Below are 54,304 nucleotides of genomic sequence, written 5' to 3'. Positions count from 1 at the left end.
ACCTGCCGGTCGTCGGTGAAGCCGCTCACCATCAGGATCTCGTCGCGGGCCTGGAGGTAGGCGGCCAGCGGTGCGCTCAGGCTCTTCAGCAGTTGCCGGCCCTCGGGCTGCAGCTCGGCGGAGTTGAGGGCGAACAGCACGCTGCCGCTGATGCCGATGCGCCCGTCGTTCAGCGTCACCCGGCCTGCCGCCAAGGGGCCCGCCAGGGCTTGCTCGAGGGCCTGCAGGCGCTGCGCCGCCGCCTGCCGCTGCTTGACTTCGGCTTCCAGCCGGGTCGTGAGGTCCAGCTGCATGCCGACCACGCACACCAGGATCAGCACGAACGCGCCCAGCAGGCCCGACATCAGATCGCCGAAGACGGCCCACACCGGGACCGTCGGCTCCACGCCGGCGTCGACGTCCTCGCCCATCACGCTTCGCTGCCCACGGCGGCCTGCCTGCCGGCGAGCTGCTGCAGATCCTCGACGATCTGCTTCTGCGACAGGATGCTGAGGTCGATGACCTCGCGGGCCTGCGCCACGTAGTAGTCCAGCTGCTCGTCGCTGCGCGCGATGGATTTGCCGAGCGCGCTCTCGATGCGCTGCAGATGGGCCACCAGCTTGTCGTTCGATTGAGTGAACAGCTGCACGGCAAAGCCGAATGCCTCGCCCAGGCTCGCCACCTCGACGGCACTGCCGGTGATCTGCGCGGCGACGCCGGCCATCTTTTCGGTTTCCGCCTCGACCTTGTCGGTGAAGCGCGTGCCGACGCGGGCCAGCACATCGGCCGACGCCGCGACCAGCGCGTCGATGGCCGAGCGCTGTTCGGTGGAGGCATGGTTCACGCCGTCGAGCAGGGTCTGCAGCGTTTCCAGGATGCGGCTGCGTTCCTCCAGCATCGCGTTATCGCGCACCATGCTGTCAGACAGCTTCTGGCGCAGCTCGGCGATCACGTCGGCCGCAGCGCGCGGGGCTTCCGAGGCGGTTTGCACGAGCTGGGCGATCTCGGCGATGGTGCTCCGCGCATGCGCTTCCGTCTGGGCCGACAGCTCCCGCGCGGTCTCGGCCAGCGTCTTGCAGATCTCCTGCTGCTGGCTCTCGCTGCGCGCGCCTGCCTGCTGCCATTCCTGCTGCAGCGATGCGGCCATGGCCGCGAGCGCATCGGTCCAGGCCGCCAGCCGCTGCTGGTCTTGCGAGGCCATCTTCGCCTGCAGCTGCGCCTGCGCCTGGCCGACCGTGCGGAGCAGCGAAGCCGAATGCTGCTCGAAGCGGGTCGACAACCCTTCCAGCTGCCGCTGCACGCCGTGCTCGATGGTCTCGTGCAGCGCGGCCGCCTCGCGCGCGACCCCGGCCATCGTGGCTTCGACGACCGGCTGGATCGTCGCGCCGGCCACGCGAGCACTTTCAGTCAGGCTCTGCTTCAAGGAGCGATCGACGGAGGAGGCCAGCCCCGCATACGCGGCCTCGGCCTTGCTGTGGAAGCTGTCCTGGCTGGCGAGCAGGCGCTCGTTCAAGGCCTGGCTCTGGCGCTCCATCGTCGCCATCATGGCCTGCAGCCGGTCGACCAGCGCGGGCATCGCCTCGCCTTGCCGCTGCAGCAGCTTGAAGGACTCCTCGCGCTGATGGGCCAGCGAGAAGACACGCAAGGTGCTCGCGATCTTCGTGTCGAGCAGCTGCGCAGCCTGCAGCCTGTCGCGCCGGCACAAGGCGGAGACCAGGCCCAGCATCGCGGAGGCGGCCACGCCCGCGACCGAGGTGCCGAAGGCCAGCCCCAGGCCCTTGACCGGGGCGGCCAGGGAGGCGCGGATGGCCTGCAGGTCCGAGGCGCTCTCCAGCGCGATCCCGGTGCCGTTGAGCGTGACCACCATGCCGAGGAAGGTGCCCAGCATCCCCAGCAGCACCAGCAGCCCGGCCAGGTACGGCGTCAGGGCCGGGCCGGGCAGGCCGACGCGCTCGCCCTCGATGCGCAGGCGCACCGCGTTGCGCAAGGAAGGATGGAGCTGGTCGACCCAGTGGCCCAGGCTTGCCGGGGGGCCGGGCATGTCCGCCAAGGATTGCGCCAGGGTCGACGTAGCCTGGCGGAAGCGCTGCAGTTCCAGCGCGCCCATCAGGTAGAACGCGCCGACGAGCAGCGTGATCGCCAGCGCCAGCGGGTTCGAGCCGATGTACCCGACGCCGACCCAGCACACGGCGGCCAGGCCGACGAAAAAAGCGAAGTGTTGAAGAAATCTAGTCATTGCCTTTTGCGAAGGGCTTCGAGAAGCCCTTCGACCGGTTGAAATCGAATATCCAGCTCGGCGAGCAACACGCTTTGCATGTCCTTGCAGAACACGCTTGACCACTCTTCGGGCTGGACTCCGCCGTCGGCCTGGCGCAAGCGCTTGAAATGCTTTTCGAGCAGTGCGGGCACGGTCGACAGCAAGCGGTGCTCGTGCGCACCCAGCGCCTGCTCCATCACGGCATCCACCGCAGCAAGCCGGGCCAGGGCGGGCGACCTGCCCGCCAGCCTCGCGCGCAGACGAGCGCGCAAGGGCTCGACAGCCGCCTCCATCGCCTGTTGCCTGGCGAGGTAGCGCCGGCGGTACGCAGCGAAGTCGGCGCCGAGCGCGCTGTCTGCGGCGATGGCACTTGCCAGCGCGGCTCGCACGCGGGCGCATTCGCGTTCTTCGGCGTCGCTTGCGGAAGCTGCTGCGCCGGATGGCGCAGTCGCAGGGCTGCGCTGCAACGCCGTGGCCAGCGAGATGGCGTCGGTCCAACGCAGCCATTCGCTCAATCGGTCCGCGAAGCCTTGCTTGGATTCGGGAACGTCGGTGTCGGTCAGTCGAGCGAGCAAGCGAGTGAGCGCCGATCCGCCGACACCTGCGCGACCTGTGGGTCGTGACACTTGCACCATACCGCCAGAGGGAAAAAGCCCAGCAGTCTACACCGTCACCCACCCGGGAAGGGGCGAAGCAAGGCCTGGCGTCGCGCGACCGCACGCGCGAGCCTTTGCGCCTCAGGACTCTGCGTTGCCGTCTGACAGCCGGCAGGAGGGTCATGGTTCTAGCCTGAAGCTTTCAATGCGGAAACGAGACGCCATGAACGCCCCCGATCCACGAGCGAACGACCGCGACAACAAGCGCGCTTTTCGATGGGCGGCGATCGTTGCGGCCCTTCTGATCGTGGGTGCGCTGGTGTTCAACGTGTTCTGGTACAAGAAGCCGCCGGCGAATGTCGACGACTCGCCTGCCGCCGGCGCGCCTGCGCAGACGCCGCGGCCCGCACCCGAAAAGCCGCCGGGCTCATAGCTCCGCGCCGGCTTTCGAGACCACGACAGGAGCCCACGATGCCCGAAGACCCGACCATTCCCGTTCCCCCCGGCCTGTCGTCCCCGCGGGCGGTTTATCAGGCGCTCGCCCAACGCCTCGGTGTGCTGACACCCGGCGAGACCCTTTCGGACGAACTCATGGCTTTTGCGGAAGAGGTTGCGCGCCTGGCCGTGGAAGAGCGCGACAGTGGACGAGGCGTTGAATGATCCGATGCCCCTGAAGGCCCCATAGAACTCAGTTGCCGCCCCAGATTCGCATCATGGGCAAGCACCTCGCCGTCGGTGAATCCGTGGGACCGCTGCCGGTGCACAGCGCGAGCTACTACAACCCGACCGGGGTCGTGCTTGACCGCGGCGCGACGTACGAGATCGCTGCTGACGAGACCAGGTGGCTCGACTGGCACCTTGCCTCGAGCGCAGATGGAAGAGAACAGCCGAGTCTCGCGCAGTTGATGGTGCAGTGGGCGCTTCGCTGCAAAGCAGGCAGGTGGTTCCAGCTGATCGGAGCCGTGGGCAGGTCGGATGACTATCTCTTTCCCATCGGAATGCATGTGCGATGGACCTACGCAGGCCAGGCCGACGACCCAGCGCCCGAGCTGCATTTGTTGGCCAACGACGCCTGGTTCGCCTACTTCAACAACCACGGATCGGTGAATGTGACGATCACACGGATGGTGTAGGGCGTCGTCGAGTACTCTCCCGCCATCGAAGATCCGATGGAGGCAGTGGACATGGACATCGAACAAGGCGGCGAAGGCCCGGACCTGCTCCTCATGCTGCATGGCATGGGCGCGACGGGCGCCGTGTGGTCGCCGATGTGCGCGCAGGCCGGCACTCGCTGGGCCGGCCGCTGGGTCGCGATGGACCTGCCCGGCCACGGCCAATCCGATCGGCAGGACAGCTATGCCATCGGCCAGTACGCCGCAGCCGTCGCACGCACCATGCTGCCGCATGTCGATCCGGCAGGCCGGCTCGTGGTGCTCGGACACTCGCTCGGCGGCGTGATCGGTCTCGCCCTGGCCACGGGCTGGTTCGGTGTCACGCCGCACCAGGTCTTCGGGGCCGGCATCAAGGTCGCGTGGAATGACGATGAACTGCGCCGCATGGAGACGCTCGCAGCCCAGCCCGCCAAGCGCTTCGCCACGGAGGACGAAGCGTGGGAGCGGTACCTGAAGGTCGCAGGCCTTGCCGGCATCGCCGACGCGAGGGCAGCTGTCTCCCAGCGGGGTATCCGGCGCGGCGCCGACGGGTGGTGTCTCGCAATGGATCCTCGGGCCCACGGCGTCGGCAAGCCGCCCATGTCCGAGTTGATGGCCTTGGCCCGCTGCCCCATCCATCTCGGCCGCGGCGGCGATGACGCGATGATGACGATGGAACAGCTCCGTGCGCTCGACCCCGATGCCTCGGACCTTGGGCCGCATGGCCACAACGTGATGGTCGAGGCGCCTGCGCGGGTTTGGGACTGGGTGGCCTCGTTCATGTAAGGGGCGGTGCTTTCCTGTCGTTCCGCTGCGCCGGGATCCCGTCCTGCATCCCGCGTTCGCGCGAGCAGGTACATTGACCGGCCGACGATCGATATCACGCTTATTGGAATGGGTATGAGTTCAACGATCTCGCCGGATGAAGGCGACCAGAAGGAAACGGTGCTGAAGGTGGGCGCGCCCGGCCTCGACGACGTGCTGGGCGGCGGCCTCACGGCCAACCGGCTGTATCTGCTGGAGGGCGCGCCCGGCGCGGGCAAGACCACGGTGGCGATGCAGTTCCTGCGCGAAGGCGCCGCGCGGGGCGAGCCGGTGCTGTACGTCACGCTTTCCGAGACGGCGAGCGAGCTGCGGGGCGTCGCGCGCTCGCACGGATGGGACCTGAAGGGCATCGAGGTGCGCGAGATGCTGCCCGCGCACGACGCGCTGGAGCCGGACGAGCAGTACACGATGTTCCATCCCTCGGAAGTCGAGCTCAGCGAGACCACGCTCAAGATCCTGGCGGATGTCGACGTGATCCGGCCGACGCGCGTGGTGTTCGATTCGCTGTCGGAGCTGCGTCTCCTGGCCGGGGCTTCGCTGCGCTACCGGCGCCAGATCCTGGCGCTCAAGCAGTTCTTCGCCGGCCGCCAGTGCACCGTGCTGCTGCTCGACGACATGACGGCCGTGGAGCATGACCTGCAGGTCCAGAGCATCGCCCATGCGGTGATCCGGCTGGAGCAGATCAATTCCGACTACGGTTCGTCGCGGCGCCGGCTCATTGTCACCAAGTACCGCGGCAAGGAGTTTCGCGGCGGCTATCACGACTACAAGATCGTGCGCGGCGGGCTGCAGGTGTTCCCGCGGCTGGTTGCGGCGGAACATACGCCGCTGTTCAGCCAGACGCGCTTGGCCAGCGGCCTGCCGGCGCTCGACGCGCTGCTGGGCGGCGGCATCGAGAGGGGCACCAGCACGCTGTTCGTGGGCGCGCCGGGCACGGGCAAGTCGAGCGTGGCAGTGCAGTTCGCGCTTGCAGCGGCCGAGCGCGGCGAGTGCGCGGCGCTCTTCATCTTCGACGAGAGCGTCAACACCTTGCGCACCCGCTGCGAGGGCATGGGCATGGACCTGACGCCGCATCTCGAATCGGGGCACATCCGCGTGCGCCAGGTCGACCCTGCGGAGCTGTCGCCGGGCGAGTTCGTCCACTCGATCCGGGTGGCCGTCGCCGAGCACGGGGCCAAGGTGGTCGTCATCGACAGCCTCAACGGCTACCTCAATGCCATGCCCGACGAGCGCTTTCTCATCGTGCAGCTGCACGAGCTGCTCACCTACCTCGGGCAGGCCGGCGTTGCCACGCTGCTGATCGGCGCGCAGCACGGACTGATCGGCATGCAGATGCAGACGCCGGTCGATGCGAGCTACCTGGCCGATTCGGTGGTGCTGCTGCGCTACTTCGAGGACGGCGGCGAGGTGCGGCAGGCGATCTCGGTGCTCAAGAAGCGCGGCGGCGCGCACGAGCGGAGCATCCGCGCCTTCACCATGAACGACACCGGGGTTCACGTCGGTGCACCCTTGCGCAACTTCCGAGGCATCCTCACCGGAGTGCCCGTGCCTATCGAAGGGCTTCAGCCGTCGTCGTGAGCGCACAAGCGTCGTCGAAACTCGACTACCGCATCCTGTTGCGGACCGCGACCTCCAGGGACGCCCTGATGGCGGGCGCGGTGCTGGAGCGCACGCAGCTCGTGTCGCACATCTGCGCCGACATGCCCGAACTGCTGGCCGAGTTGGCGCTCGGTGCCGGTGCCATCCTGCTGGCGGAAGAGGTGATCACCGGCTCGGCCCTCGCCGAGCTGAACCGCGCGCTGGCCGCGCAGCCGCCCTGGTCGGATGTGCCGCTGCTCGTGCTGGCGCGGCAGGGCGCTGACTCGCGCGCCATCGACCACGTGATGGACGAATTCGCCAACGTCACCGTGATCGAGCGGCCGGTGCGGGTCGCCTCGCTGGTGAGCGCTGTGCGCAGCGCGTTGCGTGCGCGCCGCCGCCAGTACGAGCTGCGAAACGTGCTCGACGGGCTGCGCGAGTCCGACCAGCGCAAGACGGAGTTCCTCGCCACGCTGGCCCATGAGCTGCGCAACCCGCTGGCGCCCCTGAGCACCGCCCTGTCGCTGCTGACGCGCAAGAAGCCGGACGCGGCGGATGCCGAAAGGTACTACGAGCTGATGCGCCGGCAGGTCGAGCACATGGTGCGCCTCGTCAACGACCTGATGGAGGTCTCCCGCATCACGCGCGGCAAGATCGACCTGCACTGGAGCTCGGTGCTGCTCGACGGCGTGATCAACGACGCGGTGGAACTGAGCCGTCCGCTGGTCGAGGGCGCCGGGCACTCGCTCGCGGTCGAGCTCGTCGATTGCGGCCTGGTCGTGCGCGGCGACAGCGTGAGGCTGACGCAGGTCTTCTCCAATCTCCTGAACAACGCCGCCAAGTACACGCCGCCCGGAGGAAAGGTGAAGCTCGCGGTGCGCCAGGACAACCGGCAGGCCGTGGTCGAGGTGAGCGACACCGGCGCCGGCATCGCGCCGGAGATGCTGAAGTCCATCTTCGAGATGTTCGTGCAGGTGAGCGGGACCTCCAAGGCCGCGCAGGGCGGGCTCGGCATCGGCCTGACCCTCGTCAAGAGCCTGGTCGAGCTGCACGGCGGCAGCGTCGAGGCCGCGAGCGAGGGCCTGGGCCGCGGCGCCACCTTCACGGTGCGGCTCCCGCTGGCAAGAAACGCCCGCATGCCCGACCGGCACCTGCCGGCGCCGCAGGACGCGTGGATGCCTTCCATCGAGCAGACCATCCTGGTGGTCGACGACAACCGCGATGCGGCCGACAGCCTGGCCGAGCTGCTGGGCTCGATGGGCGCGACGGTGCTGACCGCCTACAGCGGCGAGGAGGCGCTGCGCCTGGCCGCGGAGCACGAGTTCGACACCGCCATCCTCGACATCGGCATGCCGGGCATGGACGGCTGCGACCTGGCGCGCTACCTGCGCGCCCGGCAGGACGCCACCGACCTCACCTTGATCGCGTTGACCGGCTGGGGCCAGCAAGGGGACAAGGAACGCATCGCGACGGCGGGCTTCGACCACCACCTGCTCAAGCCCTTGAACCTGGCCGAGCTGATGGCGGTGATCTAGGGGCGGGCCGTGCGGGGGGCTGTGCCCGCCGCTATTCGATCGTCACGCCCACCTTCGCCCCGGCCGCGACGATTTCGCCCCAGGTCGCATCGTCGAGCCAGATGCCCTCGCGCTCGCGCGCAGCACGCGCCTTGCGTTCGGGCTCTCCCGCGATCTGCACCGCATCGAAGCCCTGGCCCGGCGGGCTTTGGCGCAGCCAGGCGACGAAGGCGCTCGCCTCCTCTTCGAAGCTCGCCTGCGTGCCGAGCTTGGCGGGGTCGATCACGATCGCCAGCATGCCGTTGAGCACGGTGCGCGCGGTGTCGGCGGGACGATGCCAAGTGCCGCCGCCGGTCAGCGCGCCGCCGAGCAGTTCGCAGGCCACGGCCATGCCGTAGCCCTTGTGTTCGCCGAAGGTCATCAGCGCGCCGAAGAGGCCGTTGCTCTGCGGCACGACGACCACGCCGGGGTCGTCGGTGGGCGCGCCGTGCTCGTCGATCAGGTAGCCGGGCGGCACGCGCTCGCCCTTGTTGTGGGCCACGCGCATCTTGCCTTGCGCCACGCGGCTTGTCGCGTAATCCAAAATGAAAGGCTCCGCGCCTTTCAGCGGGATGCCGATGCTGCACGGGTTGGTGCCGAAGCGCCCGTCGCCCCCGCCCCAGGGCGCGACCACGGGGCGCGAGAGCACGTTGACGAAGTGCATCGCCACCAGGCCCTGCGCCGTCGCCATCTCGGCGAAGTGGCCGATGCGGCCCAGGTGGTGCGCGTTGGCGAGCGAGAGGACACAGCTGCCGTGTTGCTGCGCGCGCGCGATGGCGAGTTCCATCGCCTGCACGCCGACGATCTGGCCGTAGCCGCGCTGGCCGTCGAGGGCGAGCATGGGGCCGGTGTCGAGGTTGATCTTGACCGACGCGTTGGGCTTCAGCCCGCCTTCGGCCGCGGCGTCGACATAGCGCGGGACCATGCCCACGCCGTGCGAGTCGTGGCCGCTGAGGTTGGCGAGCACGAGGTTGGCGGCGACCTGTTCGGCTTCGGCCGGGGTGCTGCCGGTGCCGGCGATGATGGCGGCGACTTGGGTGCGCAGGGTGGCGGAGGAAAGGGTTCGCGACATAAGGTCTCCATTACTTGGGAATCGGACGCCGCCGGGCCGCCCCAAGGCGGCCGAGCTTCCCCCTCGGGGGGTGGCGAATTACACGCAGCGAAGCGAAGTGAAAAGCCGGGAGGCTCACATCACGGCGCCAACCTGCCACGGCACGAACTCGTTCTGCCCGTAGCCGTGCTTCTCGCTCTTGCTCTGCTCGCCCGACGCCGTCGCCAGCACCATCTCGAAGATGCGCTGCCCCATCTCCTGGATCGATACCGTGCCTTCGACGATCTCGCCGCAGTTGATGTCCATGTCCTCTTCCTGCCGCTGCCAAAGCGCCGAGTTGGTCGCGAGCTTGAGCGAGGGCGAGGGCGCGCAGCCGTAGGCCGAGCCGCGGCCGGTGGTGAAGCAGATCATGTTGGCGCCGCCCGCCACCTGGCCGGTCGCGCTCACCGGGTCGTAGCCCGGCGTGTCCATGTAGACGAAGCCGTGCGCGGTCACGGGCTCGGCGTATTCGTACACGGCCTCGAGGTTGCTGGTGCCGCCCTTGGCCACTGCCCCCAGCGATTTCTCGAGGATGGTGGTGAGTCCGCCGGCCTTGTTGCCGGGCGAGGGGTTGTTGTTCATCTCGCCCTCGTTGATCTCGGTGTAGTGCTCCCACCAGCGGATGCGCTCGACCAGCTTCTCGCCGACCTCGCGCTTCACCGCGCGGCGCGTGAGCAGGTGCTCGGCGCCGTAGACCTCGGGCGTTTCCGACAGGATGGCCGTGCCGCCGTGCGCCACCAGCAGGTCGACCGCGGCGCCCAGCGCCGGGTTGGCGCTGATGCCCGAGTAGCCGTCCGAGCCGCCGCACTGCAGGCCGATGGTGATGTGTGCCGCGCTGCAGGGCTCGCGCTTCACCGCGTTGGCGCGCGGCAGCATCTCGTTGATGAGCGCCACGCCTTTTTCCACCGTCTTGCGCGTGCCGCCCGTGTCCTGGATGTTGAAGACACGGAAGTTCTCGCCCTCGGCCAGGTTGCCGGTGGCGAGCCAGGCGTTGATCTGGTTGGCCTCGCAGCCCAGGCCGACCACCAGCACCGCCGCGAAGTTGGCGTGCGTGGCGTAGCCGGTGAGCGTGCGCTCGAGGATCTGCATGCCCATGCCGCCGGTGTCCATGCCGCAGCCGGTGCCGTGCGTGAGCGCGACCACGCCGTCGACGTTGGGGTAGTCGGCGAGTGCCGCCGGATTGGTCTTGCGCGAGAAGTGGTCGGCAATAGCGCGTGCAGCCGTCGCCGAGCAGTTCACGCTGGTCAGGATGCCGATGTAGTTGCGCGTGGCCACGCGGCCGTCGGCGCGCTTGATGCCCATGAAGGTGGCTTCGCGCCGCGCGGGCGGCGGCTTCACGTCGGCGCCGTAGGCATAGTCGCGATCGAAGTGGCCCTTGTCGGGGCCCATGTCGAGGTTGTGCGTGTGCACGTGCTCGCCGGGCGCGATCGGCTTGCTCGCGAAGCCGATGATCTGGTTGTAGCGGCGCACCGGCTCGCCCTGGGCGATGGCGCGAATGGCGATCTTGTGGCCGGGCGGGATCAGGCCGCGCGCGGTCACGCCTTCGACCGGCGTGCCGCCGAGCAGCTGGCCGCGTGCGATGACGACGTCGTCGGCGGGGTGGAGGCGGATAAAGGGGTTCATCGTGTGTGTCCTTGAAGTTTCAAGCGGCATTCGCGCGGCGCCAGCTCGCGCTGAATCGCTGGTGCGACTTGTCCATGTGCGCGTGCATCGCGCTGCGCGCCGCGTCGGGGTCGCGCGCGGCAATCGCGTCGCGGATCGCCTCGTGCTCGGCGATGGCGCTGCGCCACGATTTCACGGTCTCGAAGTAGCCGCCCAGCCGGGTGAAGATGGGTCCGTTGCGCGAATCCCAGAAGGCCTGCACCGTTTCGGAAAGCACCACGTTGCCGCAGCACTCGACGATTGCAAGATGGAAGGCGCGGTCGCCATCGAGCGGCATCAGGTTGCGGTCGGCCAGCTCGCGCATGCGCTCGATGGCGCGCGTCATCGCGTCGATATCGCGGCGCTTGGCGAGCCCGGCCGCGATCGCCGCGGTCTCGCCCTCGACCACGCGGCGCGCGCGGATCAGTTCGAGCGGGCCCCATTCGGTGGCGGCCACGGGCGCCGCGGCGCGGTGCGAGCGGTCGAGCACATAGACGCCCGAGCCGGTGCGCACCTCGACCCAGCCCTCGACCTCGAGCGCGATCAGCGCCTCGCGCACCGAGGGCCGGCTCACGCCCAGCTGCTTGGCCAGGTCGCGTTCGGCCGGCAGGCGCGCGCCGGCCGCGAACTCGCCGTTGGCGATCAGCGCGCGCAGCTGGTCGGCGATCTGGCGGTAGAGGCGCTTGGGTTCGACGGTCTGCAGGGGCACGTGGGGCAATGGGTTTAAGGGTTGTCCTGAATTGGACAAGTGGTAAGGCCAATTCAGAATACGATTCTCACCGCGATGCAGCTATCGGGCCAAACCCTGAACGCCTGCATCGCTTCCCTTTTTCGACCCAGATCCAACGAGGAAACCCCATGAGACTCAAGGGCAAGACCGCGCTCGTGACCGCGGCAGGGCAGGGCATCGGCCATGCCAGCGCACTCGCACTCGCCGCCGAGGGCGCGCAGGTCTGGGCCACCGACGTCAACGAGGCGCTGCTCGCGCGCTACGCGGGCGTCGCCAACATCCAGGCCGCGAAGCTGGACGTGCTCGACAAGGCTGCCATCGACGCCTTTGCCAAGACCCTGCCCACGCTCGACATCCTGTTCAACTGCGCGGGCGTGGTGCACAACGGCGCCGCGCTGCAGGCCAGCGACGACGACCTCGACTTCGCCTTCCGCCTCAACGTGCGCGCCCAGTTCTGGCTGATCCAGGCCGTGCTGCCCGGCATGCTGGCGGCGGGCCGCGGCAGCATCATCAACATGGCCAGCGTGTGCTCGAGCATCAAGGGCCTGCCCAACCGCTGCGTCTACGGCACCACCAAGGCCGCGGTGCTGGGGCTCACCAAGAGCGTCGCCGCCGACTACGTGGGGCAGGGCATCCGCTGCAATGCGGTGTGTCCGGGCACGGTCGACACGCCCTCGCTGGGCGAGCGCATCAACGCCAATGCCGACCCGGTCGAGGCGCGCCGTGCCTTCATTGCGCGCCAGCCCATGGGGCGCCTCGCGCAGGCCGAGGAGATCGCGCCCTTGGTGGTGTTCCTCGCCAGCGACGAGTCGCAGTTCGTCACCGGGCAGGCCTACGCGGCCGACGGCGGCATCACCATATGAACCAGCTCGACTTCTCCGGCCGGCACGCGGTCGTCACCGGCGGCGCGACGGGGCTGGGCTACGGCATCGCGCAGCGGCTCATCGCCTCCGGCGGCAGCGTGACCCTGTGGGACCGCGACAGCGAAGCGGTCACCAAGGCGGCCTGGTCGCTCGGCGCCAAGGCTTTCGCGCTCACGGTCGACGTGTCGCAGCAGCCCTCGGTGGCCAAGGCCGTGGCGGCCACGCTGGCGCAGGCGAAGCGCATCGACGCCCTGGTCAACAGTGCTGGCATCACCGGGCCCAACACCAAGCTCTGGGACTATCCCGTCGATGCATGGCAACAGGTGATGGAGGTCAACATCAACGGTGTTTTCCTCTGCTGCCGCGAGGTCGTGCCGCAGATGCGCAAGCAGGGTTATGGCCGCATCGTCAACATCGCCTCGGTCGCGGGCAAGGAGGGCAACCCCAACGCCAGCGCCTACAGCGCGAGCAAGGCGGCCGTGATCGCGCTCACCAAGTCGCTCGGCAAGGAGCTCGCCGACACCGGCATCCGCGCCAACTGCGTGACGCCGGCCGCGGTGAAGACCGCGATCTTCGAGCAGATGTCGCCCGAGCACATCGCCTTCATGCTCTCGAAGATCCCAATGGGCCGCTTCGGGACGGTAGAGGAGATCGCCGCGATGGTGAGCTGGCTTTGCACCGAAGATTGCTCTTTTTCCACCGGCGCCGTGTTCGACCTGTCCGGCGGCCGATCCACCTACTGAACTCTCAACAAGAAAGGCACACATGAAACTCGTTCGCTACGGCAACCCAGGCAAGGAGAAGCCAGGCCTCATCGACGATAAGGGTCTGCTGCGCGACCTGAGCGCGGAGGTCAAGGACATCGGCCCCAAGCAATTGGGCGATGCCGCGCTCGCCAAGCTGCGCAAGCTCAAGACCGACAAGCTGCCGCTGGTCAAGGGCAAGCCGCGCTACGGCAGCCCGGTGGCCGATGTGGGCAAGTTCATCGCCATCGGCCTCAACTATGCCGACCACGCGGCCGAGTCGGGCCTGCCGATCCCGCCCGAGCCGGTGGTCTTCATGAAGGCCACCAGCTGCATCCAGGGCCCGAACGATCCGGTCATGCTGCCCAAGAACTCGGTCAAGAGCGACTGGGAGGTGGAGCTCGGCGTGGTGATCGGCGCCCAGGCGCGCTACGTCTCGCAAAAGAGCGCGCTCGACTACGTGGCCGGCTATTGCGTGATCAACGACGTGAGCGAGCGCGAGTACCAGATCGAGCGCGGCGGCACCTGGGACAAGGGCAAGGGCTGCGACACCTTCGGCCCCCTCGGCCCCTGGCTGGTGACGCGCGACGAGGTGCCCAACCCGCAGAAGCTCGCGATGTGGCTGGACCTCAACGGCAAGCGCATGCAGACCGGCAACACCAAGACCATGATCTTCAACGTCGCCAAGATCGTGAGCTACGTGAGCCAGTTCATGACGCTCGTGCCCGGCGACGTCATCACTACCGGCACGCCGCCCGGCGTCGGCCTCGGGATGAAGCCGCCGCTCTACCTGAAGAAGGGCGACGTGATGACGCTGGGGATCGAGGGGCTGGGGGAGCAGCGGCAGGAGGTGGTGGGGTTCAAGCTGCTGTCCTGATGGGGCGCGCCGGCAGTGCCGGGGCCGCGCGAGGTTCGGACTACATGGAGTGTGGGTCGACGCCGAGGTTGAAGGACAGGGAGGCCGCGAACATGGGCCCTCGTCCCTTCGTTCAATCACCTCGGTCAAACCAGGAGCAGCTCCATGTTCTCTCACAACAAGCGCCTTCAATACACCCTGCGCGTCGACTCGACCAACCCGGGCCTCGCGAACCTGATGCTGGAACAGTTCGGCGGCCCGCAGGGCGAGCTGGCCGCCGCCTGCCGCTACTTCACCCAGGCCATCGGCGAAGACGATGCGGGCCGCAAGGACATGCTGTTCGATATCGCGACCGAAGAGCTGAGCCACCTCGAGGTGATCGGCACGATGGTGGCGATGCTCAACAAAGGGGCCAAGGGCCGGCTGGCTGAGGGCGTCGATGCGGAAGCGGATGCGTACCGCACCATCACCGGCGCGGGCAACGACAGCCACCTGACCCAGGTTCTCTACGGCGGAGGGCCGGCACTGGTCAACTCCGCAGGCGTGCCCTGGACGGCCGCCTACATCGACAGCATCGGGGAGCCCACCGCCGACCTGCGCTCGAACATCGCGGCCGAAGCGCGCGCCAAGATCGTCTATGAACGACTCATCAACCTGACCGACGATCCAGGCGTCAAGGAGGCGCTGGGCTTCCTGATGACCCGCGAGATCGCGCATCAGAAATCCTTCGAAAAAGCGCTCTATGCGATCACCCCCAACTTCCCGCCGGGCAAGCTGCCCGGGATGCCGGAGTTCACCAAGGTCTACTTCGACATGTCCAAGGGCGGCGAGGTGCGGGGGCCGTGGAACCAGGGTCCTCAGTGGGAATTCGTGAGCGATCCGGAAGAGCAGATGGCCGTCGACGGGGGAAGCGGCGAGCCGACGGTGGCGCTCGATCGCGATGAGGAGTCGGCGGTCGACGCCATGGCGCTTCGGACCGCCTCCGACCCGGCAAGCGACCCGCAAACCGGCGCTGAGCTGGGGATGGCGGAAGACGCGGTGCTGGACGACGTGACGAAGCAGTCGAACAAGAAGCCCAAGCCGTGATGCCGGATTCAGGCGGCAGGAGTACGTCATGACCCGTCGAGGCGCAAATTCCCGTTGGGGCTTCGCTGCGCTTGCGCTCGCATTCGTCGTCGGCCCCGCGATGGCTCAACCCACTGGAAACCCCAAGGGGACCGCAGCGCCTGCAGCGCAGGGAAGTTCTTCCAAGTCGCCCGCGACCCGCAATCGGGCGGCGCAGCAGGAGGACCGCCGTTCGGACAGCGCCACGAAGCAGGACTCTCGCGCGGTGCGCAGCGGCCATCTGCGCACGCCCGGGACCGGCACTTCGGGTGGCCTGTCCGGGCGGCATCCGGGCGACGGCTCGGCAACCGGCACGACGCAGACCAACCAGGCGCCACCCGCCACCAAACCCTAGCTCAGGCAGGGTCGCTGCCGAGTCGCGTGGCCCGCGCCAGCGCTTCCTGGAGCTGATCGATCGAGTAGGGCTTGCGCAGCCAGATGCCGTGCCGGGGCATCTGGTCCGGCGCGGGCTGTCCCGTGGCGAAAATGACCGGCAGGTCGCAGCGCGCCTCGAGCTTCTCGGCCAGGTCCCGCCCCGACAGTCCGGGCAGGCCGACATCCGCGATCAGAACGTCGAACGCGCCTTCCAGAAAACGGTGGAGCGCAAGTTCCGCGCTCCCGACGCCGGTGGCCCAATGCCCGAGCGCCCGAAGCAGTTCGATCGTCACCGTGAGCGTATCGGGGTCGTCTTCGACGACGAGGATGCGCAGCTTCGGCGGCGGCGTATCGGTGGCGATTCCATCAGGATCAGGCATGGTCGAACGTCAGCCGAGTGCGGTGTCGAGAAGCATCATGACCACGAAGCCCAGCATCAGGCCCCCGGTTGCATAGGCTTCATGCCCCATCCGATGCGACTCGGGAATGATCTCGTGACTGATCACGAAGAGCATGGCGCCCGCGGCCATCGCCAGGCCCCAGGGCAGGAGCCCCGCCGAAAGGCCGATGAGGGCGGCGCCGAATACCGCGGCCACGGGCTCGACCAGGCCGGACAGCGCACCAAGGCCGGCCGATGCAAGCCGTCCATGGCCCACGCTGCGCAGCGCCAGCGCCACCACCATGCCTTCCGGGACGTCCTGGATCGAGATGCCTGTGGTGAGGGCCATGGCGCCGACCGGATCGGTGCCGGCGAAGGCCACGCCGATCGCCAGGCCTTCCGGCAGGTTGTGCAGCACGATGGCGAGGACGAACAGCCAGACACGCTTGAGCGCGCGTGCCTGCGGCCCTTCGGCGCCCTTGACGAAGTGCTCGTGCGGAACCGCGCGGTCGATGGCGAACAGCAGCAACGCACCGAGCAGGATGGCGGTGCCGACGATTCCTCCGGCGCCCCAGTTGTTCGATCCCTGGGCCTTGGCGGCCGCCAGCGCGGGGATGATCAGCGAGAACGAGCTGGCGGCCAGCATGACGCCGGCGCCGAAGCCGAGCATGGTGTCGTAGCTGCGTTGCGAGAAGCGCTGAGAGAACAGAACCGGCAGCGTCCCGAGCGCCGTGGCGAAGGCCGCCACCAGGCCGCCGAGCAAGGCCCCCTTCATGCGCGGATCGTTGCCGGCCATGCCTTCGAAGGCATGGTGCGACACGACGATCGCCCCCGCCAGCACGATGGCGATGCCGATCCAGCGTCGAACCGACCACTCCCGGCGCGTACCGACGCGCAGGGGAGAAGCATTCGCTGTCATCGGGGCCTCCAGGGAGCGAAAAAAGGCGGTGGCCAGGGCCACCGCCAAACCCACAGGAAGATGGCTATGCCGTCGCGCCGGTCAGCTCGGCCATCAGCTCCTCTTTGCGCGCCTCGAGCTGCTCGCGCATGGCGACCAGGTCGAGGCCTCGCGCGGCGCGTGCCTTCACGAAGATCTGGGTGCGCTCCTCCTTGACGTGGTGATCGATGTACTCGCCGAGCACCGTGACCTTGGCGTCGAACTTGTCGTCGATGTCGGTGGCCTCCTGGATCTGGGCAATCAGGTCCTTGGCGCTGGCGTGCTCGACTTCCGCTTCTTCGAGCAGATCGGTTTCTTTGATCGCTTCGCGCAGGCCGGGATAGAAGATCTCTTCCTCGATCTGCGCGTGGACGGTCAGCTCCATGCAGATCTCGTTGGCAAGGTCGCGCTTCTTCTGCGCGCTGCTTGCCGCCTTCGATTTGGTGAGCTCCTCGTAGGCCTTGAACAGCTTCTTGACGTTGCGGTGATCTGTGTCGAGCAGGCTGCAGGCGTCCTGCTCTGCGCGCTTGGTGGTGGTGGGCATCGTGGGCTCCAGGGTATTAAGTTTGGGGACGTGCAGAGTGCGATGCGTGCATGCCCATCCACGTAGGATTTAGTCGCATGCCGCTGGCGGCCGGGCCTCGCTCCTATGTCTTATGACGTAGGGTGAGCGCGCGACGGCGACGAAGATCTCGATCGTCCTACTCGCGCACGATACTGGCGGTCGTTAGATCCGTCGCATGGGCCTTCAAGGAGCGCAGCGATGATCAGAATCGGAATCGTCGATGACCACGCCATCGTGCGTCTGGGCCTGCGCGAGTTCTTCCATGAACACGAAGACCTGCAGGTCGTCGGGGAAGCTGCCGACGGGCGCGAAGCCATCGAGCTGGTGCGCCGGACGAAAGTCGACGTGCTGATGATGGATCTGAACATGCCGGGGCAAAGCGGCGTCGACGCCCTCATTAGGATCCGGGCCGCAGCACCCGACGTCGCGATCCTGGTCTTCACCGCCTATCCGATGGAGCAGTACGCGGCCATTCTGTTCCAGCTCGGCGCGGGCGCCTTTCTCGGCAAGGAATGCGATCCGATCGAGATCGTCCGGGCGATTCGCGAACTCGCGCTCGGACGCCGCCACGTCACCCCGGCCCTGGCCGCGTTGCTCGCGAATCGGCTGGAAGGGCGAAGCGAGCCGCCCCACAACCGGCTCTCGGAGCGCGAATTCCAGGTCTTCCTAAAACTCGCCGGCGGGATGAGGCCGTCCGCCATCGCACCCGATCTGTCGCTCTCGGCCAAGACCGTCAGCAGCTACAGGGGACGCGTCATGGCGAAGTTGCACCTGTCGTCCACCAGCGATCTCACCTACTACGCGTTGAAGCATCAGTTGCTGAGTTGAATTCGGCGTTCGGCGCTGCCCACGCTGCCCTGGCGTGAGGGCGGCCGATAACCTTCATTTGCCGTGGGTCTTTGGGCGGATCGGGCTCCAAAGGACTGCAAAATAGAACGACCGTTCGTTTTATTCGAAGTCCTTCCATGCCCGCAGCCCCTTCCAAGACCGCCCGTGCGCCTCAGAAAGGCCAGCAGACCAAGGCCGTCATCGTCGATGCGGCGCTGAACCTCGCGGCGCAGATCGGGCTCGAGGGCCTGTCGATCGGCGCGCTGGCCGAAGTCACCGGCATGAGCAAGTCGGGCGTGTTCGCGCATTTCGGCTCGCGCGAGGAACTGCAGATCTCGGTGGTGCGCGAGTACCACACGCGCTTCGAGCAGGAAGTCTTCTACACCGCCCTGCAGGCGCCGCGCGGCCTGCCGCGGCTGCGCGCGCTGTTCGCCAACTGGATGAAGCGCACCTCCGCCGAGATCGACTCGGGCTGCATCTACATCAGCGGCGCGGTCGAGTTCGACGACCGGCCCGGCCCGGTGCGCGATGCGCTGGCCGAGTCGGTGAACATCTGGCTCGCCGCCATGCTGCGCGCCGTGCTGCAGGCCCAGGAAGAAGGGCACCTGCACGCCGATGCCGATGCGAAGCAGATCTCCTTCGAGATCCACGCGCTGATCCTGGCACTGCACTACGAAGCGCGCTTCCTGCGCTCGCCCGATTCGCTGGCGCGCGCCAACGCAGGCTTCGACAACATCCTTGCGCGCTGCGCCACGCCGGAAGCCCTGGCCGACACCGCTGCGCCGTCTTCGCGCCGGCTCAAGACCGTGCGCTGAAGCAGCCAACCATCCGTTTCCCTTCTCTTTTTTCTTCCCCGGAGACCTTTCCATGCCCGCCTACACCCCGCCCCTTCGCGACATGCAGTTCGTGATGCACGAAGTGCTCAAGGTCACCGAAGAACTCAAGGTGCTTCCCAAGCACGCCGAGGTCGATGCCGAAACCATCAACGCGGTGCTCGAAGAGGGCGGCAAGTTCGCCTCTGAAGTGACCTTCCCGCTCAACATCAACGGCGACGAGGAGGGCTGCGTGCTCGACAAGAGCACGCACGAGGTGAAGACGCCCAAGGGCTTCAAGGAAGCCTATGCGAAGTACGTGGAAGGCGGCTGGGCGGCGCTGTCCTGCGACCCGCAGTACGGCGGCCAGGGCCTGCCCTTCGTGGTGAATCAGTGCTTCTACGAGATGCTCAACTCGGCCAACCAGGCCTGGACCATGTATCCGGGCCTCTCGCACGGCGCCTACGAGGCGCTGTCGGCACACGGCACCGAGGAGCAGAAGAAGACCTACCTGCCCAAGCTCACCAGCGGCGAGTGGACCGGCACCATGTGCCTGACCGAGCCGCACTGCGGCACCGACCTTGGCCTCCTGCGCACCAAGGCCGAGCCGCAGCCCGACGGCAGCTACCGCCTCACCGGCAACAAGATCTTCATCTCGGCCGGCGAGCACGACATGGCCGAGAACATCATCCACCTTGTGCTGGCCCGCCTGCCGGACGCGCCGAAGGGCAGCAAGGGCATCAGCCTCTTCGTCGTGCCCAAGTTCAACGTCAAGGCCGACGGCTCGCTCGGCAGCCGCAACGGCATCTACTGCGGCGGCCTTGAGCACAAGATGGGCATCCACGGCAACGCCACCGCGCAGATCGTGCTCGAAGGCGCCGCCGGCACGCTGGTCGGCGAGCCCAACAAGGGCCTGGCCGCGATGTTCGTGATGATGAACGCCGCCCGCCTGGGCGTGGGCAACCAGTCGCTGGGCCTGACCGAGGTGGCGTTCCAGAACGCGCTGGCCTATGCCAAGGACCGCATCCAGATGCGCTCGCTGTCGGGCGTGAAGGCCAAGGACAAGGAAGCCGATCCGATCATCTTCCACCCCGACGTGCGCAAGATGCTGATGACCGCGAAGGCGTACGCCGAAGGCGGCCGCGCGCTGGCCATCTACTGCACGCTGCTGCTCGACAAGGAGCACCACCATCCCGACGAGAAGGTGCGCAAGGACTCGGGCGAGATCGTCGCGCTGCTGACGCCGATCGTGAAGGCCTTCATCACCGACAACGGCCACATCTCGACCAACGCCTGCATGCAGGTCTTCGGCGGCCACGGCTTCATCAAGGAATGGGGCATGGAGCAGTTCGTGCGCGACAACCGCATCAACATGATCTACGAGGGCACCAACACCGTTCAGTCGCTGGACCTGCTGGGCCGCAAGGTGCTGGGCAACAACGGCGCGACGCTGAAGAAGTTCGGCAAGCTGGTGGGCAAGCTGGTGGAGGAAGAGGGCGTCAACGAGAAGATGAGCGAGTTCATCACGCCGATCGCGGTGCTCGGGGAGCAGCTCACCAAGTTCACCACCGAGCTCGGCTTCAAGGGCTTCCAGAACCCCGACGAGGTGGGCGCCGCGGCCGTGGACTACCTGCGCGTGGCGGGCCACTTCGTGTTCGGCTACTTCTTCGCGCTGATGGCGCGCGTGGCGCTCGCCGAGATCGCTGCCGGCAACACCGACCCGTTCTACCAGGCCAAGCTGCAGACCGCGCGCTTCTACTTCGCCAAGCTGTTCCCCGAAACGGCGACGCTGATGCGCACCGCGCGCACCGGCAGCGCGCCGCTGATGAACACCGACGCGGCGCTCGCCTGAACATCATGAAGCGCCTTCTTGCAGCCATCGCGCTCGCGTCGGCCGGTTCGGCTTTCGCGCAGATGACGCCCGTCGGCGTCTGGCAGAGCATCGACGACAAGACCAACGAGGCCAAGTCGCAGATCCGCATCGCCGAATCGAACGGCGCGCTCAACGGCCGCATCGAGAAGCTGCTGCGCAAGGATGCGAAGCAGGACGCGGTGTGCGACGAGTGCACCGACGACCGCAAGGGCAAGCCGCTGGTCGGCCTCGAGATCATCCGCGGCGCAAAGAAGGCCGAGGGCCGCGAGGTCTGGGAGGACGGAAAGATCCTCGACCCCGAAAACGGCAAGACCTACGCGCTGCGGCTCACGCCGATCGACGGCGGCAAGAAGCTCGAAGTGCGCGGCTCGGTGTTCGGCATCGGCCGCACGCAGACCTGGGTTCGAGTCCAGTAGCAAGAACACATCATTGTTGGAAATTCCATGTCCAGATTTCAAGTGAAGAAGGTCGCCGTGCTCGGCGCCGGCGTGATGGGCGCGCAGATCGCGGCCCATCTCGTCAATGTGCGCGTGCCGGTGGTGCTGTTCGACCTGCCGGCGAAAGACGGCCCGAAGAACGCCATCGTCACGCGTGCCGTCGACAACCTCAAGAAGCTCAAGCCGGCGCCGCTCGGCGACGCGGCCGATGCCGTGCTGATCGAGCAGGCCAACTACGAAGACGACCTCGCCAAGCTCGGCGAGTGCGACCTGGTCATCGAAGCCATCGCCGAGCGCATGGACTGGAAGCTCGATCTCTACAGGAAGATCGCGCCGCACGTCGCCAAGGACGCCATCCTGGCCTCGAACACCTCGGGCCTCTCGATCACCGAGCTCAGCGAGGCATTGCCCGAAGCGCTGAAGCCGCGCTTCTGCGGCATCCACTTCTTCAACCCGCCGCGCTACATGTTCCTGGTCGAGCTGATCAACACGCCGACCACCGAGCGCGAGGTGCTGGACCAGTTGGAAGCCTTCGTCACCAGCACGCTCGGCAAGGGCGTGGTGCGCGCCCATGACACGCCCAACTTCATCGCCAACCGCGTGGGCATCGCCGGCATGCTGGCGACGCTGAAGGAAGTCGAGAAGTTCGGCCTCACGCCCGACGTGGTGGACGACCTCACCGGCAAGAAGCTGGGCCGCGCGAGCTCGGGCACCTTCCGCACTGCCGACGTGGTGGGCCTGGACACCATGGCCCATGTCGTCAAGACGCTCCAGGACAACCTGAGCGCCGAGACCGACCCGTTCTACGCCAACTTCGCGACGCCGCCGGTGCTCGCCAAGCTGCTGGAGCTCGGCCACCTGGGGCAGAAGACCAAGGGCGGCTTCTACAAGAAGGCCGGCCGCGACATCCTGCGTTTTGATCTTGCGAAGGGCGAGTACGTGCCTTCGGGCGACAAGGCCGACGAGGTCTACGGCCGCATGCTCAAGAAGCCCGCGCCGGAGCGCCTGAAGCTGCTGCGCGAGAGCGAAGGGGCGCAGGGCCGCTTCCTCTGGGCCATCCTGCGCGACAGCTTCCACTACGCGGCCGTGCACCTCGCGACCATCGCCGAGAGCGCGCGCGACGTCGACTTCGCGATGCGCTGGGGCTTCGGCATGAAGCAGGGCCCTTTCGAGCTCTGGCAGGAAGCCGGCTGGGCGCAGGTCGCCAAGTGGATCCAGGAAGACATCGATGCCGGCGAAGCGCTTTCTGCAGCGCCGCTGCCGAAGTGGGTGTTCGAAGGTCCCGTCGCCGAAGCAGGCGGCGTGCACACGCCCGAAGGTTCGTGGAGCGCATCGCAAGGCAAGTTCGTCCCGCAACGCCGCCTGCCCGTGCGTGAGCGTCAGCTGTTCCCCGAGAGCGTGCGGGGCAGCAATGCGCCCGATGCGAACAAGGCCGGCACCACGATCCAGGACGAAGGCGACGTGCGCCTCTGGACGCTGGACGGCGAGGTGCTGATCGCGAGCATCCATTCGAAGATGCACGCCATCAGCCCCGACGTGGCCGATGCGCTGGCCGCGGGTGTCGATCTCGCCGAGCGCGAATACAAGGCGATGGTGATCTGGTCGCCCGACGAGATGTTCTCGGTCGGCGCCGACCTGCAGGCGATGCTGCCGGCCTTCGTGGTCGCCGGCATCGGCGCGGTCGAAGGTGCGGAAGAAGAGCTGCAGAACGTGATGCTCAAGATTCGTTATGCGGGCGTGCCGGTGGTTTCGGCCGTGCGCGGCATGGCGCTGGGCGGCGGCTGCGAGCTGGCCATCCATTCGGCCAGGCGCGTCGCGGCGATGGAAAGCTACATCGGCTTGGTCGAAGTCGGCGTGGGCCTGGTGCCCGGCGCCGGCGGCCTGACCTACATCGCGCGCCGCGCGGCCGAGAACGCCGAAGCCTCCACCGGCACCGATCTGCTGCCCTTCCTGACCGAAGGCTTCACCGCCGCGGCCATGGCCAAGGTCGGCACCAGCGCGCTGGAGTCGAAGAAGCTGGGCTACCTGCTCGAGAGCGACGTGATCGTGCCCAACAAGGACGAGCTGCTCTACGTCGCGCTGCAGCAGGCCAAGGCGATGGCGGACGCCGGCTGGCGCGCGCCGCTGCGCCGCCGGTTCAAGGTGGCGGGCCGCAGCGGCGCCGCGACCATCAAGGGGCAGCTGGTCAACATGCGCGACGGCGGCTTCATCAGCGAGCACGACTTCCACATCGCGAGCCTGATCGCAGGCGTGGTGACCGGTGGCGATGTCGATGCCGGCAGCCTGGTCACGGAGGAGTACCTGATGGCGTTGGAGCGCAAGGCCTTCTGTTCGCTGATCCTGCATCCCAAGACGCAGGAACGGATCATGGGGATGCTGAGTACGGGGAAGCCGTTGCGCAACTGAGCGATCCATCATGAACGCCGAGGACAACGCCTCTGGTCCCCTCTCCCGCGAACGGGAGAGGGTTAGGGTGAGGGCAAGGACCTTGCGAGAAAGCGCAACGGATGCCGAGACCCTGCTCTGGTATCACCTCAGAGACCGTCGCGAACTGCAGACCCCCACCCCAGCCCTCTCCCGCAAGCGGGAGAGGGAGCAAGACACAAAGGACCCATCGCCATGAAACAACTTCAAGACGCCTACATCGTCTCCGCCACCCGCACCCCCATCGGCCGCTCGCACCGCGGCTTCTTCCGCAATACGCGGCCCGACGATCTGCTCGCGACCACGCTGAAGGCGGCGCTCGCTGCGGTGCCGGGGCTCGATCCGAAGGCGATCGAGGACATCATCTGCGGCTGCGCGATTCCCGAGGCGCAGCAGGGCCTCAACGTGGCGCGCATCGGCGCCGTGCTCGCCGGCCTGCCGACCAGCATCGGCGGCATCACGGTCAACCGCTTCTGCGCCTCCGGCCTGTCCGCGGTGCAGATGGCGGCCGACCGCATCCGGGTCGGGGAGGCCGAGGTGATGATCGCGGCCGGCGTCGAGAGCATGAGCATGGTGCCGATGATGGGCAACGCGCCTTCGCTCTCGCCCTCGATCTTCGAGCGCGACGGCGACGTCGGCATCGCCTACGGCATGGGCCTCACGGCCGAGAAGGTGGCGCAGCAGTGGAAGGTGAGCCGCGAGGCGCAGGATGCCTTCGCGCTGCAGTCGCACCAGCGTGCACTCGCCGCGCAGCAGGCCGGCGAGTTCGCGAACGAGATCACGCCCATCGAGGTGACGGACCGCGCGCCGAATCTGGAGACCGGCGAGGCGATGGCCAAGACCCGCACCGTGAACCTCGACGAAGGCGCGCGCCCCGACACCAGCCTCGAAGGCCTGGCCAAGTTGCGCGCGGTGTTCGCCGCGCGCGGCTCGGTCACGGCGGGCAACAGCTCGCAGACTTCCGACGGCGCGGGCGCGCTGATCCTCGCGAGCGAGAGGGCCTGCAAGCAGTTCGATCTCAAGCCGCTCGCGCGCTTCGTGAGCTTCGCGAGCAAGGGAGTGCCGCCGCACATCATGGGCATCGGCCCGATCGAGGCGATTCCGGCGGCGCTGCGCTACGCCGGCCTCACGCAGGACGCGATCGACTGGATCGAGCTCAACGAAGCCTTTGCCGCGCAGTCGCTGGCGGTAATGAACACGCTGGGCCTCGACCCGGCCAAGGTCAACCCGATGGGCGGCGCGATCGCGCTGGGCCATCCGCTGGGTGCGACTGGCGCCATTCGCTCGGCAACCGTGATCCACGCGCTGCAGCGCAAGAAGCTCAAGTACGGCATGGTCACGATGTGCGTGGGCATGGGGCAGGGCGCAGCCGGGATCTTTGAACGCGTCTGACGGTCCGAGCCGGTGCTTGCTCGAAGAGAAAATAAGGAGACAAGCGTGAGACAAGAGACATTGCAACTGGACGACGGCACGCAGCTCGCGCTGCGGATCTACGAGCCCATCGGCCCGCAGCGCGCCAGCGTCGTGATCGGCGGCGCGATGGGCGTGCGCCAGGCTTTCTACGAGCCCTTCGCGCGCTGGCTGACGCAGGAGGGCATCCGCGTCTGGACCTTCGACTATCGTGGCTCGGGTGACTCGCGGCCTGCGACCGCCGGCGGCTCGCTGCGCGGTTTCGAGGCCGACCTGTTCGACTGGGCGCGCGACTATGAAGCCGTGATCGACGCCGCCAAGGCCGCGCGCTCCGACCGGCCGCTCTACCTGCTGGGCCACAGCCTGGGCGCGCAGCTGCCGGGCTTTTTCGAGCGGCCGCAGCAGGTCGACGGCCTCATCGGCATCGCGGCGGGCAGCGGCTACTGGCGCGAGAACGCGCCGCGCCTGAAGCGCAGCATCCTCTACTTCTGGTTCTTCCTGGTGCCGCTGGTCACGCGGCTCTGGGGCTACTTTCCGGGACGCAAGCTCAGGAAGGTGGGCGACCTGCCGCGCGGCGTGATCCTGCAATGGCGGCGCTGGTGCCTGAACCCGCGCTACAGCCTCGGTGCCGAGGGCGATGCGGCCGCCCGCAGCTACGGGCGCGTGCGCTTCCCGGTGCTGGCCCTGTCGATGACCGACGACGAGCTCATGACGCTCGAAGGCACCGAAAGCCTGCTGAGCTTCTATGCCGGCGCGCCGCGCGCGGTGCAGCGCATCGCGCCGGCCGACGTGCAGGCTCGCCAGATCGGGCATTTCGGCTTCTTCCGCGAGCAGTTCAGCCTGAGCCTGTGGCCGCGCCTGGCCGACAGCCTGCACCGGCTCGCGGCGCTGACCGCTGCAGCGCCGGCGGGCGTCCCGCACACGACTGCATGAGCCGGCATCACGGAGGCACACTGCGACGATCATGAGCACACATCCCCTGGACAAGGCCCTCGCGCTCGCGCACAGCGACATCCGCGCCGGGCACTTCACCGGCGCCACGAGCCCGGACTACTGGAACATGGTCGGGCCCTTCGGGGGCACGACCGCGGCGGTGATGCTGCAGGCGGTGCTGAAGCATCCGGAACTGCTCGGCGCGCCGGTGGCGCTGACGGTGAATTACGCCGCGGCGCTCGAGGCGGGCGCCTTCGAGGTGCTGGCGACACCGGTGCGCACCAACCGCTCGACGCAGCACTGGACCATGCTGATGTCGCAGGCCGGCGCCGACGGCCAGCCGCATGTCACGACCACCGCGACCGCGGTCACGGCCCTGCGCCGCGAGACCTGGGGCGCCAACGATCTGCCGATGCCCGAGGTGCCGTCGCCCGAAGAGGTCGAGCGCCTGAGCATCGGCCCGGCGCGCGTGGCCTGGATCTCGCAGTACGAGATGCGTCCGATCAGCGGCGCGATTCCATCCAAGTGGGACGGCAGCGGCGATCACAGCGAAACGCGCATGTGGCTGAGGGATGCGCAGCCGCGTCCGCTCGACTTCGCCTCGCTCGCCGCCTTGAGCGACACCTTCTATCCGCGCGTCTGGCTGCGCCGCGCCAAGCCGGTGCCGATCGGCACCGTGTCGATCACGACGTACTTCCATGCCGACGCAAGGCACCTGGCGGAGGTCGGCCACGGCTACCTGCTGGGCCGTGCGACGGGGCAACAGTTCCAGAACGGCTATTTCGACCAGTCGGCGCAGCTGTGGAGCGAGGCGGGCGCGCTGCTGGCCACCAGCAATCAGATCGTCTACTTCAAGGAATGACCGAATGACGACCAGCAGAGCAGCCCTGATCGTCGGCGCCGGCGACGCCACCGGCGGCGCCATCGCTCGCCGCTTCGCGCGCGAAGGCTACGCCGCCTGCGTCACGCGCCGCAACCTGGACAAGCTGCAGCCACTGGTCGCGCAGATCGAAGCCGAGGGCGGCACTGCGCATGCCTTCGCCAGCGACGCGCGCAAGGAAGAGGAAGTGGTCGCGCTCATCGAGCAGATCGAGTCGACCATCGGGCCGATCGAGGTGCTGGTGTTCAACATCGGCGCCAACGTGCCAGAGAGCATCCTGAGCGAAACCGCGCGCAAGTACTTCAAGGTCTGGGAGATGGCCTGCTTCTCCGGCTTCCTCAACGGGCGCGAAGTCGCCAAGCGCATGGTGGCGCGCCAACGCGGCACCATCCTCTTCACCGGCGCCACGGCCTCGCTGCGCGGCAGCGCCAACTTCGGTGCCTTCTCGGGCGCCAAGATGGCCTTGCGCGCGCTGGCCCAGAGCATGGCGCGCGAGCTCGGCCCGCGCGGCATCCACGTGGCGCACACGGTGATCGACGGCGCCATAGACACCGAGTTCATCAGCAGCAATTTCCCCGAGCGCTATGCGCTGAAGGCGGAGGACGGCATCCTCAACCCCGAGCACATCGCCGACGCCTACTGGATGCTGCACGCGCAGCCGCGCGATGCCTGGACCCACGAGCTCGACCTGCGCCCGTGGTCCGAGAAGTTCTGAGGAGACCGGCATGACGACAACGCGAGCAGTGGAGTTCTATTTCGACTTCGGCAGCCCCGCTTCCTACCTGGCCGCCACCCAGCTGCCGCACCTGTGCGCAGACATCGGCGCCGAGCTGGTGTGGAAGCCGATGCTGCTGGGCGGCGTGTTCCAGGCCACCGGCAACCAGTCGCCGGCCGCCATTGCGGCCAAGGGCCCCTACGTGTTCGAGGACCTCGCGCGTTTCGCGCGGCGCTATGGCGTGCCCCTGCAGCGGAATCCGCACTTCCCGATCAACACACTGCTGCTGATGCGCGGTGCCATCGGCATGCAGATGCGCGAGCCGGAGCGCTTTCGCGCGTACGTCGATGCCGTGTACCACGCGATGTGGGTCGAGCCTTGCAATCTCAACGACCCGGCCACGCTCGCTGCCGCCCTGGCCGGCGCGGGCTTCGACCCGGCATCGATGATCGCGCTGGCCAACGCGCAGGAGGTCAAGGACCGCCTCAAGGCCCAGACCGAAGAAGCCGTGCGGCGCGGCGTGTTCGGCGCGCCCACCATGTTCGTCGGCGATCAAATGTTCTGGGGCCAAGACCGGCTCGATTTCGTGCGCGAGGCACTCGGCGCCTGATCGCCCCGATACTTTCATCTCTTTGCAGCAAGGAACTCCCATGAGCGACATCCTCGTCCACACCGAAGCCGGTGTGATGACCCTCACCTTCAACCGCCTCGACAAGAAGAACTCGATCACCCGCGCGATGTATGCCGAGCTCGCCGATGCGCTGGCCAAGGCCGCCGAAGACGGCGCGGTGCGCGCCGCGCTGATCCAGGGCGACGCCACCATCTTCAGCGCCGGCAACGACATCGGCGACTTCCTGGAAGCGCCGCCCTCGACGCCGGAGTCGCCGGTGTTCCGCTTCCTGCACGGCATCGCAACCTTCCCGAAGCCGCTCGTGGCGGCGGTCTGCGGCCCGGCCGTGGGGATCGGCACCACGATGCTGTTCCATTGCGACCTGGTCTACGCGGGCGACAACGCGGCCTTCTCGATGCCCTTCGTCAACCTGGGCCTGTGCCCCGAGGCGGCCTCCAGCCTGCTGGTGCCCCAGATGCTGGGCTACCACCGCGCGGCCGAGGCGCTGCTTCTGGGCGAGCCCTTCATGGCCGAGGCGGCGCTCGAGGTCGGCCTGGTCAACCGCGTGGTGCCGCCCACCGAAGCCAACGCCATCGCCCAGGCGCAGGCGCGCAAGCTGGCGGCCAAGCCGCTCACGGCACTGATCGAGACCAAGCGCCTGATGAAGAAGTCGCAGCAGCCGGCCGTGCTCGAACGCATGGGCGAAGAAGGCCAGAGCTTCGGCCGCATGCTCCGCGAGCCGGCGGCGCGCGAGGCCTTCACGGCCTTCATGGAAAAGCGGCGGCCGGATTTCTCGAAGGTCTGAGGCGCGCTCAGTCCTTCACGATGGGCCTTGGCCGCCCGTTGTCGTCGATCGCGACATAGGTGAAGGTGGCCTCGGTCACCTTGATATATTCGCCCTGGGCCTTGAAGCGCTCGGCGAACACCTCGACCGTGACCGTGACCGAGGTGCGCCCGACGCGCACCAGCTTCGAATAGAAGGACAGGATGTCGCCCAGCCGCACCGGCTGCTTGAAGACGAATTCGTTGACCGCGACGGTCGCCATGCGGCCCTTGGCATAGCGGGCCGGGATCACGGACCCGGCCAGGTCGCATTGCGCCATGACCCAGCCGCCGAAGATGTCGCCGTTGGCGTTGACGTCGGCCGGCAGCGGAATCACCTTGAGCACCAGCTCCATGTCGGCGGGCAGGCTCTTGAGGGTGGCAGCCACATTGGCGCTTGGAGATTCGGACATGGGCACAATCTGAGAACAACAAACAGCCACGATTGTCTCCGATGCGCCGCAGCGGCGAAGCCCTTTCCTCTCCCCACCCCGTCTCCGCGGGCCAGCCCGCGCGCAGCGATCGCTCCGACTGGGCCACCCTGCGGCGCCTGTTCCCCTACCTGTGGCGCTACAAGTGGCGCGTGATGGCGGCGCTTGCCTTCATGGTGGGCGCCAAGGTCGCGAACGTCGGCGTGCCGGTGCTGCTCAAGAACCTGGTCGACACCATGACGCCCAAGCCGGACATGGCGCAGGCGCTGCTGGTGGTGCCGATCGCGCTCTTGGTGGCCTACGGGCTGCTGCGCTTTTCGACCTCGCTGTTCGGCGAGCTGCGCGAGCTGGTCTTCGCCAAGGCGACCGAGGGCGCGGCGCGCAGCATCTCGCTGGAGGTGTTCCGCCACCTGCATGCGCTGTCGCTGCGCTTCCACCTCGAGCGGCAGACCGGCGGCATGACGCGCGACATCGAACGCGGCACGCGCGGCGTGCATTCGCTGATCTCGATGTCGCTCTACAGCATCGTGCCGACCATCATCGAGCTGACGCTGGTGCTGACCATTCTGGGTGTCAAGTTCGATGCGCTCTTCGTCTGGATCACCGGGGTCGCGCTGCTGCTCTACATCGTCTTCACCGTCACGGTGACCGAATGGCGCACGCAGTTCCGCAAGACCATGAACGAGCTCGACTCGGTGGCGCAGAGCCGCGCCGTCGACTCCCTGCTGAACTACGAGACCGTCAAGTACTTCAACAACGAGGAGTTCGAGGCCGGGCGCTACGACGCCAGCCTGGACCGCTACCGGAAGGCGGCCATCAAGAGCCAGCGCACCCTCTCCATGCTCAATACCGGCCAGCAGCTGCTGATCGCGGTCAGCCTGGTGCTGATGCTGTGGCGCGCGACGGCCGGCGTGGTCGAGGGGCGCATGACCCTGGGCGACCTGGTCATGGTCAACGCCTTCATGATCCAGCTCTACATCCCGCTCAACTTCCTGGGCGTGATCTACCGCGAGATCAAGCAGAGCCTGACCGACCTCGACAAGATGTTCGTGCTGATGGAAAAGGAGCGCGAGGTGCGCGATGCGCCGGACGCGAAGCCCTTGGCAGGCATCGATTCGACCGTGCGCTTCGAGGACGTGAGCTTCGCCTACGAGGCCGCGCGGCCTATCCTCAAACATGTGAGCTTCGAGATCCCGGCCGGCAAGACGGTGGCCGTGGTCGGCCCCTCGGGCTCGGGCAAGTCCACGCTGGCGCGGCTGCTCTACCGCTTCTACGACGTCCAGCAAGGCCGCATCACGATCGGCGGCGAAGACATCCGAGAAGTCAAGCAGGCCAGCGTGCGGCAGGCCATCGGCATCGTGCCGCAGGACACCGTGCTCTTCAACGACACCGTCGAATACAACATCGCCTACGGCCGGCCGGGCGCCAGCCGCGCCGAGGTGGAAGAGGCAGCACGCGCGGCGCGCATCCACGACTTCATCGCCGCCACGCCCAAGGGCTACGAAACCACGGTCGGCGAGCGCGGCCTCAAGCTCTCGGGCGGCGAGAAGCAGCGCGTGGCGATCGCGCGCACGCTGCTGAAGAACCCGCCGATCGTGATCTTCGACGAAGCCACTTCGGCGCTCGACTCGGCCAACGAGCGTGCGATCCAGTCCGAGCTCAAGAGCGCGGCGCAGAACAAGACCACGCTGGTGATCGCGCACCGTCTCTCGACCGTGGTCGACGCGCACGAGATCCTCGTGCTCGAAGGCGGCGTCATCGTCGAGCGCGGCACGCACGCGGCCCTGCTCGCGCAGCAGGGCAAGTACGCGCAGATGTGGGCCCTTCAGAAGATCGAGGCCCAGCCGGTTCTTTGAACTCTTTTTACTGATCCAGGAGCGATTCGAGAATGTCCGAGAAGATTCCCCTGCTGGTGCTCAACAGCCTGTCGAGCGCCCACCAGGCCCAGATTGCCGCGGTCTACGACATGCGCTATGCGCCCACCCCCGCCGAGCGCGCCGCCGCAATCGCCGCGCAGGGCGCGAAGTACCGCGCGGTGCTGACCATCGGCGTGATCGGCCTCACGCCCCAGGAGCTGGAAGCGATGCCGAAGGTCGAGCTCATCTGCGCGATGGGCGCCGGCTACGAGGCTTGCCGCTCGAGGCGGCGCGTGCGCGCGGCATCGCGCTCGCCAACGGCGCCGGCACCAACGACGACTGCGTGGCCGACCACGCCTTCGGCCTCCTGATCGGCGTGGTGCGCGGCATCCGCACGCTCGACAGGCTGTGCCGCGACGGCGTGTGGCGCGAAGAGATCCCGCAGCCACCCAATGTCTCGGGCAAGCGTCTCGGCATCCTGGGCCTGGGCACCATCGGCCAGAAGATCGCCAGGCGCGCCGCGGGCTTCGACATGGAGATCGGCTACCACAACCGCAAGCCGCGCGAGGGCGCGGCGCACCGCTACTTCGACAGCCTGAAGGCGCTGGCCGAGTGGTGCGACGTGCTGGTGGTCGCGACGCCGGGCGGGCCGGGCACGCGGCACATGGTCGATGCCGGCATCCTCGATGCGCTGGGGCCGCAGGGCTTCCTGGTCAACATCTCGCGCGGCAGCGTGGTCGACACCGAGGCGCTCGCGGCCGCGCTGCGCGACAAGCGCATCGCCGGCGCCGGCCTCGATGTCTACGAAAGCGAGCCGAAGCGCCCCGAGCCGCTGATAGGCCTCGACAACGTGCTGCTCACGCCGCACATGGCGGGCTGGTCGCCGGAGGCGACGCAGGCCTCGGTGGACCGCTTCATGGCCAACGCCGAAGGGCACTTCTCGGGGCGGGGCGTGGTGTCACCGATTTAGGCGGCGGACACTGTCGGCGCCGGGCCGCCCCAAGGCGGCCGAGCCTCCCCCTCGGAGGTGGCGCAGCACACGAAGTGGCAAGCCGAGGGGCAGACATAATCCGCGTTCATGGAAACCAAGTGGCTTGAAGACTTCGTCAGCCTTGCCGAGACCCGCAGCTTCAGCCGCTCGGCACAATTGCGTCATGTGACCCAACCCGCCTTCTCGCGCCGCATCCAGGCGCTCGAAGGCTGGGCCGGCACCGACCTGGTCGACCGCAGCTCCTATCCCACGCGCCTCACGCCCGCCGGCCAGACCTTGTACGGCCAGGCCATCGAGATGCTGCAGGCGCTGCAAAGCACGCGCGCCATGCTGCGCGGCCACTCGGCCGCGGCGCAGGACGTGATCGAGTTCGCGGTGCCGCACACGCTGGCCTTCACTTTCTTCCCGGCCTGGGTCACGAGCCTGCGCGAACAGTTCGGGCCGATGAAGAGCCGGCTCATCGCGCTCAACGTGCACGACGCCGTGCTGCGGCTGGTCGAAGGCAGCTGCGATCTGCTGATCGCCTACAACCATCCTTCGCAGCCGCTGCCGCTGGACGCGACGCGCTACGAGATGGTGAGCCTCGGCCAGGAGGTGGTCGCGCCCTGGGTCAAGCCCGATGCCGACGGCGCGCCGCGCTACCGCCTGCCGGGCCGGCCCGGCCAGCCGCTGCCCTACCTGGGCTATGCGCCCGGCGCCTACCTGGGCCGCGTGGTCGACCAGCTGCTCAAGGAATCCGACACCGCCATCCACCTCGATCGCGTCTACGAGACCGACATGGCCGAGGGTCTCAAGGTGATGGCGCTCGAAGGTCACGGCATCGCCTTCCTGCCGCAGAGCGCGGTGCGAAGGGAAGTGCGCGCCCGCACGCTGGTGAGTGCCTTGCCGCCGGAGATCGAGAGCCTGGAGGCGACGATGGAAATCCGCGCCTACCGCGAGCGGCCCGCCGCGGCCGCGCCGGCCAAGGCCGGTGGGCGCGCGGCCAAGGCCGATGCGGGCGGCCCGCGCGCCAAGGGCACGGTCGAGGCGCTGTGGGCCTATCTGGTCGGAACCCAGCCGGCGCCCTGAATCGAAGCCGGGGACTTTGTGCACTGCACAAATCTATGACGCGGCGGCATGTCCACCTCCGCATTGCGCATTTGCCTCCGCAAGAGGCCGGCCCTACAGTCGGGCCCCAGGTTTTGCTGTCGCACATGATTTGGAGGCACGCGAGCGCGTGCTTTTTTTTGGCCGCGCCTCGGGCACAAAGGCTGCTAAGCCATAGGCGATCACGGCGAAACCAAAGCGACGCACCAGCGCGGGACTCTTGCACGCTCGGCATGTCTGCCATCGGTGCAGAGCGCACCGGGTTGGCCCGGGTATCCCGCACAATGCGAGTGTCTAGAATTTCGACGTATCTCTCTCAGTCACACAGGAGTTTTCCAAATGAAGAAGCAAGTATTGGCAATGGCAGTGATGGCGCTCGTCGCAGGCGGCGCTTTCGCGCAGGCCAATGACACCCTGGCGAAGATCAAGGCCTCAGGCGTCATCACCGAGGGCGTGCGCGAGTCCTCCGGCCTTTCCTATACGCTGGGCGGCGGCCAGTACACCGGCTTCCACTACGACATTTGCGCCAACATCATCAAGGACCTCGAGAAGGTCGTCGGCAAGAAGCTGGAAACCAAGTACCAGCCCGTGACCTCGCAGAACCGCATCCCCCTGGTGCAGAACGGCACCGTCGACCTCGAGTGCGGCTCCACCACCAATAACGCCACGCGCCAGAAGGACGTTGCCTTCGCCGTCACCACCTACGTCGAAGAAGTGCGCATCGCCGTCAAGGCCAACTCGGGCATCAACAAGATCGCCGACCTGAACGGCAAGACAGTTGCCACCACCACCGGCACCACCTCGGTCCAGACGCTGCGCAAGAACGAGCGCGCCACCGGCGTCGACTTCAAGGAGCTCTACGGCAAGGACCACTCCGACAGCTTCCTGCTGCTCGAATCGGGCCGCGCCGATGCCTTCGTGATGGACGGCTCGATCCTCGCCTCCAACATCGCCAAGTCGAAGAACCCGGCCGACTTCAAGATCGTCGGCGAAGTGCTGAGCGTCGAGCCGATCGCAATCATGATCCGCAAGGACGACCCGGCCTTCAAGAAGGCGGTCGACGACAGCATCAAGGCGCAGATCAAGTCGGGCGAGCTCAACAAGCTCTGGGACAAGTGGTTCCTGCAGCCGATCCCGCCGTCGAACGTCAAGATCGGCCTGGCCCTGTCGGACGCCACCAAGAACGCGTGGGCGAACCCGAACGACAAGCCGATGGAAGACTACGCGGCGAAGAAGTAATCCAAGCGCCCGTCGCAGCGCAACGCCCGCCACCCCTGGCGGGCGTTTGTTTTATCGCGACATAACAACAGTCAGGAAAAAGGAGAGTCCCGATGGGATCGAACTGGGATTGGCAGGTCTTCTTGCAAGACCCCGGGGGGAAGTACCCGACGTACTGGGAATGGATGCTGTCGGCCTGGGGCTGGACCGTGTCCGTGGCCCTCTTGGCATTGATCGTTGCGCTCGTGCTGGGCTCGCTGATCGGCATCATCCGCACCTTGCCCGACAGCCCCTGGCTGATCCGCTTCGGCAACGCGTGGGTTGAGCTCTTCCGCAACATCCCGCTCCTGGTGCAGATCTTCCTCTGGTACCACGTGATCCCGGCGCTGGTGCCGGCAATGAAGGACGTGCCCAGCTTCATCCTGGTGGTGCTCGCGCTGGGCTTCTTCACCTCGGCGCGGATCGCCGAGCAGGTGCGCTCCGGCATCCAGGCGCTGCCCAAGGGCCAGCGCTACGCGGGCATGGCGGTGGGCTTCACGACGCCGCAGTACTACCGCTACGTGATCCTGCCGATGGCCTACCGCATCATCATCCCGCCGCTCACGAGCGAGACGATGAACATCTTCAAGAATTCGTCGGTGGCCTTCGCGGTGTCGGTGACCGAGCTCACCATGTTCGCGATGCAGGCGCAGGAGGAAACCTCGCGCGGCATCGAGGTCTACCTGGCCGTCACGGCGCTCTACGTGGTCTCGGCCTTCGCGATCAACCGGCTGATGGCGTACATCGAGAAGAAGACCCGCGTGCCGGGCTTCATCGTCTCGGCCAACGCCGGCGGCGGAGGACACTGACATGATGAATCTCGACCTGTCCTTCTACAACTGGGACGTCATCAGCAACTTCGTCGTCAAGGGCTTCTACTTCAGCATCATGCTGACCATCGTCGCCACCATCGGCGGCGTGATCTTCGGCACCATCCTGGCGTTGATGCGGTTGTCGGGCAAGAAGTGGCTCGATGCGCCCGCTGCCGTCTACGTCAACGGCATGCGCAGCATTCCGCTGGTGATGGTGATCCTGTGGTTCTTCCTGCTGGTGCCGGGCTCGTTCTACGCGTCCTTCGGTTCGATCGGCAGCAACTACCGCTCCGAGATCTCGGCCGTGATCACCTTTATCGCGTTCGAGGCGGCCTACTTCAGCGAGATCATGCGCGCGGGCATCCAGTCGATCCCGCGCGGCCAGGTCTACGCCGGCCAGGCGGTGGGCATGACCTACGGCCAGAACATGAAGCTGGTGGTGCTGCCGCAGGCCTTCCGCAACATGCTGCCGGTGCTGCTCACGCAGACCATCATCCTGTTCCAGGACACCTCGCTGGTCTACGCCATCGGCGCCTACGACATGCTCAAGGGCTTCGAGACCGCGGGCAAGAACTTCGGCCGCCCGATCGAGGCCTACCTGCTCGCTGCGGTCGTGTACTTCATCATGTGTTATGCCTTGTCCTGGCTCGTCAAACGCCTGCACAAGAAAATCGCCATCATCCGCTGAAGGAGAGAAAAGATGTCCGACAAAATGATCGAAATCAAGAACGTTTCCAAGTGGTATGGCCCGGTGCAGGTGCTCCAGGACTGCTCGGTCGACATCGCCAAGGGCGACGTGGTGGTGGTGTGCGGGCCCTCGGGCTCCGGCAAGTCCACGCTCATCAAGACGGTGAACGCGCTCGAGCCCTTCCAGAAGGGCGAGATCACGGTCAACGGCATTCCGCTGCACGACCCGAAGACCAACCTGCCGAAGCTGCGTTCCAAGGTCGGCATGGTGTTCCAGCACTTCGAGCTGTTCCCGCACCTGTCGGTGACCGAGAACCTCACGATCGCGCAGATCAAGGTGCTGGGCCGCAGCGCCGATGAGGCCAAGACCCGCGGCTTGAAGATGCTCGACCGCGTGGGCTTGATGGCGCACAAGGACAAGTACCCCGGCCAGCTCTCGGGCGGCCAGCAGCAGCGCGTGGCGATCGCGCGCGCGCTCAGCATGGACCCGATCGTGATGCTGTTCGACGAGCCGACCTCGGCGCTCGACCCCGAGATGGTCGGCGAAGTGCTGGACGTGATGGTGGCGCTGGCCAAGGAAGGCATGACCATGATGGTGGTCACCCACGAGATGGGCTTTGCCCGCAAGGTGGCCAACCGGGTGATCTTCATCGACGTCGGCGGGCGCATCCTCGAGGACTGCTCGAAGGACGAGTTCTTCAGTCATCCCGAGAATCGCCAGCCGCGCACCAAGGATTTTTTGAACAAGATCCTGGCGCACTGAACGCCCATTACCAACAAAAAAGCCCCGCAATGCGGGGCTTTTTTGTTCCTGGGGTGTTATTTTTTTCGGTTCGCAATCGCCTGCTCGGCCTTCGCCACCAGATCGTTGCCGATCGTCGGCTTCCACTTCGCATACACCGGCCGCGTCGCCTTCACGAAGGCCTCGCGCTCGGCCGGCGACAGCTTGGTGACCGTCACGCCGAGCGCGGCGATGTCCTTGAGCAAGGGCTGGTCGGCCTCGACAAGTCCCTTGCGCGCGATGGCGATCTGCTCCTTGCCGGCGTCGATCGCCGCCTGGCGCACGATCGCTTGGTCGGCCGGCGTCCACGAGTTCCACACCTCCTTGTTGACCACGAAGACCAGCGGATCGGCCACGTAGCCCCACATCGTCACGTTCTTCTGGCCCACGGTGTGCAGTTTGGCTGCGGTGAAGATCGACATCGGGTTTTCCTGCCCGTCGACCGCGCCGCTGGCAAAGGCGGGCTGCGCATCGGCCCAGCTCATCTGCGTGGGATTGGCGCCCAGCGCGGTGAAGGTGTCGACGAACAGCGGCGAGCCCACCACGCGGATCTTCAGGCCCTTCAGGTCTTCCGGCGTCTTGATGGGCCGCTTGGAGTTCGTGATCTCGCGGTAGCCATTTTCGCCCCAGGCCAGCGGCACCACGCCGGCCTTCTCGAGCGTCGCGAAGATGTCCTTGCCCACCGGGCCCTGCGTCAGCGCATCCACCGCCGCGTAGTCGGGCATCAGGAAGGGCAGCGAGAACAGGTTGAGCTGCTTGACCTGCGGCGACCAGTTGATGGTCGAGCCGATGGCCATGTCGATCACGCCCTGGCGCAGCGCGCTGAACTCGCGCGTCTGGTCGCCCTGGATCAGCGAGACGCCGGGGTAGAGCTTGATGTTGATGCGGCCCTGGGTTCGCTCGCGAACCAGGTTGGCCCAGATCTCTCCGCCCTTGCCCCAGGGGAAGGCGGTGCCGACCACGAGCGACATCTTGTATTCGGACTTGTAGGTCTGCGCCGGTGTGGCCGCAGAGAAGCCGCCGAGCGTGGCGGCGACGGCCATCAGGCCGAGCAGGGAACGACGGAAGTTCATGGGTCAGTCTCCTTTGGAAAAATCTAATAGCCTAGTTTTCTGGGTAGCCACAGGGCGAGTTCAGGCCAGGCAATCACCGCCACCATCACGAGGAACATCGCAAACAGCATCCAGCCGACCCAGCGCACGGTCTCTTCCATGCGCACGCCGGCGATGCGACACGAGACCATCAGGTTCACCGCCAGCGGCGGCGTGAACTGGCCCAGCGCCACCTTGAGCGTGAGGATGACGCCGAACCACACCGGGTCCCACTTGTAGTACTGCACGATCGGCCACAGCAAGGGCACGAAGATCAGGAAGATCGATACGCCGTCGAGGAACATGCCGACCGTGATGAGCAGCAGGATCAGGAGCGACAGTACGCCGTATTCGCCCAGCCCCGAGTTCACGATCGCGCGGGTGACCGGATCGATCACGCCCAGCGTCGAGAGCGAATAGGCAAAGATGCCCGCGAGCGAGACCACCAGCAGGATCACGGCCGAGAGCTCGCCCGATTCGCGCAGGATCAAAAACAGGTCGCGGACCTTGATCGTGCGGTGGATCGCCATGCCGACGAAGAGCCCGTAGAACACCGCGACCACGGCCGCCTCGGTGGGCGTGAACCAGCCGGCGCGCATGCCGCCGAGGATCAGCACCGGCGCCGCCAGGCCCCACACGGCATCGCGAAAACTCTTCCAGAAGGGCGGGCGCGGCAGGGTGGATTCGAGCGCGCCCATCTTGTGCCTGCGCGCCAGCCACACGGCCGGAACGATCAGCGCGAAGCCGGCCAGCACGCCGGGCACCATGCCGGCGGCGAACAGCGCCGGCACCGAGGCGCCCGGCACCAGCACCGAGTAGACGATGAAGGCCACCGAGGGCGGGATCAGGATGTCGGTGGCCGCGGCCGCGCCGACCACGCTGGCCGAGAAGGCGTTGGGGTAGCCGGCGCGCGACATCGCGCCGATCATCACCGCGCCCACGGCCGCCGCGTTGGCCGGGCCCGAGCCCGATATGCCGCCCAGGAACATCGCAACCACGATCGCCACCAGCGGCAGCATGCCGCTGCCGCGCCCGACGATCGCGATCGCGAAGTTGACGAGGCGCAGCGCCACGCCCGAGCGGTCGAAGATCGAGCCCACCAGCACGAACATCGGGATCGCGAGCAGCGGGTACTTGCCGAGGCCGGCATAGAAGTTCTGCGGCACCGCGAGCAGGCCGAACCATTGCGCGTCGGCATTGGCGAGCCCGATGGCCACCGCGCCCGCGAGGCCGAGCGCCGCGCCGATCGGCACGCCGACCAGCATCATCAGGATGAAGGCGACGAAGAGCAGCGTCGGGATCATTCGCCCGAACCCCCGGCGCGCATCTCGCGGCCGCGCCGGGCGAACAGGCCCAGGGCGCGCAGCCCGATCGCGGAGCAGACGATCGGCAGCCAGATCGAGTACCACCACTGCGGCACGCCGATGCCGGGGGAGGTCTCCTCGAAGCGCCAGTCGTCCCAGACCACGCGCACGCTCAAGCCGGCGATCAGGAAGAACAAGAGCGCCACCATCAGCGCGCCGAACTGCGCGAGCCGCTTGCGCCGCGCCATCGATCCGCCCTCGGCGAAGTACTCGATGCGGATGTGACGGTCGCGCGCCACGGCGGCGGAGCCGGCGACCATGGCCAGCAGGATCATGAGGAAGACCGAGAACTCCTCGGTCCACGCGAAGGAGGAATCGGTGAAATAGCGCACCAGCACATTGGCGAAGGTGATGCAGGCCAGGAGGCCCATGATGATCACCGTGGCCCAGTCCTCGATGGCGAGCGGCACGCGCGTGGGCTCGTCGGCGGCTGCTATTTCGGGGGGAAGAGGGCTGGCGGCGTCCAGCAGAGGGCCGGACTCGGGGGGAGAGGACATCGGGGGGAACGGGTCAGCGGGTCAGCGGCCGGAATTCGACCAGCACGGATCGTAACGATCCATAACCGTTCGCCCCATCGGGGCTTTCCTTAGCCGCTTCCTGGATGGCCCTATCGGTAGACCAGGCCCGAGAGGCGCCACGCGAGCCGCTCGCGGACCATCGGCAAGCGCGACAGCGTGCGCAGCAGGAGGTTGCGCGCGGCCCGCAGCCCCGGGCGGGCCGTCGCCATGCGCGTGAGGCGATCGGCCAGCGCGATCACCTGCTGTGCCACGGGACGCCGCGTGGTGCCGTAGGCATCGAGCGCCGTTTCGTTTCCGGCTAGCGCCTGCCTCAGTGCGCGGGCCAGGGCAATCGCATCGAGGATGCCGACGTTCATGCCCTGGCCGCCGGCCGGGCTGTGCACGTGCGCGGCATCGCCGACCAGCAGCACGCGACCGGAGCGGTATGCATCGGCCAGCTTGTGATGAACCCTGAAGCGCGAGCCCCAGAGCACGTCGTGAACCACGGCCCGCTCGCTCGCCGGGCCGCGCGCGTCCAGCAGGGCCTGCACGTACCCCACATCGGGGTGCTCCGGCGCGTCTGCGACGGTCGCGACGATGCGGTGTGCGCCGTCCGGCAGAGGCGCCACGACGACCATGCCCGCAGGCGAGAAGTAGAGGATCACCTCGTTGCGCGGCACGCCGCCCGTCAGGCGCACGTCGGCCAGAACGAAGGACTCCCCGTAGCTTCCGCCCGTGAAGCCGATGGCAGCGCATTCGCGCACCGTGCTGTGCATGCCGTCGGCACCGACGACGTAGAGTGCCCGCAATTGCGTGCCGTCGTCGAGCGTCGCGGTGGCGCCGGACGCGTCCTGGCGCACGTCGACCAGCACGCGGGGGCGAAGCACCTGGCCGCCCAGTTCGCGCAGCCGCTCGAGCAGCACGCTTTCGGTGACCGCCTGCGAGACCATCAGGGTGTAGGGGAAGCGCGTGGGCAACTGTTCGAAGCCGATCGGCATCAGCACGCGGTCCCGATCGCGAATCGTGAAGCGCTGCGCCTGCAGGCCACGCTCGACCAGCCGCTCGGCGACCTTCAGCGGTTGGAGGACCTCCAGGGTGCGGGCATGAACCACCGCTGCGCGCGAGGTGTTGGCGCCCTCGGCCTGGCGGTCGATCAGCATGATGTTCACGCCGCGAGCGGCCAGCGCGGTGGCCAGCGTGAGTCCGGCGGGCCCTGCACCGACGATGAGGACGTCGGCGTCGAAGGAAGAAGAAGAGGTCGCGGGGATGTCAGTCATGAGGGGCTCCAGAAAGTCAACAGATGTTGGTCAACGTGTGTTGACAATGTAGTGCCGACCTGGAGGTTTGTCAACAAGCGTTGGCCTATACTTGTTGACATGACTGATGAACTCTCCCCACCCGCCCGGCGCTCCGACGCCACCAAGGCCACGATCCTGGCGGCCGCCCGCGCGCAGTTCGCGGCCCTCGGCTACCAGGCGACGACCATTCGCGCGGTCGCAACCGCTGCCGGCATCGATCCGGCCATGGTGATGCGCTACTTCGGCAACAAGGAAGGGCTGTTCGCCGCCGCCGCCGATTTCGACTTGCGCTTGCCGGATCTCGGCGCGGTGCAGCGCGATGCGCTGGGTGCTGCGCTGGTGTCGCACTTCCTGGATCGTTGGGAGGGCGACGAGACGCTGATGGCGCTACTGCGCACCGCGACGACCAACGAGACCGCGGCGGCGCGCATGCAGGCGCTCTTCTCGACGCAGATGGCGCCGTTGATCGCGCGCCTGAGCGGCGACACGCGCGCCGGCGCGGCCGCGCGCGCGGGACTGATCGCGACCCAGATCCTCGGCCTCGCCCTGTGCCGCTATGTGCTGCGGCTGCCGCCGGTGGTCGCGCTCAAGCGGCCGGAGATGGTCCGCCGCATCGGCGCGACCGTGCAGTCCTACCTGTTCGATAGCTGAGGCGCAGCCCTCACTCCAGCTTGGCGCCCGACTGCTTGATCAGCCGCTCCCACACCGGGCGCTCGGCCTTGTAGGCGGCGGCAAAGGCTTCGGGCGAGCTGTCCTTGAGCTCGAAGCCCATGGTCGCGACCTTCTGCTGCACGTCGGGCTGCTGCGTGGCCTTGCGGATCTCGTCGGCGAGCCGCTGCACGATCGGCTTGGGCGTGCCGGCGGGTGCCGCGACCGCCAGCCAGCCGGTCAGGCGATAGGCCTCGTCTTTCAGGCCCTGCTCGGCCAGCGTGGGCACGTTGGGCAGGGTGCTCATGCGGCGTTCGCCGGTCACGCCGATGGCCTTGAGCTTGCCGGCCTCGATGTGCGGCTTGGCCTGCAGCGCGCTCGCGTAGGCCATCTGGATCTGGCCGCCGATCAGGTCTTGCACCATCGGCGCCTCGCCCTTGTAGGCGACGTGGTTCATGTCGGCGTCCTGCGTGAGGCTCATGTGCGCGCCGGCCAGGTGCGGGTAGGCGCCCAGCCCGTAGGAGCCGTAGGCCACTTTGCCCTTGTTGGCGGCCACGTATTTCAGCAGCTCGGGCGCGGTCTTGGCCGGCACGCTCGGGTGCACCACCAGCACCAGCGGGCCCATCGCGACCTGGTAGACCAGCGTCAGGTCGCGCTCCGGGTGGTAGGGCAGCTTCTCGTAGAGGAACTGGTTGGTGAGCAGCGCGTTGGAGAGGGACATCACGATGGTGTAGCCGTCGGGCGCCGCCTTGGCGACCGCGTCGGTGCCGATGATGCCGGCCGCGCCGGGCTTGTTGTCGATCACCACCGGCTGGCCCAAGCCGGCCGAGAGCTTCTCGCCGATCACGCGCGCCAGCACGTCGGTGCCGCCGCCGGCGGCGAAGGGGACGACCATTTTGATCGGCTTGTTCGGGTAGGCGGCCTGCGCGTGCGCGGCGCTGCCCGCGCCCAGCGCGAGTGCCGAGGCCGCGGCGCAGAGCCAGGCGCGGCGGTGCAGGGAATGGGTGTTCATGTGTGTCTCCTGTAGATGTTGTCGGCCTTATCGCAGGACGACCTGCGTCTTGAAGGGCAGACGGCCGAGCGCCTCCGCAAGCCGCGCCTGCAGCGCCGCGGCCTGCGCGCCGGTAGCGGCCGCATCGATCACGACCTGGAGCGCGCTCTCGCCGTCGGCTCGCACCTCGGGCCGTGCAGCGAGGCCGAGCGCTTCGCAGGCCTCGCCGACCAGGGCCTGCGCCACGCGGCGCGCGGCCAGCGCCCGCAGTTCGGGCTTGTAGATCTTGCCGACGTTGGTCATCGGCATGTGCTCGATCACGACCACCGACTTCGGCTTGGCCGGCGCTTCGTCGACGCGCGCGGCGGTGAAGGCCAGCAGCTCGGCCTCGCTCGCCGTCATGCCGGGTACCAGCGTGGCGAAGGCCACCGGCAGCTCGCCGGCATAGGCATCGGGCGCGCCGACCGCGGCGCACAGCTGCACGGCAGGGTGCGCGCCCAGCGCGTCCTCGATGGTCTTGGGGTCGATGTTGTGGCCGCTGCGGATGATCAGGTCCTTGGAGCGGCCGCTCAGGTTGAGCCGCTCCTCGCCGTCGAGCCAGCCGAGGTCGCCGGTGGCGAGCCAGCCGTCGGCCGTGAAGGCCTTGGCCGTGTCGGCCGGATCGACGAAGCCCGAGAACAGGTTGGGTGACTTGAAGAGCACCATGCCCTGCTCGCCTGCCGGCAGCTCGCGATCGCTCGGGTTGCCGTGCTCGTCGAGCGCGACGATGCGCAGCTGCGAATAAGGCAGCCGGAAACCCACGCAGCCTGCCGGCCCGATCACGCCCGGCGGTGTGATGGTCGAGATGCCGGCCATCTCGGTCATGCCCAGGCTCTCGTGCACATGTAGGCCGAACAGGCGCTCGAAGCGCGCCGCCAGCTCGGGCGCGAGTACCGCGGCGCCGGTGCGGCAGTACTTGATCGACGAGATGTCGGCGCCGTTCAGCGGCACATTGGCCAGCGCCGCCAGCACCGTGGGCACGGCAGACAGCGAGGTTGGCCGGTACTTCTCGACCAGACGCCAGTAGTTGGCCAGCACCTGCTTGTTGCGCATCAGTTGCGCGGTCGGAATGATCACCTCGACCCCGGCGGACAGTGCAGACAGCGAAGCCGGCAGCACGCCCGCCACGTGGAACAGCGGGTAGCCGTTGATGGTGACGTCGCTGCTCTTCAATCCTTGCAGCTTCACGCTGGCCCAGGCGGTGAAGACCTGCGCGCCATGGCTGTGGCGCGCCAGCTTGGGCGCGCCGGTGGTGCCGCCGGTGTGGAAGTAGGCGGCGATGTCGCCGGGCGCGATGTCGCGGCCGCTCGCGAGCCGGTCGGCCGGCACGTGCGCGCACATCGCGTTGAAATCGGCCACGCGCTCGGGCAGATCGCCGGCGCTGCCCACGGGCTCGTCGTGCGGCGCCACGCGCAGCACGGTGGTGAGCGTGGGCACCTGGCCGCGCAGGCGCAGCGCCTTCGACCACATGCCCGATTCCTCGTCCGAGCCGTAGGCGATCAACACCTTGGCGCGGCCGGCCGTCATCAGCGAGACCAGCTTCTCGTCGCTGAGCAGCGGGTTGAGCGGCTGCACGATGCCGGCCGCTTCGCCGCCCCACAGCGCCAGGTGGTACTCGAGACAGCCCGGCAGCAGCACGGCCACTGCATCCTCCGGCCCGACACCCAGCGCGTGCAGCATGTTCGCGGTCTGATGGATGCCGGCCAGGAGCTCGGCGTAGGACCAGCGGATCGGCTGGTCGGCCGGATCGGCCGTGCGCAGGAAGGTCAGCGCCGTCTTGTCGCCGAAGGCCGCAGCGGCATTGCGGAAGATCTCGTAGGTGCTGCGCACGGTCAGCGCCTCGGCAAGCGGCGTCTGCTCGAGCCTTCGGACGTCCTCGATGCTGCGGACGGGGAAGGAGGGGCTGAAGGGCGCGGCGTTCATCTGGCCTGCCTGCCGAAGGCGATGAAGCGCTGCAGGTGATGGTCTTCGTCGCCCAGCTGGTGGTCGATCATCACGAGCCGCTTGGCGTAGTGGGCCAGCGGCAGCTCCCAGGTCATGCCGATGCCGCCATGCATCTGGATGCTCTCTTCGGCCACCAGCGCGCCGATGCGGCCGATGCTGGCCTTGGCCGCCGACAGTGCACGCTCGCGCGTGGCGCGGTCGGCATCGTCGATGGCGGCCGCGGCGTTGATCACGGCCGAGCGGGCCTGCTCGATCTCGAGCAGCAGGTCCGCCATGCGATGCTGCAGCGCCTGGAAGCTGCCGATCAGCATGCCGAATTGCTTGCGCGTGCGCAGGTATTCCAGCGTGGCCGCCTTGGCGGCTTCCATCGCGCCCAGGCTTTCGGCACTGAGGGCCAGCACGCCGCGGCCGACGGCGCGTTCCAGCACCGCGTGCCCCTGGCCTTCGGCGCCCACCAGCGCGTCGGCGGGGAGCGTCACGCCGTCCAGCACGACCTCCGCCACGCGGCCGCCGTCGATGGCCGGTGCGCCGCGCACGTAGACGCCCTTGGTCTTCGCGGGCACCAGGTACAGCGAGATGCCGGCTTCGTCATCCGGCGCGCCCGAGCTGCGGGCCGAGACCAGGAACAGATCCGCCTGCTCCCCCTGCGGCACCACGGCCTTGGCGCCGTTCAGCAACCAGCGGTCGCCGCTGCGGTCGGCGCGGGTCTGCACATGTGCCAGTTCGTAGTGGGTGCCGGGCTCGTCGTGCGCAAGCGCCGTGATGGTGCCGCCGCCGATGATCTCGGCCAGCGTTTCCTTCTGCGCCTCGCTGCCGGCGGCTGCGATGGCGTCGCCGACCATGACCGCGCCCAGCAGGGGCTCGACCACCAGGCCGCGGCCCAGCGCCTCGAAGACCACGGCGATGTCGAAGCCGCCGCCGCCGAAGCCGCCGTCCTCTTCGCGGAACAGGGCGCCGATCACGCCGAGCTCGGCGAACTGCTGCCAGATCTCGGTGCTGAAACCCTGGGCCGACTTCGCGATGCGGTCGCGCGTCTCGAAGGCGTACTGCTCGGCGATGAAACGATTCAGGCTGTCGGCGAGCATGCGCCGGTCTTCGGTATGTTCGAAGTTCATGGCAGTTTCCTCACAGGCCCAGGATCATCTTGGAGATGATGTTCTTTTGGATTTCATTGGAGCCGCCGAAGATCGACAGCTTGCGGTTGTTGAAGTACTTGGCCGCCGCGGGCGCCGCGTAGTCCGGGCCGATCGGTACGCCATCGAAGCCCTCTTCGAGCGCCTCGGCGACGAAAGGCCGGGCATAGGGCCCCATCGCGCGCCGGATCAGCGACGAGATTTCCTGCCGGATCTCGGTGCCGCGGATCTTGAGCATCGAGCTCTCTGCGCCCGGCACGCCGCCGCCGGCCACCGCCGCGATCACGCGCAGGTTGGTGGTCAACATGTTCTCCAGGTCGATCTCCACCCGCGCCATGCGCGCGGCGAAGGCCGGGTCTTCCGAGAGCGGCTTGCCGTTCTTCGTCTGCTTCGCGGCCATGGCCTTGAGCTGCTCCAACGCGGCCACCGAGAAGCCGACGCCCGCGATGTTGGTGCGCTCGTAGGTCAGGAGGTACTTGGCGCAGGTCCAGCCCTTGTCTTCCTCGCCCACCAGGTTCTCGGCGGGCACGCGCACGTCGGAGAAGAACACTTCGTTGACCTCGTGTTCGCCGTCGAGCGTGATGATCGGCCGCACCTCGACGCCGGGCGTCTGCATGTCGATCAGGAGAAAGCTGATGCCCTCCTGCTTCTTGGCCTCGCGGTTGGTGCGCACCAGGCAGAAGATCATGTTGGCGTGCTGGCCCAGCGTGGTCCAGGTCTTCTGGCCGTTGACGATGTAGTGATCGCCCTGGGCGTCGGCGCCGCGCACCGCGGAGGTCTTGACCGAGGCGAGGTCGGAGCCCGCGCCGGGCTCCGAGTAGCCCTGGCACCACCAGTCGGAGCCGTCGAGGATGCGCGGCAGCCAGCGGCGCTTCTGCGCCTCGCTACCGTACTTGATCAGCACCGGCCCCAGCATGTTGACGCCGAAGGGCACGATGCGCGGCGCATGGGCCAGCGCGCATTCGTTCTCGAAGATGAACTTTTGGACCGCGGTCCACCCGGGGCCGCCGTACTGCTCGGGCCAGTGGTTGGCGAGCCAGCCGCGCGCGTGGAGGATGGCGTGCCATTCCTCCATGTCGGCCTTGCTCAGGTGCTTGCCGCTCGCCACCTTGTCGGAGAGGCGCTTGGGCAGCTTCTGGTCCAGGAAACTGCACACCTCGTCGCGGAAGGCTTGTTCTTCGGGGGTGAAGTTGAGGTCCATGCTCATGCCTCCCGACGAGCCGCCTCTAGGGACGCATGCGCCCCCTTGGGGGGCAGTGAACGAATGTGAACTTTGGGGGTCATGATCATCCTCAGTAGATTTCGAACAAGCCCGCGGCGCCCATGCCGCCTGCGATGCACATCGTGACGACCGCGTACTTCGCGCCGCGCCGCCTGCCTTCGATCAGCACATGGCCCGTGAGCCGCGCGCCCGTCATGCCGAAGGGGTGGCCGATCGAGATCGCGCCGCCGTCGACATTGAGCCGCTCGGCCGGAATGCCCAGCTGCTGCTGGCAGTAGATGGACTGCGAAGCAAAGGCCTCGTTGAGTTCCCAGAGGTCGATATCGTCGACCTTCAGGCCGTTGCGCGCCAGCAGTTTCGGCACCGCGAACACCGGGCCGATGCCCATCTCGTCGGGCTCGCAGCCCGCGATCGCGAGGCCGCGGAAGGCGCCCAGCGGCTGGAGATTGGCGCGCTCGGCGTCCTTGGCTTCCATCAGCACGCAGGCCGAGGCGCCGTCGGAGAGCTGCGAGGCATTGCCGGCGGTCACGAACTTGTCCGCGCCCATCACCGGCTGCAGCTTGGCCAGCGCCTCGTAGGTGGTGCCGCGGCGGTTGCAGGTGTCGACGTCGATCGTCACCTCGCGCTGGCTCACTTCCTTGGTGTCCTTGTCGGTCACGGCCATGGTGGTGGTGCAGGCCACGATCTCTTCCTTGTAGCGGCCCGCGAGCTGCGCCTCCTCGGTCTTGCGCTGGCTCTCGGCCGAGAAGCGGTCCTGCGCCTCGCGGCCGATGCCGTAGCGCTGGGCGACGATGTCGGCGGTCTCGATCATCGCCATGTAGAGTGCGGGCTTGTGCTCGACGATCCACGGGTCCATGCCGGAGTCGCCGCTGTCGGTGGCGCTGCGGGTGCGGATCTGCGAGATGCTCTCCACGCCGCCCGCGATCATGGCCGGCGCGCCCTCGACCACGATGCGGCCCGCCGCCATCGCGATCGCCTGCAGGCCCGAGGCGCAGAAACGGTTGACGGTGGTGCCGGCGATCGTGATCGGCAGCCCGGCGCGCACGATGCTCTGGCGCGCGACGTTGCGGCCGGTGGTGCCTTCGGGGTAGCCGCAGCCGAGGATGGCGTCCTCGATCAAGGCGGGGTCGATACCCGAGCGCTCGACCGCGGCGCGCACCGCGAAGGCGGCCAGCGTGGGGCCGGGCGTGATGTTGAACTCGCCACGGTGTGCCTTGGTGAGCGGCGTGCGGGCGGTGGAAACGATGACGGCTTCGCGCATGGTGTTGGTCTCCTGCTTCGCTTACTCGGATTGATTGAGGCTCGAGAAATCGGCGCCGCGTTCGACCAGTTCGACCAACAGCGGCGAGGGCTGCCAGAACAGCGGGTCTTCCTTGGCGAATTCGCGGATATCGGCCAGCACCTTCGCCAGGCCCACCGTGTCGGCGTATTTCATCGGCCCGCCGCGATGGCGCGGAAAGCCGTAGCCGTAGAGGAAGGTCACGTCCACGTCGAGCGGGCGCAGCGCGATGCGCTGGTGCACGACGTTGGCGCCCTCGTTGATCATCGCGGCCATGTAGCGGCGCATGATTTCGTCGTCGGTGAAGGGGCGCGGCGTGATGCCTGCGCGCCGGCGCTCGGCATCGATGATGGCCTCGACCTCCGGGTCCGGCGTGCCGGCGCGCGCGCCTTCTGGGTACAGGTAGTAGCCGCGGCCGGTCTTCTGGCCGAACCAGCCGCGCTCGCAGATGCGGTCGGCGATCTGCACGTAGCGCGCCTTCGGGTCGCGGGTGGCGGCCTTGCGCTTGCGCGTAGCCCAGCCGATGTCGCCGCCGGCCAGGTCCGACACCTGGAACGGGCCCATCGGGTAGCCGAAGTCGCGCACTGCCTTGTCGATCTGGTAGGGCGAGGCGCCGTCTTCCATCATGTGGTCGGCCGCCTGGCGGTACACCGCGAGGATGCGGTTGCCGATGAAGCCGTCGCACACGCCGGCACGCACCGGCGTCTTCTTCAGCTTCTTCGCCAGCTCGAAGCCGGTGGCCACCACGTCGGCGCTGACCTTCGCCGGCACCACGATCTCCAGGAGCTTCATGATGTTGGCCGGCGAGAAGAAGTGCAGGCCCAGCACATCGGCCGGACGCGAGGTGCTAGCCGCGATCTCGTCGATGTCGAGGTAGGAGGTATTGGTGGCGAGCACAGCGCCCTTCTTGCAGACGCGGTCGAGCTCGGCGAAGACGGCCTTCTTGACCGTCATGTCCTCGAACACGGCCTCGACCACCAGGTCGGGCTGGGCGAGGGCGTCGTAGGCGGTCGAGCCTGAGAAGCGCGCCATCACCGCGGCCTTGGCCTCGGCCGTCATGCGGCCCTTCTGGATCAGGCCGTCGTAGACCTTCTCGACGTGCGCGCGGCCGCGCGCGAGGCTGGGCTCATCGCGTTCGATCATCGTGACGGGCAGTCCTGCATCGAGCATCGCCACCGCGATGCCGGCGCCCATGGTGCCGCCGCCGACGATGCCGCAGGATTCGATGGCGCGCGGTTTCGCGGCCTTGGTCTCGGGCGCCTTCAGCACTTCGCGTTCGGCGAAGAAGGCATGGATCAGGCCGGCGCGCTGCGGGCTCTCGATGCATTGCAGGAAAAGCTTGCGCTCGAGCGCCATACCTTCGTCGAAGGGCAGCGCGAGCGCGGCCTCGGTGGCTTCGATGATCTTCATCGGCGAGAAGAGGCCGCGGCTTTTCTTGGCGGTGTCTGCGCGCACGGCTTCGAGCGCGGCGCGCTGGGCGTCCTTGTCGGCCAATGCCTGGCTCGCATCGCGCGTGCGGCGCACCGGCGCCTTGGCCGCGACCAGTTCCTGCGCGTAGGCCAGGCCTTCGGCGCGTGCATCGACGCCTTCGCCCAGGCGATCGATCAGGCCGAGCGCCAGCGCTTCCTTGGCCCCCGCGTGGCGGCCGCTCAGCATCAGGTCCAGCGCGGCCTTCACGCCAATCAGGCGTGGCGCGCGCTGCGTGCCGCCGGAGCCGGGCATCAGGCCCAGCTGCACTTCCGGCAGGCCCAGCTTGGCGGAAGGCACGGCCAGGCGGTAGTGCGCCGAAAGAGCGATCTCCAGACCGCCGCCGAGCGCGGCGCCATGGATCGCGGCCAGCACCGGCTTGCTGCAGTTCTCGATGCGGCTGCACACCTCGGGCAGCGAGGGCGGCTGCGGCGGCTTGCCGAATTCGCGAATGTCGGCGCCGGCGATGAAGTTGCGGCCGGCGCCCAAAAGCAGCACGGCGGCCACGGCAGCATCGGCCTCGGCGGCGTCGATGGCGGCCACCAGGCCGCGGCGCACGTCCACGCCGAGGGCGTTGACGGGCGGGTTGTCGATGGTCACGACCAGCACATCGGCCTGGCGCTGGAAGCGGACGGGATCAGACGCGGGAAGGATGTCGGTGGTGGCCATGGTCTTTGTCTCCGGGTGAACCCAGCATTCTTGGCCCGGCTCGCCGCTTTGACAATTGCATGAGCGGTTGACAGACTGTCAAAGAATATTTGACACAATGCGCGCCTCATCATGGATTTGCAATCGCTGACCCTGCTGGTCGAGATCCTCGATGCCGGCAACCTGAGCGAGGCGGCGCGCCGGCTCAAGATGAGCCGCGCCAACGTGAGCTACCACCTCAACCAGCTCGAGCGCTCGGTCGGCGCGCAACTCGTGCGGCGCACCACGCGGCGCGCCGAAGCCACCGAGATCGGCCAGCGCCTCTACCAGCACGGCCTCGCTATCCAGAGCGAACTGCAGGCCGCGCGCGAATCGGCCTCCGCGCTGGGCGAGGGGCTGGTGGGACGCGTGCGGCTCAGCGTGCCCAGCGGCTACGGGCAGCTGGTGATGTCCGACTGGCTGATCGACTTCAAGCGCCAGTACCCGGGCATCGTGCTCGACGTGCTGTTCGAGAACCGCATCGAGGACCTGCTGCGCGACGAGGTCGACATCGCGGTCCGCGTGATTCCCGAGCCGCCGCTGAATCTGGTGGCACGTGCGCTGGGGCCGGTGCGCTATGTCGCCTGCGCCTCGCGTGCCTATGCGCAGGAACACGCGCTGCCCACCCAGCTCGATCAGCTGAGTGGTGCGCCCGTCGTCACCGCCGCCGTGATCGGCCGGCAGTTGCGCATCTCGGCCTACCAGGGCGAGGAGCGGCGCGAGGTGGTGCTGGAGCCGACACTGATCTCCGAGAACTTCCTGTTCCTGCGCCAGGCCATCCTGGCCGGCCTCGGCATCGGGCTGGTGCCCGATTACGTGGTGCAGGAGGACGTGCGGCGCGGCGAAGTCCTGACCACGCTGGACGATTGGCGGCTCAGCATCTTCGGCACGCAGATGTTCATGCTCTACATGCCGAACCGGCAGCACACGCGGGCGACGCGGACCTTCATCGATTTCATCCTGGAGCGAGCGCGGGGCTGACCGTCTGCGCCGCCTCGCGCGCGGGCGGCGGCAGCACATCGTCCGGGATCGGGCAGCGGTAGGCTGCGCCACCGCGCTTGGCGCGCAGCTCGTTCTCCGCCTCGCACAGCAGGTCGGGACGCCCGGCCAGCGCGACGCCGGTCGCGGCCAGGCACTTGGCGGCCAGCAGCATGCCCTTGTGCGCGAGCGAGGTCTTGCCCTGCGCGACCATCTGCCATGAATGGAATCCGGTGCCCCAGGCGAAGCACGCAGTCAGGCACTGGGTGGTCGGCGCGGCCCAGCTCACGTCGCCCATGTCGGTCGAACCGGTCACCGGCCGCGCGGCCCTGGGGCCGGTAGGGCTGGATGCCGGTGGCGATGGGCTGCGGGTCGCGCAGCGCGGCGGCGAAATGCTTGGCGCTGCTGGCGAGTTCCTCGGCCGAGATCGTGGCCTGCATCTTCGCGGCGAAGCGGCGCTCGTCTTCGCTGACTTCGAGCGCGCCCACCGCTTCCATCTGCTCGGCCATCACCCGGTCGAGCGTGTCGTTGTGCAGCACGTTGGACACGGCCTTGTCGAATGCTTCAACGCGGTGGTCTACCGCGCCCTCGGCTCCGACGATCCGGCGCGCCGGCGCTTGTTCCATTCGATCGACGGACTGGCGCTGAACGACCAGGCCTTGGACGAGTTGGCGCGCGCGCAGGGCTGGGACAGCCGGACGCTGTTGGGCCCCGGTGCAACGATGCCGCCACCCGATCCTGACAGCGCGGCGGCGCACTGAGATCTCACGCCTGCCGCAACGCCTATCAGCCGCTCTTCCCGAACCCTGGGCACGTTTTCTGCTGTACTCGCGGTATGAACGATGCCACTTCAACAACAACTGCAGTCGCGGCGGTCACCGAGCTCTCCATCGACCCGCAGCGTCTCTGGGACTCGCTGATGCAGCTAGCGCAGCTCGGCGCCACCGACAAGGGCGGCGTCTGCCGCCTCGCATTGACCGATCTCGACCGCCAGGGCCGCGAGCTCTTCGTGCGCTGGATGAAGGAAGCCGGCTGCAGCGTGCGCGTCGACGCGATCGGCAACATCTTCGCGCGCCGCGAGGGGCAGGACGCGAGCCTTCTCGCCGTGGCCACCGGCAGCCACATCGACACGCAGCCGACCGGCGGCAAGTTCGACGGCAATTACGGCGTGCTCGCGGGCCTGGAAGTGCTGCGCACCTTGAACGATGCCGGCGTCCGCACCGTGGCGCCGCTCGAGGTCTGCGTCTGGACCAATGAAGAAGGCTCGCGCTTCGTGCCGGTGATGATGGGCTCGGGCGTCTATGCCGGCGCCTTCACGCTCGCGCATGCGCTCGCCGCCGCCGACCGCGAAGGCGTCACCGTCGCTGATGCGCTCCAAGCCATCGGCTTCGCGGGCGACACGCCGGCCGCCGTGGATGACGGCGCGCCGCGCTTCGGCGCCTACTTCGAGGCCCACATCGAACAGGGCCCGGTGCTGGAGGATGCCGACGTTCCGCTCGGTGTGGTCACCGGTGCGCTGGGCCAGCGCTGGTACGACGTGGTCGTGACCGGCCAGGAGGCGCATGCCGGCCCCACGCCGATGCAGCTGCGCCGCGACGCGCTGCAGGGCGCCACCGGCCTCATGCAGAGCGTGCATCAGATCGCGATGGGCGAGCAGCCCAACGCTCGCGGCACGGTCGGCTATGTGCAGGTGCATCCCAACTCGCGCAACGTGATTCCGGGTCGCGTGACCTTCACGGTCGATCTGCGCCATGCGGACGACGAGGGCCTCGACCGCATGGACGCGCGCCTGCGCGCGGCTTGCACAGCCGTGCAGGCGCAGGGCGGGCTCACGGTCGAGGTCGCGCAGACCGTCTACTTCCCACCGGCCCACTTCGCCGAGCCGCTGGTGCGCGCGGTGCGCGAAGGTGCCGAGCGTGCCGGCCTCGCGCACCTCGACATCGTGAGCGGCGCCGGGCACGACGCGGTGTACGTCGCGCGCACCGCGCCGACCGCGATGATCTTCGTGCCCTGCAAGGACGGCATCTCGCACAACGAAATCGAGGATGCCCAGCCTGAGCACCTCGCGGCCGGCGCCAACGTGCTGCTGCACGCGATGCTGGACCGAGCGGGGATCGCGCAGTGATGCTGCTTGCGCAGCCGCTCACTGCGGAAGCCTTTGCGCCCTACGGCACCGTGCTCGCGGCGCCCGAAGCGGAGGGGCGTCTCATCAACGGCGGCAATGCCCGACGCTTCGACCTCGTCGACGACCTGCAGCTCGGCGCCGAGGGCGGTCGGCCGATGCTGGCGCTGTTCCGCGCGCAGGCGCGCCGTTTTCCGCATGCAGTGACCGAGTTGGAACGGCACGCGCTGGGCAGCCAGAGCTTTGTGCCGCTCGGCGAGCGCCGCTTCGTGATCGTGGTCGCCCCGGCGGGCCCTGCGCCCGCGGCCGAGGCGCTCGCCGCCTTCGTCACCGACGGCCACCAGGGCGTGACGCTCGCGCCCGGCACCTGGCATCACGCGCTGCTGGCGGTGGATGCGGGCGACTTCGTGGTGGTGGAGCGGGCGAGCGCCGCGGTCGACTGCGACACCATGGCCCTGGCCGTGCCGGCAGACGTCCGGTTCATTGCACGTTGAGTACCTCGGCGGCGAGGCGGTCGAGGTTCTGTTCGTTCGCCTCGACCACGACCTTGGCCACGCGCTGGCGTTCAGCCTCGGTGTCGAACACCTGGCGCCAGCCGACCAGTGTCTTGGCGCCTCGCGCGTCAAACGTGATGGTCAGCTGAAAGTGATGCTGAGACATGTGCTCGAAGACGATTC

Annotated in this window: 55 protein-coding genes and 1 pseudogene (2 of these 56 running past the window's edge); 34 read left to right on the top strand and 22 right to left on the bottom strand. The window is 67.8% G+C overall.

Annotation, left to right across the window (positions count from 1 at the left end):
• The 3 genes in view from AC3A6B_RS14895 to AC3A6B_RS14885 are tightly spaced (each overlapping or abutting the next) and all read right to left on the bottom strand, a layout consistent with a single transcriptional unit that may run on beyond the window.
• Nucleotides 1-410: the 5' portion of an OmpA family protein gene (locus AC3A6B_RS14895; protein WP_487837463.1), read on the bottom strand. 238 nt of this gene lie to the left of the window's left edge; the window shows 410 of its 648 coding nt (coding positions 1-410); its start codon is at nt 408-410; its stop codon lies beyond the left edge, outside the window.
• On the bottom strand, nt 410-2,215 hold the full coding sequence (locus AC3A6B_RS14890; RefSeq protein ID WP_487837462.1) for a hypothetical protein: 1,806 nt from the start codon (nt 2,213-2,215) through the stop codon (nt 410-412). The genes AC3A6B_RS14895 and AC3A6B_RS14890 overlap by 1 nt, the downstream gene beginning before the upstream one ends.
• Nucleotides 2,212-2,871, bottom strand: coding sequence for a DUF3348 domain-containing protein (locus AC3A6B_RS14885; protein ID WP_487837461.1), 660 nt, complete (start codon nt 2,869-2,871; stop codon nt 2,212-2,214). The genes AC3A6B_RS14890 and AC3A6B_RS14885 overlap by 4 nt, the downstream gene beginning before the upstream one ends.
• Before the next feature lie 184 nt (nt 2,872-3,055).
• Here AC3A6B_RS14885 and AC3A6B_RS14880 point away from each other — a divergent pair, with 184 nt between their 5' ends.
• The 6 genes from AC3A6B_RS14880 (at nt 3,056) to AC3A6B_RS14855 (ending at nt 7,921) form a co-directional block, all read left to right on the top strand.
• Nucleotides 3,056-3,265, top strand: coding sequence for a hypothetical protein (locus AC3A6B_RS14880; RefSeq protein ID WP_487837460.1), 210 nt, complete (start codon nt 3,056-3,058; stop codon nt 3,263-3,265).
• 38 nt (nt 3,266-3,303) lie between these two features.
• Nucleotides 3,304-3,492, top strand: coding sequence for an aminoglycoside phosphotransferase (locus tag AC3A6B_RS14875; RefSeq protein WP_487837459.1), 189 nt, complete (start codon nt 3,304-3,306; stop codon nt 3,490-3,492).
• Between the two features lie 53 nt (nt 3,493-3,545).
• Nucleotides 3,546-3,965 (top strand): hypothetical protein, encoded by a 420-nt coding sequence (locus tag AC3A6B_RS14870; RefSeq protein WP_487837458.1) that lies wholly within the window; start codon nt 3,546-3,548, stop codon nt 3,963-3,965.
• A gap of 51 nt (nt 3,966-4,016) precedes the next feature.
• Nucleotides 4,017-4,769 (top strand): alpha/beta fold hydrolase, encoded by a 753-nt coding sequence (locus AC3A6B_RS14865; protein ID WP_487837457.1) that lies wholly within the window; start codon nt 4,017-4,019, stop codon nt 4,767-4,769.
• Between the two features lie 114 nt (nt 4,770-4,883).
• Nucleotides 4,884-6,386 (top strand): ATPase domain-containing protein, encoded by a 1,503-nt coding sequence (locus AC3A6B_RS14860; RefSeq protein WP_487837456.1) that lies wholly within the window; start codon nt 4,884-4,886, stop codon nt 6,384-6,386.
• Complete coding sequence (locus AC3A6B_RS14855) at nt 6,383-7,921, top strand: hybrid sensor histidine kinase/response regulator (RefSeq protein ID WP_487837455.1); 1,539 nt, start codon at nt 6,383-6,385, stop codon at nt 7,919-7,921. The genes AC3A6B_RS14860 and AC3A6B_RS14855 overlap by 4 nt, the downstream gene beginning before the upstream one ends.
• Nucleotides 7,922-7,952: 31 nt before the next feature.
• On the opposite strand, the gene AC3A6B_RS14850 is transcribed toward AC3A6B_RS14855, so the two are convergent.
• The 3 genes from AC3A6B_RS14850 to AC3A6B_RS14840 form a co-directional block, all read right to left on the bottom strand.
• A complete protein-coding gene (locus AC3A6B_RS14850) occupies nt 7,953-9,011 on the bottom strand; it encodes a malate/lactate/ureidoglycolate dehydrogenase (RefSeq protein WP_487837454.1) in 1,059 nt (352 codons plus the stop codon).
• 114 nt (nt 9,012-9,125) lie between these two features.
• Entirely contained in the window at nt 9,126-10,652 is a 1,527-nt protein-coding gene (locus AC3A6B_RS14845) for a UxaA family hydrolase (protein WP_487837453.1), read from the bottom strand.
• A gap of 19 nt (nt 10,653-10,671) precedes the next feature.
• Complete coding sequence (locus tag AC3A6B_RS14840; protein WP_487837452.1) at nt 10,672-11,379, bottom strand: FadR/GntR family transcriptional regulator; 708 nt, start codon at nt 11,377-11,379, stop codon at nt 10,672-10,674.
• Between the two features lie 149 nt (nt 11,380-11,528).
• On the opposite strand from AC3A6B_RS14840, the gene AC3A6B_RS14835 reads away from it, so the two are divergent.
• The 5 genes from AC3A6B_RS14835 (at nt 11,529) to AC3A6B_RS14815 (ending at nt 15,321) form a co-directional block, all read left to right on the top strand.
• Nucleotides 11,529-12,263: an SDR family oxidoreductase gene (locus tag AC3A6B_RS14835; RefSeq protein WP_487837451.1), complete on the top strand. Its 735-nt coding sequence runs from the start codon at nt 11,529-11,531 to the stop codon at nt 12,261-12,263.
• The gene (locus AC3A6B_RS14830) at nt 12,260-13,006 is read left to right on the top strand and encodes an SDR family NAD(P)-dependent oxidoreductase (protein WP_487837450.1); all 747 of its coding nucleotides are present in this window, start codon (nt 12,260-12,262) and stop codon (nt 13,004-13,006) included. Before AC3A6B_RS14835 ends, AC3A6B_RS14830 begins: the two co-directional genes overlap by 4 nt.
• A 22-nt stretch (nt 13,007-13,028) precedes the next feature.
• Nucleotides 13,029-13,883: a fumarylacetoacetate hydrolase family protein gene (locus AC3A6B_RS14825; RefSeq protein WP_487837449.1), complete on the top strand. Its 855-nt coding sequence runs from the start codon at nt 13,029-13,031 to the stop codon at nt 13,881-13,883.
• 144 nt (nt 13,884-14,027) lie between these two features.
• Nucleotides 14,028-14,948, top strand: a complete 921-nt coding sequence (locus AC3A6B_RS14820) for a manganese catalase family protein (protein ID WP_487837448.1) — start codon at nt 14,028-14,030, stop codon at nt 14,946-14,948.
• 28 nt (nt 14,949-14,976) lie between these two features.
• The gene (locus AC3A6B_RS14815) at nt 14,977-15,321 is read left to right on the top strand and encodes a translation initiation factor IF-2 (protein ID WP_487837447.1); all 345 of its coding nucleotides are present in this window, start codon (nt 14,977-14,979) and stop codon (nt 15,319-15,321) included.
• Between the two features lies 1 nt (nt 15,322).
• Here AC3A6B_RS14815 and AC3A6B_RS14810 read toward each other — a convergent pair whose 3' ends face one another.
• The 3 genes from AC3A6B_RS14810 to AC3A6B_RS14800 all read right to left on the bottom strand — a co-directional run bounded on the left by AC3A6B_RS14810 (nt 15,323) and on the right by AC3A6B_RS14800 (nt 17,201).
• Nucleotides 15,323-15,721 carry a response regulator gene (locus AC3A6B_RS14810; protein ID WP_487837446.1) on the bottom strand — a complete coding sequence of 133 codons (399 nt, stop codon included), beginning with the start codon at nt 15,719-15,721 and terminating at the stop codon, nt 15,323-15,325.
• A 9-nt stretch (nt 15,722-15,730) separates the two neighbouring features.
• Nucleotides 15,731-16,639, bottom strand: coding sequence for a ZIP family metal transporter (locus AC3A6B_RS14805; RefSeq protein ID WP_487837445.1), 909 nt, complete (start codon nt 16,637-16,639; stop codon nt 15,731-15,733).
• Nucleotides 16,640-16,703: 64 nt separating this feature from the next.
• Nucleotides 16,704-17,201, bottom strand: coding sequence for a hemerythrin domain-containing protein (locus AC3A6B_RS14800; protein WP_487837444.1), 498 nt, complete (start codon nt 17,199-17,201; stop codon nt 16,704-16,706).
• 219 nt (nt 17,202-17,420) lie between these two features.
• Between AC3A6B_RS14800 and AC3A6B_RS14795 the strand changes: the two genes are divergently transcribed.
• From AC3A6B_RS14795 to AC3A6B_RS14745, 11 genes are all read left to right on the top strand, one after another.
• Entirely contained in the window at nt 17,421-18,050 is a 630-nt protein-coding gene (locus AC3A6B_RS14795) for a response regulator (RefSeq protein WP_487837443.1), read from the top strand.
• Between the two features lie 137 nt (nt 18,051-18,187).
• On the top strand, nt 18,188-18,865 hold the full coding sequence (locus AC3A6B_RS14790) for a TetR/AcrR family transcriptional regulator (protein WP_487837442.1): 678 nt from the start codon (nt 18,188-18,190) through the stop codon (nt 18,863-18,865).
• A 52-nt stretch (nt 18,866-18,917) separates the two neighbouring features.
• Nucleotides 18,918-20,714: an acyl-CoA dehydrogenase C-terminal domain-containing protein gene (locus tag AC3A6B_RS14785; RefSeq protein ID WP_487837441.1), complete on the top strand. Its 1,797-nt coding sequence runs from the start codon at nt 18,918-18,920 to the stop codon at nt 20,712-20,714.
• A gap of 5 nt (nt 20,715-20,719) precedes the next feature.
• On the top strand, nt 20,720-21,151 hold the full coding sequence (locus tag AC3A6B_RS14780; protein WP_487837440.1) for a DUF2147 domain-containing protein: 432 nt from the start codon (nt 20,720-20,722) through the stop codon (nt 21,149-21,151).
• A gap of 27 nt (nt 21,152-21,178) precedes the next feature.
• Nucleotides 21,179-23,578 (top strand): 3-hydroxyacyl-CoA dehydrogenase/enoyl-CoA hydratase family protein, encoded by a 2,400-nt coding sequence (locus AC3A6B_RS14775; protein ID WP_487837439.1) that lies wholly within the window; start codon nt 21,179-21,181, stop codon nt 23,576-23,578.
• 213 nt (nt 23,579-23,791) lie between these two features.
• A complete protein-coding gene (locus AC3A6B_RS14770; protein WP_487837438.1) occupies nt 23,792-24,988 on the top strand; it encodes an acetyl-CoA C-acyltransferase in 1,197 nt (398 codons plus the stop codon).
• A 45-nt stretch (nt 24,989-25,033) separates the two neighbouring features.
• Nucleotides 25,034-25,939: an alpha/beta hydrolase family protein gene (locus AC3A6B_RS14765; protein WP_487837437.1), complete on the top strand. Its 906-nt coding sequence runs from the start codon at nt 25,034-25,036 to the stop codon at nt 25,937-25,939.
• A 31-nt stretch (nt 25,940-25,970) separates the two neighbouring features.
• Complete coding sequence (locus AC3A6B_RS14760; protein WP_487837436.1) at nt 25,971-26,801, top strand: acyl-CoA thioesterase; 831 nt, start codon at nt 25,971-25,973, stop codon at nt 26,799-26,801.
• A gap of 4 nt (nt 26,802-26,805) precedes the next feature.
• A complete protein-coding gene (locus AC3A6B_RS14755) occupies nt 26,806-27,534 on the top strand; it encodes an SDR family oxidoreductase (RefSeq protein WP_487837435.1) in 729 nt (242 codons plus the stop codon).
• 10 nt (nt 27,535-27,544) lie between these two features.
• A complete protein-coding gene (locus AC3A6B_RS14750) occupies nt 27,545-28,144 on the top strand; it encodes a 2-hydroxychromene-2-carboxylate isomerase (RefSeq protein WP_487837434.1) in 600 nt (199 codons plus the stop codon).
• Between the two features lie 40 nt (nt 28,145-28,184).
• On the top strand, nt 28,185-28,949 hold the full coding sequence (locus tag AC3A6B_RS14745; RefSeq protein ID WP_487837433.1) for an enoyl-CoA hydratase: 765 nt from the start codon (nt 28,185-28,187) through the stop codon (nt 28,947-28,949).
• A gap of 7 nt (nt 28,950-28,956) precedes the next feature.
• On the opposite strand, the gene AC3A6B_RS14740 is transcribed toward AC3A6B_RS14745, so the two are convergent.
• Complete coding sequence (locus tag AC3A6B_RS14740) at nt 28,957-29,379, bottom strand: acyl-CoA thioesterase (RefSeq protein ID WP_487837432.1); 423 nt, start codon at nt 29,377-29,379, stop codon at nt 28,957-28,959.
• Nucleotides 29,380-29,420: 41 nt separating this feature from the next.
• Here AC3A6B_RS14740 and AC3A6B_RS14735 point away from each other — a divergent pair, with 41 nt between their 5' ends.
• The 7 genes and pseudogenes from AC3A6B_RS14735 (at nt 29,421) to AC3A6B_RS14705 (ending at nt 36,849) form a co-directional block, all read left to right on the top strand.
• The gene (locus AC3A6B_RS14735) at nt 29,421-31,253 is read left to right on the top strand and encodes an ABCB family ABC transporter ATP-binding protein/permease (protein WP_487837431.1); all 1,833 of its coding nucleotides are present in this window, start codon (nt 29,421-29,423) and stop codon (nt 31,251-31,253) included.
• Nucleotides 31,254-31,285: 32 nt separating this feature from the next.
• Nucleotides 31,286-32,223 (top strand): annotated as a pseudogene (locus tag AC3A6B_RS14730) (2-hydroxyacid dehydrogenase).
• Nucleotides 32,224-32,331: 108 nt separating this feature from the next.
• A complete protein-coding gene (locus AC3A6B_RS14725; RefSeq protein ID WP_487837430.1) occupies nt 32,332-33,312 on the top strand; it encodes a LysR substrate-binding domain-containing protein in 981 nt (326 codons plus the stop codon).
• A 357-nt stretch (nt 33,313-33,669) separates the two neighbouring features.
• Nucleotides 33,670-34,569, top strand: coding sequence for a transporter substrate-binding domain-containing protein (locus AC3A6B_RS14720; protein ID WP_487837429.1), 900 nt, complete (start codon nt 33,670-33,672; stop codon nt 34,567-34,569).
• A 92-nt stretch (nt 34,570-34,661) separates the two neighbouring features.
• Nucleotides 34,662-35,396 carry an amino acid ABC transporter permease gene (locus tag AC3A6B_RS14715; protein ID WP_487837428.1) on the top strand — a complete coding sequence of 245 codons (735 nt, stop codon included), beginning with the start codon at nt 34,662-34,664 and terminating at the stop codon, nt 35,394-35,396.
• A gap of 1 nt (nt 35,397) precedes the next feature.
• Nucleotides 35,398-36,087 carry an amino acid ABC transporter permease gene (locus AC3A6B_RS14710; protein WP_093103900.1) on the top strand — a complete coding sequence of 230 codons (690 nt, stop codon included), beginning with the start codon at nt 35,398-35,400 and terminating at the stop codon, nt 36,085-36,087.
• A 24-nt stretch (nt 36,088-36,111) separates the two neighbouring features.
• Nucleotides 36,112-36,849, top strand: coding sequence for an amino acid ABC transporter ATP-binding protein (locus tag AC3A6B_RS14705; protein ID WP_126837301.1), 738 nt, complete (start codon nt 36,112-36,114; stop codon nt 36,847-36,849).
• A 56-nt stretch (nt 36,850-36,905) separates the two neighbouring features.
• Here AC3A6B_RS14705 and AC3A6B_RS14700 read toward each other — a convergent pair whose 3' ends face one another.
• From AC3A6B_RS14700 to AC3A6B_RS14685, 4 genes are all read right to left on the bottom strand, one after another.
• Complete coding sequence (locus AC3A6B_RS14700) at nt 36,906-37,940, bottom strand: DctP family TRAP transporter solute-binding subunit (protein WP_487837427.1); 1,035 nt, start codon at nt 37,938-37,940, stop codon at nt 36,906-36,908.
• 23 nt (nt 37,941-37,963) lie between these two features.
• Nucleotides 37,964-39,262 (bottom strand): TRAP transporter large permease, encoded by a 1,299-nt coding sequence (locus tag AC3A6B_RS14695; RefSeq protein ID WP_487837426.1) that lies wholly within the window; start codon nt 39,260-39,262, stop codon nt 37,964-37,966.
• The gene (locus tag AC3A6B_RS14690) at nt 39,259-39,819 is read right to left on the bottom strand and encodes a TRAP transporter small permease (RefSeq protein WP_487837425.1); all 561 of its coding nucleotides are present in this window, start codon (nt 39,817-39,819) and stop codon (nt 39,259-39,261) included. The genes AC3A6B_RS14695 and AC3A6B_RS14690 overlap by 4 nt, the downstream gene beginning before the upstream one ends.
• A gap of 110 nt (nt 39,820-39,929) precedes the next feature.
• Entirely contained in the window at nt 39,930-41,096 is a 1,167-nt protein-coding gene (locus AC3A6B_RS14685) for an FAD-dependent oxidoreductase (protein ID WP_487837424.1), read from the bottom strand.
• A 99-nt stretch (nt 41,097-41,195) separates the two neighbouring features.
• Here AC3A6B_RS14685 and AC3A6B_RS14680 point away from each other — a divergent pair, with 99 nt between their 5' ends.
• Complete coding sequence (locus AC3A6B_RS14680) at nt 41,196-41,768, top strand: TetR/AcrR family transcriptional regulator (protein ID WP_487837423.1); 573 nt, start codon at nt 41,196-41,198, stop codon at nt 41,766-41,768.
• A 10-nt stretch (nt 41,769-41,778) separates the two neighbouring features.
• Here the strand turns inward: AC3A6B_RS14680 and AC3A6B_RS14675 are convergent, their stop codons facing one another.
• The 6 genes from AC3A6B_RS14675 to AC3A6B_RS14650 all read right to left on the bottom strand — a co-directional run bounded on the left by AC3A6B_RS14675 (nt 41,779) and on the right by AC3A6B_RS14650 (nt 50,509).
• Complete coding sequence (locus tag AC3A6B_RS14675) at nt 41,779-42,777, bottom strand: Bug family tripartite tricarboxylate transporter substrate binding protein (RefSeq protein ID WP_487837422.1); 999 nt, start codon at nt 42,775-42,777, stop codon at nt 41,779-41,781.
• A 27-nt stretch (nt 42,778-42,804) separates the two neighbouring features.
• A complete protein-coding gene (locus AC3A6B_RS14670; protein WP_487837421.1) occupies nt 42,805-44,718 on the bottom strand; it encodes an acyl-CoA synthetase in 1,914 nt (637 codons plus the stop codon).
• Nucleotides 44,715-45,854 carry an acyl-CoA dehydrogenase family protein gene (locus AC3A6B_RS14665; protein ID WP_487837420.1) on the bottom strand — a complete coding sequence of 380 codons (1,140 nt, stop codon included), beginning with the start codon at nt 45,852-45,854 and terminating at the stop codon, nt 44,715-44,717. The genes AC3A6B_RS14670 and AC3A6B_RS14665 overlap by 4 nt, the downstream gene beginning before the upstream one ends.
• 10 nt (nt 45,855-45,864) lie before the next feature.
• A complete protein-coding gene (locus tag AC3A6B_RS14660; RefSeq protein ID WP_487837419.1) occupies nt 45,865-47,073 on the bottom strand; it encodes an acyl-CoA dehydrogenase family protein in 1,209 nt (402 codons plus the stop codon).
• 91 nt (nt 47,074-47,164) lie between these two features.
• Complete coding sequence (locus AC3A6B_RS14655) at nt 47,165-48,355, bottom strand: acetyl-CoA C-acyltransferase (RefSeq protein ID WP_487837418.1); 1,191 nt, start codon at nt 48,353-48,355, stop codon at nt 47,165-47,167.
• A gap of 21 nt (nt 48,356-48,376) precedes the next feature.
• A complete protein-coding gene (locus tag AC3A6B_RS14650) occupies nt 48,377-50,509 on the bottom strand; it encodes a 3-hydroxyacyl-CoA dehydrogenase NAD-binding domain-containing protein (RefSeq protein WP_487837417.1) in 2,133 nt (710 codons plus the stop codon).
• Between the two features lie 111 nt (nt 50,510-50,620).
• Between AC3A6B_RS14650 and AC3A6B_RS14645 the strand changes: the two genes are divergently transcribed.
• Nucleotides 50,621-51,508: a LysR family transcriptional regulator gene (locus tag AC3A6B_RS14645; RefSeq protein WP_487837416.1), complete on the top strand. Its 888-nt coding sequence runs from the start codon at nt 50,621-50,623 to the stop codon at nt 51,506-51,508.
• Here AC3A6B_RS14645 and AC3A6B_RS14640 read toward each other — a convergent pair.
• The gene (locus tag AC3A6B_RS14640; protein ID WP_487837415.1) at nt 51,483-51,821 is read right to left on the bottom strand and encodes a hypothetical protein; all 339 of its coding nucleotides are present in this window, start codon (nt 51,819-51,821) and stop codon (nt 51,483-51,485) included. The two genes, AC3A6B_RS14645 and AC3A6B_RS14640, sit on opposite strands and share 26 nt — an antisense overlap.
• On the opposite strand from AC3A6B_RS14640, the gene AC3A6B_RS14635 reads away from it, so the two are divergent.
• From AC3A6B_RS14635 to AC3A6B_RS14625, 3 genes are all read left to right on the top strand, one after another.
• Entirely contained in the window at nt 51,802-52,266 is a 465-nt protein-coding gene (locus AC3A6B_RS14635; protein WP_487837414.1) for a hypothetical protein, read from the top strand. The two genes, AC3A6B_RS14640 and AC3A6B_RS14635, sit on opposite strands and share 20 nt — an antisense overlap.
• A 74-nt stretch (nt 52,267-52,340) precedes the next feature.
• Nucleotides 52,341-53,630: a Zn-dependent hydrolase gene (locus AC3A6B_RS14630; RefSeq protein ID WP_487837413.1), complete on the top strand. Its 1,290-nt coding sequence runs from the start codon at nt 52,341-52,343 to the stop codon at nt 53,628-53,630.
• Nucleotides 53,630-54,121 carry an ureidoglycolate lyase gene (locus AC3A6B_RS14625; RefSeq protein WP_487837412.1) on the top strand — a complete coding sequence of 164 codons (492 nt, stop codon included), beginning with the start codon at nt 53,630-53,632 and terminating at the stop codon, nt 54,119-54,121. Before AC3A6B_RS14630 ends, AC3A6B_RS14625 begins: the two co-directional genes overlap by 1 nt.
• On the opposite strand, the gene AC3A6B_RS14620 is transcribed toward AC3A6B_RS14625, so the two are convergent.
• Nucleotides 54,108-54,304: the 3' end of an SRPBCC family protein gene (locus tag AC3A6B_RS14620; protein WP_487837411.1), read on the bottom strand. It continues 268 nt past the right edge of the window; the window shows 197 of its 465 coding nt (coding positions 269-465); its start codon lies beyond the right edge, outside the window — the gene reads right to left on this strand; the stop codon is at nt 54,108-54,110. The genes AC3A6B_RS14625 and AC3A6B_RS14620 overlap by 14 nt on opposite strands.

The sequence above is a fragment of the Variovorax sp. Soil_C_33 genome (assembly GCF_057656935.1).
This window is presented reverse-complemented; position numbering and strand designations above follow the sequence as displayed.

Coding starts and splice junctions, on each gene's coding strand:
- AC3A6B_RS14890 (WP_487837462.1), bottom strand. CDS start 2,215: ATGACTAGATTTCTTCAACACTTCGCTTTTTTCGTCGGCCTGGCCGCC.
- AC3A6B_RS14885 (WP_487837461.1), bottom strand. CDS start 2,871: ATGGTGCAAGTGTCACGACCCACAGGTCGCGCAGGTGTCGGCGGATCG.
- AC3A6B_RS14880 (WP_487837460.1), top strand. CDS start 3,056: ATGAACGCCCCCGATCCACGAGCGAACGACCGCGACAACAAGCGCGCT.
- AC3A6B_RS14875 (WP_487837459.1), top strand. CDS start 3,304: ATGCCCGAAGACCCGACCATTCCCGTTCCCCCCGGCCTGTCGTCCCCG.
- AC3A6B_RS14870 (WP_487837458.1), top strand. CDS start 3,546: ATGGGCAAGCACCTCGCCGTCGGTGAATCCGTGGGACCGCTGCCGGTG.
- AC3A6B_RS14865 (WP_487837457.1), top strand. CDS start 4,017: ATGGACATCGAACAAGGCGGCGAAGGCCCGGACCTGCTCCTCATGCTG.
- AC3A6B_RS14860 (WP_487837456.1), top strand. CDS start 4,884: ATGAGTTCAACGATCTCGCCGGATGAAGGCGACCAGAAGGAAACGGTG.
- AC3A6B_RS14850 (WP_487837454.1), bottom strand. CDS start 9,011: ATGTCGCGAACCCTTTCCTCCGCCACCCTGCGCACCCAAGTCGCCGCC.
- AC3A6B_RS14845 (WP_487837453.1), bottom strand. CDS start 10,652: ATGAACCCCTTTATCCGCCTCCACCCCGCCGACGACGTCGTCATCGCA.
- AC3A6B_RS14835 (WP_487837451.1), top strand. CDS start 11,529: ATGAGACTCAAGGGCAAGACCGCGCTCGTGACCGCGGCAGGGCAGGGC.
- AC3A6B_RS14830 (WP_487837450.1), top strand. CDS start 12,260: ATGAACCAGCTCGACTTCTCCGGCCGGCACGCGGTCGTCACCGGCGGC.
- AC3A6B_RS14825 (WP_487837449.1), top strand. CDS start 13,029: ATGAAACTCGTTCGCTACGGCAACCCAGGCAAGGAGAAGCCAGGCCTC.
- AC3A6B_RS14820 (WP_487837448.1), top strand. CDS start 14,028: ATGTTCTCTCACAACAAGCGCCTTCAATACACCCTGCGCGTCGACTCG.
- AC3A6B_RS14815 (WP_487837447.1), top strand. CDS start 14,977: ATGACCCGTCGAGGCGCAAATTCCCGTTGGGGCTTCGCTGCGCTTGCG.
- AC3A6B_RS14810 (WP_487837446.1), bottom strand. CDS start 15,721: ATGCCTGATCCTGATGGAATCGCCACCGATACGCCGCCGCCGAAGCTG.
- AC3A6B_RS14805 (WP_487837445.1), bottom strand. CDS start 16,639: ATGACAGCGAATGCTTCTCCCCTGCGCGTCGGTACGCGCCGGGAGTGG.
- AC3A6B_RS14800 (WP_487837444.1), bottom strand. CDS start 17,201: ATGCCCACCACCACCAAGCGCGCAGAGCAGGACGCCTGCAGCCTGCTC.
- AC3A6B_RS14795 (WP_487837443.1), top strand. CDS start 17,421: ATGATCAGAATCGGAATCGTCGATGACCACGCCATCGTGCGTCTGGGC.
- AC3A6B_RS14790 (WP_487837442.1), top strand. CDS start 18,188: ATGCCCGCAGCCCCTTCCAAGACCGCCCGTGCGCCTCAGAAAGGCCAG.
- AC3A6B_RS14785 (WP_487837441.1), top strand. CDS start 18,918: ATGCCCGCCTACACCCCGCCCCTTCGCGACATGCAGTTCGTGATGCAC.
- AC3A6B_RS14780 (WP_487837440.1), top strand. CDS start 20,720: ATGAAGCGCCTTCTTGCAGCCATCGCGCTCGCGTCGGCCGGTTCGGCT.
- AC3A6B_RS14775 (WP_487837439.1), top strand. CDS start 21,179: ATGTCCAGATTTCAAGTGAAGAAGGTCGCCGTGCTCGGCGCCGGCGTG.
- AC3A6B_RS14770 (WP_487837438.1), top strand. CDS start 23,792: ATGAAACAACTTCAAGACGCCTACATCGTCTCCGCCACCCGCACCCCC.
- AC3A6B_RS14760 (WP_487837436.1), top strand. CDS start 25,971: ATGAGCACACATCCCCTGGACAAGGCCCTCGCGCTCGCGCACAGCGAC.
- AC3A6B_RS14755 (WP_487837435.1), top strand. CDS start 26,806: ATGACGACCAGCAGAGCAGCCCTGATCGTCGGCGCCGGCGACGCCACC.
- AC3A6B_RS14750 (WP_487837434.1), top strand. CDS start 27,545: ATGACGACAACGCGAGCAGTGGAGTTCTATTTCGACTTCGGCAGCCCC.
- AC3A6B_RS14745 (WP_487837433.1), top strand. CDS start 28,185: ATGAGCGACATCCTCGTCCACACCGAAGCCGGTGTGATGACCCTCACC.
- AC3A6B_RS14740 (WP_487837432.1), bottom strand. CDS start 29,379: ATGTCCGAATCTCCAAGCGCCAATGTGGCTGCCACCCTCAAGAGCCTG.
- AC3A6B_RS14735 (WP_487837431.1), top strand. CDS start 29,421: ATGCGCCGCAGCGGCGAAGCCCTTTCCTCTCCCCACCCCGTCTCCGCG.
- AC3A6B_RS14725 (WP_487837430.1), top strand. CDS start 32,332: ATGGAAACCAAGTGGCTTGAAGACTTCGTCAGCCTTGCCGAGACCCGC.
- AC3A6B_RS14720 (WP_487837429.1), top strand. CDS start 33,670: ATGAAGAAGCAAGTATTGGCAATGGCAGTGATGGCGCTCGTCGCAGGC.
- AC3A6B_RS14715 (WP_487837428.1), top strand. CDS start 34,662: ATGGGATCGAACTGGGATTGGCAGGTCTTCTTGCAAGACCCCGGGGGG.
- AC3A6B_RS14710 (WP_093103900.1), top strand. CDS start 35,398: ATGATGAATCTCGACCTGTCCTTCTACAACTGGGACGTCATCAGCAAC.
- AC3A6B_RS14705 (WP_126837301.1), top strand. CDS start 36,112: ATGATCGAAATCAAGAACGTTTCCAAGTGGTATGGCCCGGTGCAGGTG.
- AC3A6B_RS14700 (WP_487837427.1), bottom strand. CDS start 37,940: ATGAACTTCCGTCGTTCCCTGCTCGGCCTGATGGCCGTCGCCGCCACG.
- AC3A6B_RS14695 (WP_487837426.1), bottom strand. CDS start 39,262: ATGATCCCGACGCTGCTCTTCGTCGCCTTCATCCTGATGATGCTGGTC.
- AC3A6B_RS14690 (WP_487837425.1), bottom strand. CDS start 39,819: ATGTCCTCTCCCCCCGAGTCCGGCCCTCTGCTGGACGCCGCCAGCCCT.
- AC3A6B_RS14685 (WP_487837424.1), bottom strand. CDS start 41,096: ATGACTGACATCCCCGCGACCTCTTCTTCTTCCTTCGACGCCGACGTC.
- AC3A6B_RS14680 (WP_487837423.1), top strand. CDS start 41,196: ATGACTGATGAACTCTCCCCACCCGCCCGGCGCTCCGACGCCACCAAG.
- AC3A6B_RS14675 (WP_487837422.1), bottom strand. CDS start 42,777: ATGAACACCCATTCCCTGCACCGCCGCGCCTGGCTCTGCGCCGCGGCC.
- AC3A6B_RS14670 (WP_487837421.1), bottom strand. CDS start 44,718: ATGAACGCCGCGCCCTTCAGCCCCTCCTTCCCCGTCCGCAGCATCGAG.
- AC3A6B_RS14665 (WP_487837420.1), bottom strand. CDS start 45,854: ATGAACTTCGAACATACCGAAGACCGGCGCATGCTCGCCGACAGCCTG.
- AC3A6B_RS14660 (WP_487837419.1), bottom strand. CDS start 47,073: ATGGACCTCAACTTCACCCCCGAAGAACAAGCCTTCCGCGACGAGGTG.
- AC3A6B_RS14655 (WP_487837418.1), bottom strand. CDS start 48,355: ATGCGCGAAGCCGTCATCGTTTCCACCGCCCGCACGCCGCTCACCAAG.
- AC3A6B_RS14650 (WP_487837417.1), bottom strand. CDS start 50,509: ATGGCCACCACCGACATCCTTCCCGCGTCTGATCCCGTCCGCTTCCAG.
- AC3A6B_RS14645 (WP_487837416.1), top strand. CDS start 50,621: ATGGATTTGCAATCGCTGACCCTGCTGGTCGAGATCCTCGATGCCGGC.
- AC3A6B_RS14635 (WP_487837414.1), top strand. CDS start 51,802: ATGTCGGTCGAACCGGTCACCGGCCGCGCGGCCCTGGGGCCGGTAGGG.
- AC3A6B_RS14630 (WP_487837413.1), top strand. CDS start 52,341: ATGAACGATGCCACTTCAACAACAACTGCAGTCGCGGCGGTCACCGAG.
- AC3A6B_RS14625 (WP_487837412.1), top strand. CDS start 53,630: ATGCTGCTTGCGCAGCCGCTCACTGCGGAAGCCTTTGCGCCCTACGGC.